Annotated in this window: 58 protein-coding genes, 1 tRNA gene and 1 riboswitch (1 of these 60 cut by a window edge); of the genes, 17 read left to right on the forward strand and 42 right to left on the reverse strand. The window is 69.0% G+C overall.

Going from position 1 to position 55,822, the window contains the following annotated elements:
* Positions 1-497: 497 nt before the first annotated feature.
* Positions 498-1,715, forward strand: coding sequence for a CoA transferase (locus ACWGJP_RS00005; protein ID WP_452327692.1), 1,218 nt, complete (start codon positions 498-500; stop codon positions 1,713-1,715).
* A gap of 13 nt (positions 1,716-1,728) precedes the next feature.
* On the opposite strand, the gene ACWGJP_RS00010 is transcribed toward ACWGJP_RS00005, so the two are convergent.
* Genes ACWGJP_RS00010 through ACWGJP_RS00025 form a run of 4 tightly spaced genes read right to left on the reverse strand, consistent with a single transcriptional unit; the run spans position 1,729 to position 5,268 of the window.
* Positions 1,729-2,508, reverse strand: coding sequence for a DUF4184 family protein (locus tag ACWGJP_RS00010; RefSeq protein ID WP_452327693.1), 780 nt, complete (start codon positions 2,506-2,508; stop codon positions 1,729-1,731).
* 3 nt (positions 2,509-2,511) lie between these two features.
* Positions 2,512-3,813: a tyrosine--tRNA ligase gene (gene tyrS, locus ACWGJP_RS00015; RefSeq protein WP_452327694.1), complete on the reverse strand. Its 1,302-nt coding sequence runs from the start codon at positions 3,811-3,813 to the stop codon at positions 2,512-2,514.
* Positions 3,814-3,850: 37 nt separating this feature from the next.
* On the reverse strand, positions 3,851-4,627 hold the full coding sequence (locus tag ACWGJP_RS00020) for a hypothetical protein (protein WP_452327695.1): 777 nt from the start codon (positions 4,625-4,627) through the stop codon (positions 3,851-3,853).
* A complete protein-coding gene (locus tag ACWGJP_RS00025) occupies positions 4,624-5,268 on the reverse strand; it encodes a SatD family protein (RefSeq protein WP_452327696.1) in 645 nt (214 codons plus the stop codon). The genes ACWGJP_RS00020 and ACWGJP_RS00025 overlap by 4 nt, the downstream gene beginning before the upstream one ends.
* A gap of 59 nt (positions 5,269-5,327) precedes the next feature.
* Between ACWGJP_RS00025 and ACWGJP_RS00030 the strand changes: the two genes are divergently transcribed.
* Positions 5,328-5,909: a DUF1349 domain-containing protein gene (locus ACWGJP_RS00030; protein ID WP_452327697.1), complete on the forward strand. Its 582-nt coding sequence runs from the start codon at positions 5,328-5,330 to the stop codon at positions 5,907-5,909.
* A 19-nt stretch (positions 5,910-5,928) separates the two neighbouring features.
* Here the strand turns inward: ACWGJP_RS00030 and argH are convergent, their stop codons facing one another.
* Positions 5,929-7,359 carry an argininosuccinate lyase gene (gene argH, locus ACWGJP_RS00035; RefSeq protein ID WP_452327698.1) on the reverse strand — a complete coding sequence of 477 codons (1,431 nt, stop codon included), beginning with the start codon at positions 7,357-7,359 and terminating at the stop codon, positions 5,929-5,931.
* Between the two features lie 50 nt (positions 7,360-7,409).
* Here argH and ACWGJP_RS00040 point away from each other — a divergent pair, with 50 nt between their 5' ends.
* Complete coding sequence (locus ACWGJP_RS00040; protein ID WP_452327699.1) at positions 7,410-7,955, forward strand: ECF transporter S component; 546 nt, start codon at positions 7,410-7,412, stop codon at positions 7,953-7,955.
* Here ACWGJP_RS00040 and ACWGJP_RS00045 read toward each other — a convergent pair.
* The 23 genes from ACWGJP_RS00045 to infC all read right to left on the reverse strand — a co-directional run bounded on the left by ACWGJP_RS00045 (position 7,912) and on the right by infC (position 32,509).
* Positions 7,912-9,072: a heparan-alpha-glucosaminide N-acetyltransferase domain-containing protein gene (locus ACWGJP_RS00045; protein ID WP_452327700.1), complete on the reverse strand. Its 1,161-nt coding sequence runs from the start codon at positions 9,070-9,072 to the stop codon at positions 7,912-7,914. The two genes, ACWGJP_RS00040 and ACWGJP_RS00045, sit on opposite strands and share 44 nt — an antisense overlap.
* Before the next feature lie 48 nt (positions 9,073-9,120).
* The gene (argF, locus tag ACWGJP_RS00050) at positions 9,121-10,044 is read right to left on the reverse strand and encodes an ornithine carbamoyltransferase (RefSeq protein WP_452327701.1); all 924 of its coding nucleotides are present in this window, start codon (positions 10,042-10,044) and stop codon (positions 9,121-9,123) included.
* Entirely contained in the window at positions 10,041-11,258 is a 1,218-nt protein-coding gene (locus ACWGJP_RS00055) for an acetylornithine transaminase (RefSeq protein ID WP_452327702.1), read from the reverse strand. The genes argF and ACWGJP_RS00055 overlap by 4 nt, the downstream gene beginning before the upstream one ends.
* Entirely contained in the window at positions 11,255-12,169 is a 915-nt protein-coding gene (gene argB, locus ACWGJP_RS00060; protein WP_452327703.1) for an acetylglutamate kinase, read from the reverse strand. The genes ACWGJP_RS00055 and argB overlap by 4 nt, the downstream gene beginning before the upstream one ends.
* The gene (gene argJ, locus ACWGJP_RS00065; protein ID WP_452327704.1) at positions 12,166-13,323 is read right to left on the reverse strand and encodes a bifunctional glutamate N-acetyltransferase/amino-acid acetyltransferase ArgJ; all 1,158 of its coding nucleotides are present in this window, start codon (positions 13,321-13,323) and stop codon (positions 12,166-12,168) included. The genes argB and argJ overlap by 4 nt, the downstream gene beginning before the upstream one ends.
* The gene (argC, locus tag ACWGJP_RS00070; protein WP_452327705.1) at positions 13,320-14,363 is read right to left on the reverse strand and encodes an N-acetyl-gamma-glutamyl-phosphate reductase; all 1,044 of its coding nucleotides are present in this window, start codon (positions 14,361-14,363) and stop codon (positions 13,320-13,322) included. Before argC ends, argJ begins: the two co-directional genes overlap by 4 nt.
* Before the next feature lie 227 nt (positions 14,364-14,590).
* Positions 14,591-16,759, reverse strand: a complete 2,169-nt coding sequence (locus tag ACWGJP_RS00075) for a bifunctional hydroxymethylpyrimidine kinase/phosphomethylpyrimidine kinase (protein WP_452327706.1) — start codon at positions 16,757-16,759, stop codon at positions 14,591-14,593.
* Positions 16,756-17,604: a hydroxyethylthiazole kinase gene (thiM, locus tag ACWGJP_RS00080; protein ID WP_452327707.1), complete on the reverse strand. Its 849-nt coding sequence runs from the start codon at positions 17,602-17,604 to the stop codon at positions 16,756-16,758. Before thiM ends, ACWGJP_RS00075 begins: the two co-directional genes overlap by 4 nt.
* Positions 17,595-17,688, reverse strand: a riboswitch (TPP riboswitch). It overlaps the preceding gene by 10 nt.
* A 40-nt stretch (positions 17,689-17,728) precedes the next feature.
* Entirely contained in the window at positions 17,729-18,694 is a 966-nt protein-coding gene (locus ACWGJP_RS00085) for an NAD-dependent epimerase/dehydratase family protein (RefSeq protein WP_452327708.1), read from the reverse strand.
* A gap of 87 nt (positions 18,695-18,781) precedes the next feature.
* Positions 18,782-19,936, reverse strand: coding sequence for a glycoside hydrolase family 3 N-terminal domain-containing protein (locus ACWGJP_RS00090; RefSeq protein WP_452327709.1), 1,155 nt, complete (start codon positions 19,934-19,936; stop codon positions 18,782-18,784).
* 76 nt (positions 19,937-20,012) lie between these two features.
* Positions 20,013-22,514 (reverse strand): phenylalanine--tRNA ligase subunit beta, encoded by a 2,502-nt coding sequence (gene pheT, locus ACWGJP_RS00095; RefSeq protein ID WP_452327710.1) that lies wholly within the window; start codon positions 22,512-22,514, stop codon positions 20,013-20,015.
* The gene (gene pheS, locus ACWGJP_RS00100) at positions 22,514-23,554 is read right to left on the reverse strand and encodes a phenylalanine--tRNA ligase subunit alpha (RefSeq protein ID WP_452327711.1); all 1,041 of its coding nucleotides are present in this window, start codon (positions 23,552-23,554) and stop codon (positions 22,514-22,516) included. Before pheS ends, pheT begins: the two co-directional genes overlap by 1 nt.
* 41 nt (positions 23,555-23,595) lie before the next feature.
* Positions 23,596-24,519: an amino acid ABC transporter permease gene (locus ACWGJP_RS00105; RefSeq protein ID WP_452327712.1), complete on the reverse strand. Its 924-nt coding sequence runs from the start codon at positions 24,517-24,519 to the stop codon at positions 23,596-23,598.
* Entirely contained in the window at positions 24,516-25,172 is a 657-nt protein-coding gene (locus ACWGJP_RS00110; RefSeq protein ID WP_452327713.1) for an amino acid ABC transporter permease, read from the reverse strand. The genes ACWGJP_RS00105 and ACWGJP_RS00110 overlap by 4 nt, the downstream gene beginning before the upstream one ends.
* Before the next feature lie 68 nt (positions 25,173-25,240).
* On the reverse strand, positions 25,241-26,158 hold the full coding sequence (locus tag ACWGJP_RS00115) for a glutamate ABC transporter substrate-binding protein (protein ID WP_452327714.1): 918 nt from the start codon (positions 26,156-26,158) through the stop codon (positions 25,241-25,243).
* Positions 26,159-26,195: 37 nt separating this feature from the next.
* Positions 26,196-26,945 (reverse strand): amino acid ABC transporter ATP-binding protein, encoded by a 750-nt coding sequence (locus tag ACWGJP_RS00120; protein WP_452327715.1) that lies wholly within the window; start codon positions 26,943-26,945, stop codon positions 26,196-26,198.
* 252 nt (positions 26,946-27,197) lie between these two features.
* A complete protein-coding gene (locus tag ACWGJP_RS00125) occupies positions 27,198-28,157 on the reverse strand; it encodes a TAXI family TRAP transporter solute-binding subunit (RefSeq protein ID WP_452327716.1) in 960 nt (319 codons plus the stop codon).
* Positions 28,154-29,530: an ATP-binding protein gene (locus tag ACWGJP_RS00130; protein WP_452327717.1), complete on the reverse strand. Its 1,377-nt coding sequence runs from the start codon at positions 29,528-29,530 to the stop codon at positions 28,154-28,156. Before ACWGJP_RS00130 ends, ACWGJP_RS00125 begins: the two co-directional genes overlap by 4 nt.
* A gap of 3 nt (positions 29,531-29,533) precedes the next feature.
* Complete coding sequence (locus tag ACWGJP_RS00135) at positions 29,534-30,208, reverse strand: response regulator transcription factor (protein WP_452327718.1); 675 nt, start codon at positions 30,206-30,208, stop codon at positions 29,534-29,536.
* Positions 30,209-30,236: 28 nt separating this feature from the next.
* Positions 30,237-31,049 carry a TrmH family RNA methyltransferase gene (locus tag ACWGJP_RS00140; protein WP_452327719.1) on the reverse strand — a complete coding sequence of 271 codons (813 nt, stop codon included), beginning with the start codon at positions 31,047-31,049 and terminating at the stop codon, positions 30,237-30,239.
* Positions 31,050-31,132: 83 nt separating this feature from the next.
* Positions 31,133-31,519 carry a 50S ribosomal protein L20 gene (gene rplT, locus ACWGJP_RS00145; protein ID WP_452327720.1) on the reverse strand — a complete coding sequence of 129 codons (387 nt, stop codon included), beginning with the start codon at positions 31,517-31,519 and terminating at the stop codon, positions 31,133-31,135.
* Positions 31,520-31,552: 33 nt separating this feature from the next.
* Positions 31,553-31,747, reverse strand: a complete 195-nt coding sequence (rpmI, locus tag ACWGJP_RS00150; protein WP_243232621.1) for a 50S ribosomal protein L35 — start codon at positions 31,745-31,747, stop codon at positions 31,553-31,555.
* A gap of 75 nt (positions 31,748-31,822) precedes the next feature.
* Positions 31,823-32,509 carry a translation initiation factor IF-3 gene (gene infC / locus ACWGJP_RS00155; RefSeq protein ID WP_452327721.1) on the reverse strand — a complete coding sequence of 229 codons (687 nt, stop codon included), beginning with the start codon at positions 32,507-32,509 and terminating at the stop codon, positions 31,823-31,825.
* Between the two features lie 198 nt (positions 32,510-32,707).
* Here infC and ACWGJP_RS00160 point away from each other — a divergent pair, with 198 nt between their 5' ends.
* Positions 32,708-33,094 (forward strand): DUF1844 domain-containing protein, encoded by a 387-nt coding sequence (locus ACWGJP_RS00160; RefSeq protein WP_452327722.1) that lies wholly within the window; start codon positions 32,708-32,710, stop codon positions 33,092-33,094.
* A 95-nt stretch (positions 33,095-33,189) separates the two neighbouring features.
* Here the strand turns inward: ACWGJP_RS00160 and ACWGJP_RS00165 are convergent, their stop codons facing one another.
* The 7 genes from ACWGJP_RS00165 to ACWGJP_RS00195 form a co-directional block, all read right to left on the reverse strand.
* Complete coding sequence (locus ACWGJP_RS00165; RefSeq protein WP_452327723.1) at positions 33,190-33,483, reverse strand: hypothetical protein; 294 nt, start codon at positions 33,481-33,483, stop codon at positions 33,190-33,192.
* A 140-nt stretch (positions 33,484-33,623) separates the two neighbouring features.
* Positions 33,624-34,430 (reverse strand): SseB family protein, encoded by an 807-nt coding sequence (locus tag ACWGJP_RS00170; RefSeq protein WP_452327724.1) that lies wholly within the window; start codon positions 34,428-34,430, stop codon positions 33,624-33,626.
* Positions 34,414-35,160 (reverse strand): bifunctional 1-(5-phosphoribosyl)-5-((5-phosphoribosylamino)methylideneamino)imidazole-4-carboxamide isomerase/phosphoribosylanthranilate isomerase PriA, encoded by a 747-nt coding sequence (gene priA / locus ACWGJP_RS00175; RefSeq protein WP_452327725.1) that lies wholly within the window; start codon positions 35,158-35,160, stop codon positions 34,414-34,416. Before priA ends, ACWGJP_RS00170 begins: the two co-directional genes overlap by 17 nt.
* 100 nt (positions 35,161-35,260) lie before the next feature.
* On the reverse strand, positions 35,261-35,899 hold the full coding sequence (gene hisH, locus ACWGJP_RS00180; protein WP_452327726.1) for an imidazole glycerol phosphate synthase subunit HisH: 639 nt from the start codon (positions 35,897-35,899) through the stop codon (positions 35,261-35,263).
* Entirely contained in the window at positions 35,896-36,495 is a 600-nt protein-coding gene (gene hisB / locus ACWGJP_RS00185; protein ID WP_452327727.1) for an imidazoleglycerol-phosphate dehydratase HisB, read from the reverse strand. The genes hisH and hisB overlap by 4 nt, the downstream gene beginning before the upstream one ends.
* Positions 36,492-37,583, reverse strand: a complete 1,092-nt coding sequence (locus tag ACWGJP_RS00190; protein ID WP_452327728.1) for a histidinol-phosphate transaminase — start codon at positions 37,581-37,583, stop codon at positions 36,492-36,494. The genes hisB and ACWGJP_RS00190 overlap by 4 nt, the downstream gene beginning before the upstream one ends.
* A gap of 95 nt (positions 37,584-37,678) precedes the next feature.
* Entirely contained in the window at positions 37,679-38,038 is a 360-nt protein-coding gene (locus ACWGJP_RS00195; RefSeq protein WP_452327729.1) for a LysM peptidoglycan-binding domain-containing protein, read from the reverse strand.
* Positions 38,039-38,318: 280 nt separating this feature from the next.
* Between ACWGJP_RS00195 and lexA the strand changes: the two genes are divergently transcribed.
* The gene (gene lexA / locus ACWGJP_RS00200; protein WP_452327730.1) at positions 38,319-39,002 is read left to right on the forward strand and encodes a transcriptional repressor LexA; all 684 of its coding nucleotides are present in this window, start codon (positions 38,319-38,321) and stop codon (positions 39,000-39,002) included.
* A gap of 56 nt (positions 39,003-39,058) precedes the next feature.
* Positions 39,059-40,909, forward strand: a complete 1,851-nt coding sequence (locus tag ACWGJP_RS00205; RefSeq protein WP_452327731.1) for a S9 family peptidase — start codon at positions 39,059-39,061, stop codon at positions 40,907-40,909.
* Between the two features lie 6 nt (positions 40,910-40,915).
* On the opposite strand, the gene smpB is transcribed toward ACWGJP_RS00205, so the two are convergent.
* From smpB to ftsE, 3 genes are all read right to left on the reverse strand, one after another.
* The gene (gene smpB / locus ACWGJP_RS00210) at positions 40,916-41,392 is read right to left on the reverse strand and encodes an SsrA-binding protein SmpB (protein WP_452327732.1); all 477 of its coding nucleotides are present in this window, start codon (positions 41,390-41,392) and stop codon (positions 40,916-40,918) included.
* A gap of 63 nt (positions 41,393-41,455) precedes the next feature.
* Positions 41,456-42,370, reverse strand: coding sequence for a permease-like cell division protein FtsX (gene ftsX, locus ACWGJP_RS00215; RefSeq protein ID WP_452327733.1), 915 nt, complete (start codon positions 42,368-42,370; stop codon positions 41,456-41,458).
* Entirely contained in the window at positions 42,367-43,353 is a 987-nt protein-coding gene (ftsE, locus tag ACWGJP_RS00220; protein WP_452327734.1) for a cell division ATP-binding protein FtsE, read from the reverse strand. The genes ftsX and ftsE overlap by 4 nt, the downstream gene beginning before the upstream one ends.
* Before the next feature lie 166 nt (positions 43,354-43,519).
* Here ftsE and ACWGJP_RS00225 point away from each other — a divergent pair, with 166 nt between their 5' ends.
* Positions 43,520-44,335 carry a DUF2510 domain-containing protein gene (locus ACWGJP_RS00225; protein ID WP_452327735.1) on the forward strand — a complete coding sequence of 272 codons (816 nt, stop codon included), beginning with the start codon at positions 43,520-43,522 and terminating at the stop codon, positions 44,333-44,335.
* Between the two features lie 2 nt (positions 44,336-44,337).
* Here ACWGJP_RS00225 and prfB read toward each other — a convergent pair whose 3' ends face one another.
* On the reverse strand, positions 44,338-45,447 hold the full coding sequence (gene prfB / locus ACWGJP_RS00230; RefSeq protein WP_452327736.1) for a peptide chain release factor 2: 1,110 nt from the start codon (positions 45,445-45,447) through the stop codon (positions 44,338-44,340).
* A 48-nt stretch (positions 45,448-45,495) separates the two neighbouring features.
* Between prfB and ACWGJP_RS00235 the strand changes: the two genes are divergently transcribed.
* Entirely contained in the window at positions 45,496-46,758 is a 1,263-nt protein-coding gene (locus tag ACWGJP_RS00235; protein ID WP_452327737.1) for an MFS transporter, read from the forward strand.
* Positions 46,759-46,812: 54 nt separating this feature from the next.
* Entirely contained in the window at positions 46,813-47,616 is an 804-nt protein-coding gene (gene ku, locus ACWGJP_RS00240; RefSeq protein WP_452327738.1) for a non-homologous end joining protein Ku, read from the forward strand.
* Between the two features lie 6 nt (positions 47,617-47,622).
* On the opposite strand, the gene ACWGJP_RS00245 is transcribed toward ku, so the two are convergent.
* Positions 47,623-48,363 (reverse strand): DedA family protein, encoded by a 741-nt coding sequence (locus ACWGJP_RS00245; RefSeq protein WP_452329472.1) that lies wholly within the window; start codon positions 48,361-48,363, stop codon positions 47,623-47,625.
* Positions 48,364-48,431: 68 nt separating this feature from the next.
* A tRNA-Leu gene (locus ACWGJP_RS00250) sits at positions 48,432-48,513 on the reverse strand.
* Between the two features lie 135 nt (positions 48,514-48,648).
* On the opposite strand from ACWGJP_RS00250, the gene ACWGJP_RS00255 reads away from it, so the two are divergent.
* The 8 genes from ACWGJP_RS00255 to ACWGJP_RS00290 all read left to right on the forward strand — a co-directional run bounded on the left by ACWGJP_RS00255 (position 48,649) and on the right by ACWGJP_RS00290 (position 55,498).
* Positions 48,649-49,791 (forward strand): CpaF family protein, encoded by a 1,143-nt coding sequence (locus tag ACWGJP_RS00255; RefSeq protein WP_452327739.1) that lies wholly within the window; start codon positions 48,649-48,651, stop codon positions 49,789-49,791.
* On the forward strand, positions 49,788-50,645 hold the full coding sequence (locus tag ACWGJP_RS00260) for a type II secretion system F family protein (RefSeq protein ID WP_452327740.1): 858 nt from the start codon (positions 49,788-49,790) through the stop codon (positions 50,643-50,645). Before ACWGJP_RS00255 ends, ACWGJP_RS00260 begins: the two co-directional genes overlap by 4 nt.
* Complete coding sequence (locus tag ACWGJP_RS00265; protein WP_452327741.1) at positions 50,642-51,580, forward strand: type II secretion system F family protein; 939 nt, start codon at positions 50,642-50,644, stop codon at positions 51,578-51,580. Before ACWGJP_RS00260 ends, ACWGJP_RS00265 begins: the two co-directional genes overlap by 4 nt.
* Positions 51,581-51,602: 22 nt before the next feature.
* Positions 51,603-51,800 carry a hypothetical protein gene (locus ACWGJP_RS00270; RefSeq protein WP_452327742.1) on the forward strand — a complete coding sequence of 66 codons (198 nt, stop codon included), beginning with the start codon at positions 51,603-51,605 and terminating at the stop codon, positions 51,798-51,800.
* Positions 51,800-52,195, forward strand: a complete 396-nt coding sequence (locus tag ACWGJP_RS00275) for a TadE/TadG family type IV pilus assembly protein (protein WP_452327743.1) — start codon at positions 51,800-51,802, stop codon at positions 52,193-52,195. Before ACWGJP_RS00270 ends, ACWGJP_RS00275 begins: the two co-directional genes overlap by 1 nt.
* Positions 52,167-52,622: a TadE family protein gene (locus ACWGJP_RS00280; protein WP_452327744.1), complete on the forward strand. Its 456-nt coding sequence runs from the start codon at positions 52,167-52,169 to the stop codon at positions 52,620-52,622. The genes ACWGJP_RS00275 and ACWGJP_RS00280 overlap by 29 nt, the downstream gene beginning before the upstream one ends.
* Positions 52,619-53,041 carry a pilus assembly protein TadG-related protein gene (locus ACWGJP_RS00285; RefSeq protein ID WP_452327745.1) on the forward strand — a complete coding sequence of 141 codons (423 nt, stop codon included), beginning with the start codon at positions 52,619-52,621 and terminating at the stop codon, positions 53,039-53,041. The genes ACWGJP_RS00280 and ACWGJP_RS00285 overlap by 4 nt, the downstream gene beginning before the upstream one ends.
* 66 nt (positions 53,042-53,107) lie before the next feature.
* Positions 53,108-55,498 (forward strand): ATP-dependent DNA ligase, encoded by a 2,391-nt coding sequence (locus tag ACWGJP_RS00290; protein ID WP_452327746.1) that lies wholly within the window; start codon positions 53,108-53,110, stop codon positions 55,496-55,498.
* 65 nt (positions 55,499-55,563) lie between these two features.
* Here the strand turns inward: ACWGJP_RS00290 and ACWGJP_RS00295 are convergent, their stop codons facing one another.
* A protein-coding gene (locus tag ACWGJP_RS00295; protein WP_452327747.1) for a cation diffusion facilitator family transporter crosses the window boundary here: on the reverse strand, positions 55,564-55,822 show its end. It continues 659 nt past the right edge of the window; the window shows 259 of its 918 coding nt (coding positions 660-918); its start codon lies off the right edge, out of view; it ends in the stop codon at positions 55,564-55,566.

Consider the following 55,822-nt stretch of genomic DNA (forward strand, 5'->3'; position numbering starts at 1 on the left):
GGGAAAACGGCCATGCAGCGAGTTTGAAACTGACCAAAAGAATGAATATCAAACTGACATCCATATAAATTGATCCAAAGGAATCTCACCCCACCGAAGTGGAGTCGAGGTTATTTGGCATTTGACAAGTGCACGCTGTTGAGTTCTCAAGGATCGGATGCTCCCCCAACCCAGCCTCACGACCAGGCCCGAAGGGCAACTTCTCAATCTTACCTCACGGCTTCCGTTTGTCAAATCGGCGTTCCGAGCGAACTCGGATCGCGATCTGTGGACCGCAAGGCTTCCCGCGACAGACTCGCACCGGAGTGTTCGTACTGTTCTGGGAGGTGGTCCGCCGCTTGAGGGGAGCTGACCTTCTGGTCTCGCTCAACCCTGTGGGGCGAACAGGTAATAACTTACGCAGGATCCGGGCATCCCGGCAAATCAGCGCCGCATCCCGGGCGTGTCGCCCGCCACGTCGCGTGGGGTGGTCGTAGGGTGCACCCTACGATCGCGATATGCCGTACCTCGCCTCACGCCTCTCGGTCGCAGCTCTCGCATGGGACAGTGTCGCCGCCGTCTGCGCGGCGATCGGCGATTCACGCGCGGACATCGCGGCCCTGGATCACGCGCGGATCGCGGCGGCCTACCGGAGCGACCGTCTGCTGCTCCTCGACGACGAACCACCGCAGGTGTGGAGCGCTCTCTCCGGATTCTGGCGCACCGCGGACGGGTGGGTGCGCACGCACGCCAACTACCCGCACCACGCGGCAGCCCTGCGTGCCGCGCTCTCCGTCCGAGGGGAGGGCGAGGCCGACGCCATCGCCCACGTGCTCCTCTCGATGACCAGCGCACACGCCATCGAGGTCATCGCCCGTTCCGGAGGCCTCGCCGTCGAGGTGCGCCGAGAGGATCCCCTCCTCGATGCTCGTCTGAGGCGGACTCCGCTGGTCGAGAGCTGCTTCCTCGGGAGCGCGGTGCCACGGCCCGCCCTCGAGGAAGCAGCACCGCTGGCGGGCATCCGCGTCCTCGACCTGACGAGGGTGATCGCCGGTCCCGTCTGCACGCGCACGCTCGCTCTGCTCGGTGCGGACGTGCTCCGCATCGATCCCCCCTCGCTCCCCGAGCACGAGTGGCAGCACATGGACACCGGTCACGGCAAACGCAGCGCCCTGCTCGACGCCGACTCCGCGGCTTTCGCCGATCTGCTCGCGGGAGCCGATGTCATCGTGCTCGGCTACCGCCCCGCCGCCCTCGCACGCCACGGACTCTCCCCCGAGGCGATCGCTCTGCGGCATCCCGGCATCGTCATCGCACAGCTCAGCGCATGGGGAACGGGGCACCCCGATCGCGGCGGCTTCGACAGCCTGGTGCAGGCGGAGTCAGGGATCGCGATGATCGAGTCCAGTGATGGGACGCGCCCGGGAGCCCTGCCCGCTCAGGCACTCGACCACTCCGCCGGTTACCGACTCGCCGCCGGCGTCATCACGGCGCTGAATGCGCAGCGGCGCGATGGAGGGACGCGCCTCGTCCGCGCCTCTCTGCGGAGAGTCGCGGCCGAACTGCTGGGCATGCCCCGTCATGAGGGTGGCGGGGAGGAACAGCCCATCGTCGCATCGGACCACACCCAGGAGTTCTGTGTGGACGGCCGCTGCGTGACCACAGCCCGATCCGCGGTCCCGGGATTCGAGTTCGCCGCACCCCGCAGCTGGGGCCGCGACACCCCCGAATGGTGATCGGGCCGGATGTTCAGCGCCGCCGTATGCCGACCAGGATGCACAGGACGACCGTCAGCGCACCCCACACCGCGCAGGCGGGCGGGAGGACCCGATATGCCAGGTGCTGAACAGTGAACGAATCCGTGAACGGACCGAAGGCGATCGCGCCGAGCACCCACGCGACGACGAGGATCACCGGCAGGGAGATCCACCACGAGACACGGAGCCAACCGGGAAGATCACGTTCCACGACGGCCACGGGCCTCCGGCGCGCCAGCCAGGTCGCCGCCCAGATCGCGATCACCATAAGACCGAGCGCACTCGAGCCGTGCTGAAGCCACTTGAAGCCCTGCAACGGGCCCCACTGCTCCTCGAGCACGGGGAGCACGTCGCTCCCCCACCGCCCCTCATGGGTGAAGAGATCCCAGACGATGTGCGAGAGCACGCCGAGGACGAGTGACAGAGCCAGCAGAACGGGGTACCCGCGGCGCTGCTCGATCCCGCATGCGTGACGGAGAGCGTCGACCGGACGCTGTCGCCAGTCCCCCGGGATCCTCCTGGCCAGCCATTGCGGAGACAGCTCGATGGCTGCGGGACGCAGGAGCACCCGCCAGAGCAGGAACAGCACGAACCCGACCGCCGCCGTCCACACCACATTGCTGAACTCGTGCGTGAAGCCGTAGCCGAGCCCGATCCCCCGCACGAAGAGCGGAAGATCGGGCGTCATCGCACCGATCGCGATCGCGGCAGGCACCAGGGGTGTGCGCACGAACGGGAGCGCGACGACCGCATGGCTCGGCGTGAACGGCACGACTCAGCCGATGAAGAGACCGGCGAGAGTCTTCTTGCCGCGCCGCAGCACAGACACCCCGCCGGGAAGGCCGCCTTCGACGACAGCGCCCTCGTCCTCCACACGTACGCCATCGAGCGAGACACCGCCCTGCGCGATCGCGCGGCGGGCCTCGGACAGGCTCGACACCAGCCCGGTCGCGACGAGCGCGTCCATCACCGGGGACCCTGCCGCGACAGTCGCGTGCGGAAGCTCTCCGAGCGCAGAGCGAAGCGTCGCCGCATCGAGCGAGGTCAGATCGCCCTGTCCGAACAGCGCCTCGGACGCTGCGATCACGGCGGCCGTGGCCTCGACGCCGTGCACGGTGGCGACGACCTCGAGCGCCAGACGCTTCTGCGCCGCGCGGCGGAACGGTTCGGTCTCGACCAGCTCTTCGTACTCCTCGATCTCCACCCTGGTGAGGAAGGTGAAGACCTTGAGGCGCTCGATCACGTCGGCATCGGCCGTCGACAGCCAGAACTGGTACATCCGGTACGGGCTGCACATCTCGGCGTCGAGCCAGATGGCGTTGCCCTCGCTCTTGCCGAACTTCGTGCCGTCGCTGTTCGTGATGAGCGGGGTGCCGATGGCGTGGGCCGACACGCCCTCGGCGCGTCGGATGAGGTCGGTGCCGCTGGTGAGATTGCCCCACTGATCCGAGCCGCCGGTCTGCAGCACGCAGCCGTATTGACGGTAGAGCTCCAAGAAGTCCATGCCCTGGAGGATCTGGTAGCTGAACTCGGTGTAGCTGATGCCCTCGTCGGAGTTCAGGCGCGCGGCCACGGCGTCCTTCTTGAGCATCGTGCCGACGCGGTAGTGCTTGCCGATCTCGCGCAGGAAGTCGATCGCCGACATCGGCGCGGTCCAGTCGAGGTTGTTGACGATGCGGGCGGCGTTGTCGCCATCGAAGCTGAGGTAGCGCTCCACCTGTGCGCGAAGGCGACCGACCCACTCCTCGACGGTCTCGCGAGTGTTCAGCGTGCGCTCCGCGGTCGGACGCGGATCGCCGATAAGACCGGTGGAGCCGCCGACGAGGCCGAGGGGCTTGTGTCCTGCGAGCTGGATGCGGCGCAGCGTCAGCAGCTGGACCAGGTTTCCGAGGTGAAGGCTCGGAGCGGTGGGATCGAATCCGCAGTAGTACGTGATCGGGTCCCCGGCGAGAAGGGCGCGCAGCGCCTCCTGGTCGGTGGACACGTGGACGAGGCCACGCCACACGAGCTCGTCCCACACGTTCTCGAACGTGGGGTCGATCGCCACCGGCGCGGTCGTCAGAGCGGTTTCAGACACGCGTTCCAGGCTATCAGCGCAGAGCCGGCATCCTGCCTCAGGAGTGCACACCCCACCACACGAGGAACGCGGATCCCAGCGCGATGACCCAGCTCACGAGGCTGCCGACGAGGAAGTACTCCGCGCGCGCCCCTGTCTCGCCGTCCTTGGATATCTCCGGGAAGCGGACGATCCCCTTCGCGGCGAGCATCGCGGCGAGCACCGGATAGGCCGCCGTGAGAGTGAGCATGAAGACGATCACCCGTTCGAGCGGACCGATCAGTCGTCCGCCTTTGAATCCGCCCCGCACGGGAGCAGAGATGGTATAGGATGCGGTCGTCGCACCGTCCCCGCTGTCCTTCTCCACCGGCTCGGCGGCCGCGATGCCGGCGTCGTCGGGTCGCCAGGTGTGCTCTCCGGAGAGAGCGGCGCGCACGACCAGGTTGGCGGACTCGAGGAGGAACGCGACGACACCGATGACAAGCACAGCCAGATCGAAGGAGATCGGGCCGAAGGGCGAGGTCAGCTGCCAGGCGAGACCGATGAGGCCTGCATCCGCACGCTCCCCCATGGTCGCGACGGAGACGGCCGCGATGAGTGCCAGCGCGACCGCCGGCCAGAATCCCCACCTGGAGTCGCGTTCTCTCGGCATGACACGGATCCACGCCGCGCCGAGGACGATCGCGAGCAGCATCGGGACGAGCGCGTCCGAGACGCTGCCCAGGACCATCAGGACGATGAGCGCGACGAGGTAGCCGATCCAGCGCCGCGGCACGAACTGCCGCACGAGATCGACCGCGCCGACGGCGAGGAGGAGGAACCCGGCGAGGATCATGCGCGTCCTTCCCTCAGCGGCGCGAGGCCGTCGATGAGCGCCGCCGCTCCCGCACTGCGCAGCGCCTTCGACACGGCCGGCTGCGAGATGCCCTCCTGCTCGGCGAGCTCGGCCTGCGACGCTCCGATCGCCCGACCGTACACGAGACGACGCCCGCGCGCGCTCATCGCGCCGACGAGCTCGTCGCGCACGAGCAGATAGGCGTTGGAGGCGGCGATCGTTTCCGGCATGACCTCATCCTGCCCCGCGGCACCGACAATCCAGCTCCGACTCCGCGGTGCGGCGCGCTGTTCCCGCGCATGGACGAACTCGATCGCATCACGGGCGGCGTACCAACCCGGCCCGTCGGAGAGACCGCGGTGCACGGATTCGATCGCCCTGATGCTCCCGATGCCGACCCCGAATCGGAACGAGAGCCCGTCTGGCAGAGCGAGCTGGAGCAGGAGCACGGAGGTCATGGCGTCTTCGAGTCGCGCATAGACCCCTTGCTGCTCGTCGCCTACTGTGGGCGACAGCGGCTGCGCGGCGAGGGGCAGATCTGCCTCGACGCGCGCGATGGTCTCGTCGAGCATCCGCTGAGCGGATGCTCGATCCTCGAGCTTGCGGGAGCCGACGATGTCGGCGATCACGGCGATCACCATGAGATAACCGTATCACTTCTAATGGATAAATATGAGCGTTTTAGTTATGGATGAGGAAAATGACTGAAAAGGTTATTCCTTGGGCATCCGGAGAATGGACGCACGCCCCGGGACAGGTCTCCGAAGCGGGACATCTGGAAGCGACCGCACTCGAGGGCAGCGATGCGTGGCGACGCACCGCATACGGATTCGTGCACGACAGCGAGCACGCCCTGCTGACCCCGCTGGCCGTGGGCGAGGCGATGGAGGTTTCCTTCACCGCTTCCTGGGACGGCCAGTTCGACCAGGCGGGATTGTTCGTCAAGGCCGACGACGAGCACTGGGTCAAAGCCGGGGTGGAGTACGCCGACGGACATCTCGGCCTCGGGGCCGTCGTGACCGCAGGTGGCTCCGACTGGTCCGTCGGCTTCGTCGACGACTGGGCAGAGGCGGAGATCACCGTCCGCGTCAGCCGATGGGACGACGCGCTCATCATCCGGGCCAGAGCGGCAGACGAGGGCTGGCGTCTGGTCAGAGTGGCGCCCTTCGACGGCTCCGCGGATGCGGCAGCGGGCCCGTTCCTCGCGGCGCCGACTCGTCAGGGTCTCGTGGTGCGATTCACGCGATGGGCCCGCACGCCCGCGGACGACGCCCTGCACTGACTCCGGAGGCCGTGCCCGCTCAGAGGCCGAGTGCGTGGGCAGCGCTCTGAGCGCGGGCGACGAGCTCGGCCCGCTGCTCAGCGACCCGCACACCCGCGGTACCGCCGGCGCCCGTGCGCGACGCGACGGAGCCCTCGATCGAGAGCACCTCGCGCACCTCGGGAACCAGGTGCGGCGAGACCGATGCCAGCAGCTCGTCCGAGGCGTCCTCGAGGCCGATCCCCTGTTCCTCGCAGGCGCGCACGAGCGCTCCCGAGATCTCGTGCGCATCGCGGAACGGCACCCGGCGCTTGACGAGCCACTCTGCGACATCGGTCGCGAGCGAGAACCCCTGCGGTGCGAGCTGCGCCATGCGCTCGGTGTCGAAGCGCAGCGTGGCGATCATCCCCGCGAACGCGGGCAGGACGACCTCGAGCGTCTGCACGGAGTCGAAGACCGGCTCCTTGTCCTCCTGGAGGTCGCGGTTGTAGGCGAGCGGGAGGCCCTTGAGCGTGGCCAGGAGACCCGAGAGGTTGCCGATCAGGCGACCCGACTTGCCCCGCGTGAGCTCGGCGATGTCCGGGTTCTTCTTCTGCGGCATGATGCTCGACCCCGTCGAGTAGCTGTCGTGCAAGGTCACGAAGCCGAACTCGCGCGTGTTCCAGAGGATGATCTCCTCGCTCAGACGAGAGAGGTCGACACCGGTCATCGCAGCGATGAACGCGAACTCCGCGACGACGTCGCGAGCCGATGTGCCATCCAGCGAGTTCTCCGCCGGGCGATCCAGTCCGAGCTCCGCGGCGACGAGCGCAGGGTCGAGCCCCAACGTGGATCCGGCGAGCGCTCCCCCGCCGTACGGAGAGGTGCCCGCCCTGCGGCGCCAGTCGACGAGACGCTCGAGCTCCCGCACGAGCGGCCAGGCATGGGCCTGCAGGTGGTGCGCGAGCAGCACGGGTTGCGCATGCTGCAGATGCGTACGACCGGGAAGGATCGCGTCGGGGTGCGCTTCGGCCTGTGCGACCAGCGCGTCGATGACGCGCAGCAGATCGCGGGCGATGACCTTCGCATGGTCGATGAGATACATCCGCACGAGCGTGGCGATCTGGTCGTTGCGGCTGCGGCCGGCGCGCAGGCGCCCTCCGAGCTCTGCGCCGAGCTCCGCGATCAGCGCCTGCTCCAGCGCACCGTGCACGTCCTCATCCGTCGGCAGCGCCACGATCGTGCCGGCTGCGACCTTGCGCGCCACGGCGTCCAGACCCTCATGCATCCGCCTGGCCTCGTCGGGCTCGAGATATCCCGCCGCCTCGAGCGCCGTCGCGTGCGCGTGCGAGCCGGCGATGTCGTAGGGCGCGAGAATCCAGTCGAAGTGCGTGGAACGGCTCAACTCGGCCAGCTCCGGCGAGGGTCCGCTCGCGAATCGGGCGCCCCAGAGTGCGCCTTCGTTCGTCCCGTCGTTCTTCGCCTCGCTCATCCCTCCAGCCTAGCGATCCCCGCACCCGCGCTCCGCCCTAGGATGATCCGGTGACACGCACCCCGGCCCCGCCCCGTCTCGCGACCCGCACCCTGCTGACCCTCGCCGCCATCGGCGTCGCGATCGGCCTCGTCGTGATCCCGACAGCATGGCTCGCTCAGGTGCTCTGGGTCGCGGCCCCTCCTTTCTACGGGATCGCGGTCGTCCCCTACGTCCTCGCGGGTGCGATCGCCCAGGCTCTCGTCCCCCGCGGCGGAAGCGCACTGATCACCGGTGTGATCGCCGGGCTCGTCGCGCTGCCGTTCACCGGAGGCTTCGGGCCGCTGTCCCTGTTCATCTTCGTCGCGGTCCTGCAGGAGCTCCCCTACGCCGTGACGCTCTGGCGTCGCTGGGGAACGACGATGGCTTTCGTCGCCGCAGGAGTCCTCAGCGCGGGCTACGCCGCGTACTGGTGGTTCATCCTCGATGCCGAGGTCTTCCCCCCGGCGATCCGGCTGCTGGCCATCGGCCTGCTCGTGGGGACGATCTTCATCGCGACCACGCTCGGCCTGGTCATCGCCAGGGCGCTTCGGCGCGCGGGAGTCGCCCGCCGCTGAGATCGCCGGGCACCGCGAGTCTCACGATCCTGTCGACGACCTCCTCGAGCGGACCACGTCCGATGAGCAGCGCCCACAGCGTGCAACCGGCGACGACGCCGAGCATCACCGGCCAGAACGGGTCCAGCGCCCGGAATGCGCCGAGATCGGAGGTCGTGCCGAGCACCTCCAGCGCCACGAGCGCCCAGACGAGGATCTGCGCGGTGTACGCCGTCAGCGGCATCGCTCCCGTCGCGCGCATCGGCAGGGTGATCAGACGCACGGCATCCAGCCGGCAGACGAGCAGGCAGGCTCCGATGACTGCAACCGCGAATCCCCCGGAACCGAAGACCTCGAGCAGACCCTGCGAATGCGGCACGGCCTGCCAGACGGTCTGGAGATAGAGCGAGTCGGAGGACACCGGCACCTCCGACAGCCCGTAGCCCACCACGGCGAGCCCCGCCCCGATGACGAGCATCCGCAGCTGCGTCACAGATCGCGTGAGATCCGCACGCGCCAGCCCCATGCCTGCGAGGACGTAGGCGATCCAGACCGTGAAGGGATAAGCCCAGCCCAGCAGGTCCTCCGCCAGGCCCGCGCCGGGGCCGTACCAGAGGGGCAGCTCCTCGATGAGCGGCTGCAGGAGCGCCATGACGATCCCCGCGCCCCCCGCGGTCAGGAGCAGAAAGCGCGCACCCCTGCCCGTGAAGGGCACGGACAGGAGGAACAGGATGCCGTACGCCGGGAGGATGACATAGACCGGCACCCCGGTCAGCACGAGAAGGATGCCAAGCACCCACAGCAGGCCGGCGCGGACCGCGATCCGGCCACGGGCGATCATCATCCACTCACGAGGCAGCGGCGAAGCCGCGCCGGTGACCAGCCCGATCGAGACGCCGGCGAGGACGGCGAAGAGGATCGAGGAGCGCCCGTTCACGATCGACGACCATGTGGACGGATCTGCCCAGAGCCACTGCTCCTCGGTCTCGAGCAGGTGCGCGGCGAGCATGCCGATCACGGCCAGCCCCCGCGCGAGATCGATCCCGGGGATCCGCCCTGCCCCGTTCAGCCGGCGCCAGTGCGCAGCGAGACGGCCGCTGCGCCGATGAGCTCCCTGCGCGGGCCCTGCAGCGCTCATCGGCGGCTCCTGTGGGTCCGGGGCTCACCGGCACGGCGCATCGGTCGATCAGCCCTGACGCAGCAGCCAGACCAGGAGCGCCTTCTGCGCGTGCAGACGGTTCTCGGCCTCATCCCACACGACGCTCTGCGCCCCGTCGATGACCTCGGAGTCCACCTCGTACCCGCGGTCGGCGGGCAGGCAGTGGATGAAGATGGCGTCCGGATCGGCGATGCTCATCGTCTCGGCGGTGACCTTGTAGCCGCCGAGGTCGCGGATGCGCGCGAGCTTCTCCTCCTCCTTGCCCATCGACACCCAGGTGTCGGTGACGACGACATCCGCGCCGGCTGCCGCCTCCGCGGGGTCGGTGAACAGCGTGATCGATCCGCCCGTCTCGGCGGCGCGGCGATCAGCTGCCTCCACGACGTCTGCACGGGGCGAGTAGTCGGCCGGGGAGGCGATGCGCACATGCATCCCCGCCGTGACCCCGGCGAGCGCATAGGAGTGCGCCATGTTGCTCTGCCCGTCGCCGAAGAACGTCAGGGTCAGCCCCTTGAGCTCCCCCTTGTGCTCACGGATCGTGAGCAGGTCGGCGAGCAGCTGGCACGGGTGGAAGTCGTCCGAGAGGGCGTTCACGACCGGCACCCGAGTGCCGGCGGCCATCTCCTCGAGCCCCGACTGCGCATAGGTGCGCCACACGATCGCCGCGACCTGGCGCTCGAGCACTCTCGCCGTGTCGCTCGGCGTCTCCTTGCCGCCGAGCTGGCTGCTCGCGGTCGTGATGATGAGCGGGGAGCCGCCCAGATCCGCGATGCCCACGGCGAAGGAGACCCTCGTGCGCGTGGAGGACTTGTCGAAGATCACCGCCACGGTCTTCGGGCCGGCCAGGGACTTGTCGGCCCAGCGGTCCTTCTTCAACTCGACAGCGAGATCCAGGATCTCGGCCTGCTCGGCGGGGCTCAGGTCGTCGTCGCGCAGCAGATGACGGGTCATGCGGATACCTCTTCGGTGTCGGATGCCGGAAGCGTCGCCCGCACGTCGGCGAGCGCATCGGCGAACAGGGTCTGGAACTCCTCGATCTCGGCGTCGCCGATGGTGAGGGCGGGGGCGATGCGGATCGTGTCCTGGCTCGCCGCGTTCACGATGAGACCGCGCTCCTGCGCGGCGGCGACAACGGCGCCGGCGACGGGCTCGGCCAGGCCGACGCCGATGAGCAGGCCCTTGCCTCGGACCTCGGTGACCAGCGGCGAGGCGATGCCGTCGATGACGGTACGCAGCTGCGCACCCCGCTCTGCGGCGTTCTGCACGAGACCGGCCCGTTCGATCTCGCCGAGCACGGCGTTGGCGACGGCGGTGCCGAGCGGGTTGCCGCCGAAGGTGGAGCCGTGCGAACCGGGGGTGAAGAGCGAGCTGGCCGCCCCGAAGGTCACCAGGGCGCCGATCGGGAACCCGCCGCCGATGCCCTTGGCGAGCGTGATCGCGTCAGGCGTGATGCCCTCGTGGCTGTAGCCGAACCAGGCGCCGGTGCGACCGGCTCCCGTCTGGATCTCGTCGACGATGAGCAGCGCGCCATGCTTCAGCGTGAGCGCCCTGGCCGCGCTGAGGTATCCCTCCGGCAGTTCCACGACACCCGCCTCGCCCTGGATCGGCTCGACGATCACGGCGGCGACGCGGTCGTCGATCGCCGCCTCGAGCGCCTCGATCGTCGCAGGGATGTGCTCGACACCGGACGGCATCGGCTCGAAGGGGGCACGCATGCTCTCTTTGGCGGTCAGCGCCAAAGACCCCATCGTGCGTCCGTGGAAGCCGTTCTCCAGCGCGATGATCCTCGGCCGCTCCGCACCGCCGTGCAGGCGGGCGAGCTTGAACGCCGCCTCGTTCGCCTCGGCACCGGAATTCGAGAAGTACACCCGGCCGTCGATGCCGGCGCCGGCGAGGCGCTTCAGTCGTGCGGCGAGCTCGAGCTGGGGAGGTGTGGCGAAGTAGTTCGACACATGCGCGAGGGTCGCCGCCTGAGCGGCGACGGCCTCGACGAAGACCGGATGCGCATGTCCCAGAGAAGTGACGGCGATGCCCGCGAGGAAGTCGAGATAGCGCTTGCCGTCTCCGTCCCACAGGTGCGAACCCTGACCGCGCGTCAGCAGGGCCAGTCTCGGTCCTGCGTTCAGCACCAGATCCCTGGCGGCGTCCTCCTGCCAGACGGTCATTGCTTCGTCCCTTCTCCCCGGACCACTTCGGTTCCGATTCCCTTACTGGTGAACAGTTCGACGAGCACAGAATGCGGCACCCGTCCGTCGATGATGGCGGCGGCGTCCACACCGTTCTCGACGGCGTCGAGGCAGGCGCGCATCTTCGGGATCATTCCCGATTCCAGCGACGGGAGCATCTCGACGAGGTCTCCCGAGGTGAGGTGGGAGACGAGCGAGTCGCGGTTCGGCCAGTCCGCGTAGAGCCCTGCGACATCGGTGAGGATGACGAGCTTTCGGGCACCGAGCGCCACGGCCAGCGCGGCTGCGGCGGCATCCGCGTTCACGTTCAGCGACTGCCCTGGATGATCGAGGTCCGGCGCGATGGACGAGACGACCGGCACGCGGCCGGCGGCCAGATGGTCGAGCACGGGCGTCGGATCCACCTTGACGACGTCCCCGACCCGGCCGAGATCGACCTCTTCACCGTCGATGACGACACCGCGGCGACGTCCGCCGAACAGACCGGCGTCCTCCCCGCTCAGTCCGGTCGCGATCGGGCCGTGCGAGTTGATCTTGCCCACGAGCTGCGGGTTCACTTGACCGGTGAGCACCATCCGGACGACACTGATCGCCTCGGTGTTGGTGACGCGGTAGCCGCCCTTGAACTCGCTGGGGATCTCGAGCCTGTCGAGCATGTTCGAGATCTGCGGCCCGCCGCCGTGCACGACCACGGGCTGAACACCGACGTAGCGGAGGTAGGCGATGTCCTGTGCGAAGGCGTCCTGGAGCTCATCGGAGACCATCGCGTTGCCGCCGTACTTGACGACCACGATCTGGTCGCGGAACTTCTTCAGCCACGGCAGCGACTCGATGAGGGTCTCGGCCTTGACGGCCGCGACATCTGGCGTGGTGTCCTGGATGTCGGTCATGAGGCGTAGGCGCTGTTCTCGTGCACGTAATCGTGCGTGAGGTCGTTGGTCAGGACGGTCGCCTCGGCCTCGCCGACCCGGAGGTCGATGAGCAGGTCCGTCGCCCTCGGGGTCAGGTCGACCTCCTCGCGCGGGCGATCAGGGCCGCCGGCGGTGCACACGCGGACGCCGTTCATCCACACGTCGACGTCGTACGGGTCGAACTGGGCGGACGTCGTGCCGATCGCGGCGAGGACCCTGCCCCAGTTCGGGTCGTTGCCGAAGATCGCCGCCTTGAAGAGGTTGTTGCGTGCGACAGAACGCCCCACCTCGACCGCCTCCTGCTCGGTGGCCGCGTTCGTCACACGGATGGTGATGTCGTGGCTTGCGCCCTCCGCGTCGCCCTGGAGCTTCACGGCCAGCGTCTGGCAGAGCTCGCGCAGCGCAGCGCCGAACGCGTCGAGGTCGGGGCGCACACCGCTCGCCCCGTTGGCGAGGAGGGTCACCTGGTCGTTGGTCGACATGCAGCCGTCGGAGTCGAGCCGGTCGAAGGTCTGACCGGTCGCCTGGCGCAGCAGCGCATCGGCCTCGATCGCCTCCAGATCGGCATCCGTCGTGAGCACGACGAGCATGGTGGCGAGCCCTGGGGCGAGCATCCCCGCCCCCTTCGCCATGCCGCCGATCGTCCAGCCGTCCTGCGAGACGACGGCGGTCTTGGCGACCGTGTCCGTGGTCATGATGGCATGGGCTGCGCTCTCGCCGCCGTCGGTCGAGAGCTGGGCGATGGCCTGCCCTGTGCCGGCGAGGACCTTCTCCCTGAAGACCTCGTCGCCCGTGCCGATGAGACCTGTCGAGCACACGAGCACGTCCCCCGCGCTCACGCCCAGCAGCTCGGCGGCCCGCTCAGCCGTCTGGTGCGTCGTCTGGAAGCCGAAGCTGCCGGTGAAGCAGTTCGCGCCGCCGGAGTTGAGCACGACAGCCTCGACGGTGCGGTCCGCGATCACCTGCTGCGACCAGATGATGGGGTTGGCCTTCGCCCGGTTGCTCGTGAACACGGCGGCCCCGACCTTGCGGGGCCCGCGGTTCACGACCACGGCGACATCGGGCTTGCCGGTGGACTTCAGGCCGGCGGCGACTCCGGCCGCTTCGAATCCTGCGGGGGCGGTGACGCTCACGGGGCGACTCCGTTCACGGTGAGGGCGCGTGCCTCTGGCAGGCCGAGCGCGATGTTCATGGATTGGATGGCAGCGCCTGCGGTGCCCTTGACGAGGTTGTCGACGGCGGCGACGACCGTCACGCGGTTCGCCGCGCGGTCGATCGCCAGGCCCATCAGGGCGGTGTTCGCTCCGAGGACGTCCGCCGTACGGGGGAACTGCCCCGCGGGCAGCAGCTGCACGAAGGTCTCGTCCGCATATGCGCTCTCCCACGCGTCGCGGATCGCGGCATCCGAGACGCCGTCGGCGATCGGAGCAGTGGAGGTGGCGAGGATGCCGCGCGACATCGGGACGATCACCGGGGTGAAGGAGATCCGCGGGTCCCTCGCACCGGCCCCGCGGAGCGCCTGCTGGATCTCGGGGATGTGGCGGTGCGTGCCGCCGACGGCATAGGGGTTAGACGTGCCGAGGATCTCGCTGGCGAGCAGGTTCGTCTTGAGGCTCTTGCCCGCCCCGGACGGGCCGACCGCGAGCACGCTCACGATGTCTCCCGGGTCGATCACGCCGGCCGCGACACCGGGGGCGAGACTGAGGCTCACCGTGGAGGCGTTGCACCCGGGCGCCGCGATGCGGCGAGCGCCGCGCAGCTCATCCCTTTGCTTGTGCCCACCGGTGACGAGCTCCGGCACGCCGTAGGCCCACGGCTCGTGGAATGCGCCGCCGTAGAAGGCGTCCCACGCATCCTGCGACGTCAGGCGGTGGTCGGCGCCGGCGTCGATCACGAGCGGAACGTCGCCGAGCGCGTCGGTGTACTGCCCGGACTGCCCGTGCGGAAGGGCGAGGAAGACGATGTCGTGCCCGGAGAGGATCTCAGGAGTCGTCTCCTGCAGCTCGAGGTGGGCAAGCGAGCGGAGGTGCGGCTGATGCTGCACGAGCGGCTGTCCCGCGTTGGAGTGCGCGGTGACGGTGCGGATCTCGATGTCTGGATGGCCGGCGAGCAGGCGCAGGATCTCGCCGCCCGCGTAACCGGATGCGCCGGAGACGGCGACGGTATACGTCATGATTCCACCTTAACGGTCAGGCCCCCCGACGAACTCAGGGACCCCGGTGCGGATTGGTACGGAGCCGGGGCGGCGACACCGGCGCTCGAGGACCGCACGAGGTGCAGGCAGAAGCGCGGGGTCGCCTAGAGTCGGCGGCCGCCGCGGCGTCGGCGCACGACGAGGACGCACGCAGCGGGCGTCACGGTGTCGAAGCTGGCCGAAGGCATGTCAGGACGATAGCGCGCTCACACACGCACCCGCAAATCCGCGCCGATGCTCGCAGAGGGCGCGCCGTCCCGCAATGGCGCGGCGAAGAACTCGCGCTCGAAGGCGCTCGATCGCTGGAAGGCAAGAAACATGCGCTCTCTCCTCTTCGGGGACGCCTCGGCCGCCGCCCTGCCCACCTCTTCGATCGCCCGCGCCGTGGCAGACGCGAAGGCCGGATCCCCGTAGGTCTGCAGCCACGAGGCGTATGGATGCCGGAGATCGGTCGCCCATGCGCCGAACGCTCCGGCGTGCAGACGCCTGCCGAGGTCGTCGTAGAGCCAGAAGCACGGCAGCAGCGCGGCGATCAGTTCGGCATGATCGCCGCCGAAAGCCACCGAGCGCAGGTGGTCCAGGTACGCGGTGGTGACGGCCGATGGCGTCGCCGCGAACGTCTCCCCCGGTGCGAGCCAGGCCTCATGGAGCTGGAGCTCCCCCGCGATCGCGCCGTGCGCGGACTCGGCCCAGAACGCCTGCGCCGAGGACGTGGGCGCAGTCCGCGCCGCTTCGGCGAGCACGCGGGCGTACTCACGGAGATACAGCGCGTCCTGCCGCAAATACGTCATGAACGCCTGTCGGTCCAATGTGCCGTCCGCCAGCCCGCGGATGAACGGCAGCTCGTCCAGCTCCCGGCGAATGCCCTCGATCCGCTGCCACCAGTCCGCGACGACCGCTTCCGGCAAGGGGCACGTCTCCAATCCGCCGCGCGTCCACAGTCCGGCGAAATGGTTCACCGGACCGCGCCCTCCGCCGACCTGCAGCCCCGCCCCCTGCCGCAGGGCCTCGCGCAACCATGCGCGAGCGTCCGCGACGGCCTCCGTGCGGCCGTGTCCACGCGCCAGCAGCGTGGCGATCGCGGAGGACAGGGAGCATCCCGTGCCGTGCGTGCTCCCCGTGACGATCCGGACACCGGGGAACTCCTGAACAAGCCCCGTTCCGGCATCGACGAGCGCGTCGGTGGCATCCGTCCCTTCGCGATGCCCGCCCTTGACCAGGACGGCTGCACCGATCTCGGTGGAGAGCTCCTGCGCGGCGACGAGCGCGTCCGACCAGCCGTCGATCGCGCGGCCCGCGAGCACCGCCAGCTCGGCAAGGTTCGGAGTCACCAGGTGCGCCTGCCCGAGAAGCGCGCGCAACGCGCTCTCGGCATCGGGGGCGAGCAGTCGATCGCCGCTGGTGGCGACCATCACGGGATCCACGACGACGACGGGAGGGCGCGTCCTGGCGAGCCAGGCGCTCACCGCGCCGATCACGTCCGCGTCTGCGAGCATGCCCACCTTCACCGCGTCGATGAGGATGTCGTCCGCGAGCGCCTCGAGCTGGGCGGTGAGGAAGGCGGCGGGAGGGACGTGCACATCGCGGACACCGCGCGTGTTCTGCACGGTGAGCGCGGTGATGGCCGCCATCCCGTAACCCCCCACGGCAGCGATCGACTTCAGGTCCGCCTGGATGCCGGCTCCCCCTGAGGGGTCGCTGCCTGCGATGCTGAGCACCCGCGGGGCTCGGCCCTCGCTCCATCGGCGGGCGAACTCCTCGGCCGCCTGGCGAGGGTCTTCGGCGGCGCACAGCGCCGACACGACCGCGACCCCGGCGGCACCGGCATCGCGCAGCGCGGAGACATCGCCGATACCGACCCCGCCGATCGCCACGCTGGGAAGCGGGCTCACCGCGGCGAGCGCACGGAACCCGTCGATGCCCAGGGCGGGCGGATGATCCGGTTTCGTGTCCGTCGGGCGGATGACTCCGACGCCGAGGTAGTCGATCGTCCCCGCCGGCAACTCCCGCACGGCGGCGAGGTGCTCCGGCGTGTTCGCGGTCAGACCGATGAGCGCATCAGGGCCGAGAGCCTCCCGTGCACGCAGGGCCGGGGCATCGCCCTGGCCGAGGTGCACGCCGTCCACCCGTGCTCCGGCCGCGCGTGCGGCGAGGGCGACGTCGAGCCGGTCGTTGACCACGAGCAGCGCTCTGCCGTCGATGACCGCCGAGAGCTCGACCAGCTGGGTCACCATCTCGGCATCCGTGAGCCTCTTGTCGCGCAGCTGCACGATCGTCGCGCCTCCTTCCACCGCCGCGGCGACCGTGGCGACGACGCCTCGGTCGCCGCACAGCGTCGCATCGGTGACGAGGTACAGCGAGAGGTCAGCGATCACCGGGCGACCTCCTCGACACGGGCGAGGGCGGCTATCTCCGAGGGCTGCAGGGCGGCGAGCGCGTCGAGCAGGGCGACGGCGAAACTGCCGGGGCCGTTCGACCCGGCGGCTGCCCGCTCCGCGGCGAGGGTGTAGACGAGGCTCGCGGCGGCCACAGCGGTGAGCGGGTCGGCGCTGTCCGATGCGCTGCTGCCGAGGAACGCGGCCATCACCGCGCCGAGGGCGCAACCTCCTCCTGTCACGCGGGTGAGCAGCTCGTGGCCGTTCGCGATGCGGACCGTGCGCCGCCCGTCGGTGATCAGATCCACGGGCCCGGAGACCGCCACGACGCTGCCGTGGCGCTCCGCCAGCGCACGCGCGGCGTCGGCCGCGGCATCCGTGCTGTCGATGGCGTCGACGCCGCGTCCGCCGGCACTGAGACCTGCGAGTGCGAGTACCTCGGAGGCGTTACCGCGGATCGCCGTCGGCCCCAGCGCGGCCAGCTCGTGCGCGAGCGCCGTCCGTACCGGGAGCGCGCCGATCGCGACGGGATCGAGCACCCACGGCGTTCCCTCGGTGGACGCGGCTTCCGCGGCCTCGCGCGCGGCATTCCGCTGCTCTGGCACAGGGGTGCCGAGGTTCACGAGGAGCGCGGATGCCATCGGCGCGAAGACCCCGGCCTCACCGGCGATGTCGACCATGGCGGGAGCAGCACCGAGCGCGAGAAGCACGTTGGCGGTGAAGCCGGTCACGACGGCGTTGGTGATGCACTGCGTGAGCGGTGGCGCATCCCGCACGCTCTGCAGCAGGACGGCGGCCTCGCTCCGGAGGTCTCGGGTGGACGGTGGGCGCAGACGATCGCTCATTGCGACATCCCTTCGCTAGTACGAACTAGATCAGGTTCGACGGGTGTGATCTCAGCCGCGGATGCGGCACCCCGTGTCACTCGCAGGCAGTCTACTGCGCAGCGCGCGACGGACGCACGCGTCCTCAGGCGCCGAGTTCGGCGAGCAGACGCTCCTCCTCCGTGCGCGAGAGGCCAGCGCGCCGGTCCCTGTCCAGCCCCCGGCCGCGCTCGTCGGCGAGCACCGCGGCGATCGTCCGCTCCAGCGGTCTCGCGGAGCCGCCGGCCGCTCGGAATGCGAGGGTGCTGCGGCGAGCGAACCCCGGCAGGTCCGCGGGGAGCCAGAGCGGCAGCGAGGGCCGCCCCATCCAGTAGTCGACGCCATGCTCCTCGAGCCATGCGTCCTCTGCGGCCACGACGCGCCCGGTGTGAGAAGCGGCCGCGCCGAAGGCATCCAGGACCGCTCCGAGGGGTGTGGGCTCACCGACCGCGTCGAGGATGCCGGTACCGCGGTCGGCGACGATGAAGGCGGCGAGGTCGTCGACGTCGATCACCTGCACCCAGCGATTCTCCGTCGTGGGCACGAGCACCGCGTCCGCCCCTGCTCGCGCGAACGCGGCGGCCCAGTACCCGAAACGGTCGCTCGGGTCGCCCTCGCCCACGACGAGCCCCGGCCGAACGATGCGCACGCCGCCCGCGGCACCGCTCAGCACCGCCCGTTCGGCGGCGACCTTCTGGGCCGCGTAGTCGGCGTCGTCGTCGAGTGCCGGATCCTCCACCGGAGCGGACTCGTCCGCGCCCACGGTCGCGCCGTCCGAGTACACCGACACCGATGACACGTAGGTCCAGCGCGCGCCATCGGCACCGAGCGCCTCGACCGCCCCACGGACGTGGCCGGCGCGGGAGGAGACGTCGACCACTTCATCCCACGGGCCCTGCACACGCGCATACACATCCGGATCGTCGCGATCGCCCACCACCAGCTCGGTACCGGGCGGAGTCGGCCTGGTTCCACGCGCGAGGCAGACGACGCGTGCACCGCGATCCAGCCATCCGCGCGCGACGCGTCCGGAGAGCCAGCCGGTGCCGCCGAGGATCAGAACATCTGTCATCCCCCTATGCCAGCAGGTCTGGATGCCAGGCGGAAGGCCGTCCGCTCAGAGCGGAGCGCCAACGACAGCGCCCGCCCGCGCGTCGGCTCATCCGCTCCGCTGCGCGGACAGCGCGCTCACGCGCGCGGCGGCCTCCGCCAGCCGCTCGGCATAGGCAGGATCGACCGTGGCTCGATCGGCGATCGCGGACACGATCTGCCCAGCGGTCGCCGGTGTCGAACCGGCGATCATGAGGACGAGGTCGGCGCCTGCCCCGATGGCGTTCACGGCGTTCGCCACGGGGTCGGCGTACGCGGCCTCTCCCGATGACGTCAGCATCCCGAGATCGTCGGTGACGGCGACGCCCTCGAACCCGAGATCCTCTCGGAGGATCTCGTACCACTCAGGCGACAGCGAGGCCGGCGCATCCGACACCGCCGTGAACCGGAGATGCCCCATCATCACCAGCTCGGCGCCGGCATCGATACCGGCCTGGAAGGGGACCGCGTCGGTGGCGCGCCAGTCCGTCAGGCTGATCGCGCTGGTGGGGATGGCATGGTGCGAGTCGCCCTCCGCCGCCCCGTGCCCGGGGAAATGCTTGAGCGTCGATGCCGCGAGCCCCTGCTCCCCCGCGACGATCGCCGCGACGCGCTCGGCGACCTCGACGGGATCGGTGCCGAATGAGCGGCGGTAGATGAAGGACGCATCCGTGCGGGGCACGTCGGCGACGACGCCGAAGTTGATGTCGACGCCGGCATCCGCGAGGAGCTGCGCGCGGGCGGCGAAGGCCGCCTGCGCCGGCTCGGGCGGTTCGTCCTTCAGCGTCCGCGACGAAGGCAGCTCATCCCATGGCATCCGACGAACGTCTCCGCCCTCCTGGTCGATCGCGATGAGGGCATCCGAGTGCCCCGCATGGATCGCGTCCGTGATCGCGCGCAGCTGCTCCGGCGTCGCAGGGATGTTCGGGCCCATCAGGATCAGACTGGCCGGCCCCGTGCCGAGATAGCCCGCCAGCGCCGTGCCGTCGGTGCCGGGGTGATACCCCATCACGACGAGGGCCGCCTGCTCCGCGACCGGCAGCTGAGCGATGCGCTGCTCGGCGAGCTCCAGCGCTGTCGGCGGAGTGGGGCTCGGCGTCGGGGACGGCGAAGATGCTGCCGTCGGCCGACCTTCATCGACGGAGGGCTCGCCGGGTGAAGCGCATCCGGCGCTGCCGAGAAGCAGCACCAGAAGCCCCGCCGCGAGTGCGCGCCTCGTGATCATCGATTCCAGGCTACACAGCGTTGATGCGCGAGAGCCCGGCGCACAGGGCCGGGCTCTCGTCGGATGCGTCAGGCGCTCACTCTCGCAGCGTCGCCCCGAACCGCTCGCCCGCCACAGCAACACCCGCGAGCTTGGCCTCCGTCGCCTCCGCGGCGGTCAGGGTCCGATCGGAGGCGCGGAACCGCAGCGCGAACGACAGGCTCTTGGTGTCGGCGGGCAGCCCTTCGCCACGGTAGTCGTCGACGAGACGCACCGCTTCGAGCAGATCCCCCGCACCTTCGACGAGCGCCTCGCGCAGATCTGCGGCCGCGAGGGCGACCGGTACGACGAGCGACACGTCCTGGGTCGCCGCGGGGAACGTCGACAGGGACTCCACGACGACCCGCTCGCCTGCGAGCTCCAGGACCCCGTCGAGGTCGAGCTCGACGACCACGGCGCGGCCGGGCAGGTCGGCGTCGGCCGCCACATCAGGATGCAGCTCACCCACGTAGCCGACCTCCGCACCGCGGACGCTCAGCACGCCCGTGCGGCCGGGGTGCAGCGCGGCCCGCGCGCCCTGCACGACGTCGATCTCGACACCGGCCGCCGAGGCGATGACACGCACGGCATCCAACGCTTCGGACAGCCCGTAGGCCTCAGCAGGACGACCGGGCTGACGCGCGGTGACGTGGCCGGTGAACAGTGCGGCGACGTGACGGCGCTGCGGCGGGATCGCGGCGTTCAGCGCGGCCAGGGTCTCATCCGACGGGAGCTGCCCGAGCGGCGGGACGCTCTCCGTGCCGTAGGCGACGCCGGGCTCGGGGAGGAAGACCGTGCCGGTCTCGAAGATCGCCAGATCCGTGAGCCCGCGCGCGATGTTGCGGTGCGCGGTCTGCAGCAGACCGGGGACGAGAGAACGACGCAGGAACGGCGCCTGCCCGTCGAGGGCGTTCGCCAGTCGGATGCTCGGCAGGTGCTCGCCGCTCGCAGACCCGTGCAGATCGTTCTGCACCTCGGTCGTGAACGGGAAGGCCGGCGCCTCGACGAGACCCGCGGCGGCAAGCGCGTTCGCCACGCGCTTGCGCCCGCGCTGCAGCGGCGTGAGGCCTCGGCCTGACGGCGGCGTCGGAAGCACCGAGGGGATGCGGTCGAGCCCGTGGATGCGGGCGACCTCCTCGGCGAGCGTCCACTTGTCGGTCAGATCGGGGCGCCAGCTGGGCGGGATGACCTGCCAGCCCTCGCTCGTCTCGGTCACCTCGGCGCCGATCATCTCCAGGGCACCGGTGATCTCGGCGTCCTCGTAGTCGACGCCGATCAGCCCGGGCACGAACTCCGCGGGCAGGTCGATGCCCGCGATCTCGAACTCCGTGTAGAGCGCACCGCCGAGTTCGTCGAGCGTACCGCCGGCGAGCTCGACCATCAGATCGGCGACGCGGCGTGCTGCGACGAAGGGGATCAACGGGTCGACCCCTCGCTCGAAGCGCTTGGACGCTTCGCTGGGCAGCTTGTGACGCCTGGCGCTGCGCGCGATGGAGATCGGGTCGAAGATCGCCGCCTCGATGAGCACGTCGCGAGTCTCGTCGCTCATCTCCGTCGTGCCGCCGCCCATGACTCCGGCGAGCCCGATGGGGCCCGAGTCGTCGGTGATGAGGAGGTCTTCGACGTCGAGCGTGCGCTCCTGGCCGTCGAGAGTCGTCATCTTCTCGCCTGGCTGCGCACGGCGGACGGTGATGCCGCCGGAGAGCTTGTCGAGGTCATAGCCGTGGATCGGATTGCCGAGCTCGAGCATCACGTAGTTCGTGATGTCGATGAGGACGCCGAGCGAGCGGATGCCGGCCAGCGACAGACGGGCGACCATCCACGGCGGCGTCGGACGCGTGGCATCGACCCCCCGCACGACGCGCACGACGAACTCCTGCACGGCAGGTGCATCGCGCAGCGGTTCGGCGGTCACAGTCAGCGGGAAGCCCGTGCCCGGTGCGACGTCCTCCCACTCGTGCGCGGCAGGGTCGCGGAAATCCGCACCGGTGGCGTGGCCGAGCTCCCTGGCCACGCCACGGATGGAGAAGGCGTATCCGCGATCGGGAGTGACGTTGATCTCGACGGCCACATCATCCAGCCCGAGCAACGCGATCGCGTCGGTGCCGACCTCCGGATCGAGACCGAGCGAGGACAGGATGAGGATGCCGTTGTGCTCATCGCCGAGGCCCAGTTCGCGAGCGGACGCGATCATGCCGTCCGAGACATGACCGTAGGTCTTGCGCGCGGCGATCGGGAACGGGCCGGGGAGCACGGCGCCGGGCAGCGTCACGACCACCTTGTCGCCCACGGCGAAGTTGCTCGCGCCGCAGACGATGCCGCGCACGCCGCCGTTCGCCTCTCCGACGTCGACCTGGCACCAGCGGATCGTCTTGCCGTTGGACTGCGGTTCGGCCTCGAAGGAGAGCACCCGACCCACGACGACGGGGCCGGAGATCTCGAAGCGATGGACGTCCTCCTCCTCGAAGCCGACCGCGACGAGCGCCGCGAAGACGTCCTCGGGTGCGGCATCCGCCGCGACATCCACGTACTCACGCAGCCACGAAAGCGGGACGCGCATCACACCACCATCCCGAACTGCTCGCTGAAGCGGACATCGCCCTCTGCCATGTCACGCATGTCCTTCACATCGCTGCGGAACATCAGGGCCCGCTCGATGCCCATGCCGAACGCGAAACCGCTGTAGACCTCTGGGTCGATGCCCGCGGCGCGGAGCACGTTCGGATTCACCATCCCGCACCCGCCCCACTCGATCCAGCGCGCACCGCCCTTGAAGGTCGGGTGCCAGAGGTCGATCTCGGCGGAGGGCTCGGTGAACGGGAAGTAGTTGGTCCGCAGACGCGTCTTCGCCTCGGCGCCGAAGAGCTGCCTGGCGAACTCGTCGAGCGTGCCTTTGAGGTGCGCCATCGTGATGCCCTTGTCGACGACGAGACCCTCGAACTGGGTGAACACCGGCAGGTGCGTGGCATCGAACTCGTCCGTGCGGTACACCCGCCCAGGGCAGAGCACGTAGATCGGCACCTCGCGCTCCAGCATCGAGCGCACCTGGACGGGGCTGGTGTGGGTGCGCATCACCAGGTGCCGGTCCACAGGGTCGACGAAGAAGGTGTCCTGCATCTGACGCGCGGGGTGGTCGACATCGAAGTTGAGGGCGTCGAAGTTGAACCACTCGTGCTCGAGCTCCGGCCCCTCCGCGATCTCCCAGCCCATGCCGACGAAGATGTCGCAGACGTCGTCCTGGAGCAGCGTCAGCGGATGCCGTGCGCCGACCCGCGTCCGCGTGGCCACGGCGGTGATGTCGATGCGCTCCGCCTCCAGGCGCGCCGCCGTCTCTGCCTCGGCGAGCTCGGCCTCCTTGGCGGCCATCGCCTGGGTGACGCGTCCGCGCCCCTGGCCGACCAGCTTTCCGAAGGCCGCCTTGTGCTCGGGGGCGACCTGGCGCATCGAGGCGTTCAGGACGGCGAGAGGCGATCCCTCCCCCACGTGCGCGGCGCGCGCGGCCTTCAACTCGGCGGTGCTGGCGGCGGAGCCGATCGCGTCGAGTGCTGCGGCGACGGCGGCTTCCACCGCCTCTGGCGTGATCTCGGGTGCATCTGACACGAGAACCGAGTCTACCGGCGGACGGTGGATGGGCCGTTCGCTCAGAGCCCCGGCGCTTGGCCTGGAGCGAACTTTCCCGCGCCCTTCTGCATCGCGATGGCCTCGGTGAGCGTCGTCTCGTCATCGGCGGCAGGGCCTCCCCCGCCACCGGCGATCGCCTGCAGCTTGGGAGAACGGCGTGTGCGGACCTCGAGGTACTTGGCGACGCCGGAGAGGATGAGGCACATGGCGATGTAGATCGCGCCGATGACCATCGCCGACTGCAGGATCGGCCGTCCCTGCTGGGAGCTGAGCAGCTTCGCGTAGTAGAGGAGCTCGGGGTACGTGATGACGAATCCGAGGGCGGTGTCCTTGAGCGTCACGACCAGCTGAGCGACGATCACGGGCAGCATCGCGCGGATCGCCTGCGGGAGCAGGATGAGGCGCATGACGCCGCTCTTGCGCAGACCGATCGCATAGCCGGCCTCCTTCTGGCCGCGCGGCAGCGACTCGATACCGGCCCGGAGCACCTCGGCGAGCACGGATCCGTTGTAGACCATCAGCGCGAGGACCACGGCCCAGTAAGGCTCCATCTTGATGCCAAGCACCGGAAGCCCGTAGTACAGCAGCATCATGAACACCAGCACGGGGACGGCACGGAAGAACTCGGTCACCACGGTGACCGGGATCCGCACCCATGCATGCTCGGAGAGCCGACCGATCGCGAGCACGAAGCCGAGCACGAGGCTGAGCACCGCCGCGAGCGCGAACGCCGCGAGCGTGTTGCCCAGCGCCCCGAGGATCTGCTCCCAGACTCGTGTGAAGGTGAAGACGTACCACTTGGCCGGGTCGAACTGCCCCGAATCCCAGAAGCGGTAGACGACGAAGCCGACGGCAGCCAGGACGACGATCACCGTGACGACCGCGAGGAGGCGGTTGCGCAGGATCGCCCTGGGACCGGGGACGTCGTACAGTACGGAAGTCATCGCGCGATCCTCCAGCGGTTCTCGAGATGGCGCTGCAGCCAGCTGAGCAGCATGACGAGCAGGACGAAGACGACGGCGACCCAGAGCAGGACCTCCATCGGGTTGCCTGGCCGGTTCCCGGCGTCGTTGATGGTCGCCCGGAGCGCGGCCAGCTCGGCGACCGAGAAGCCGGCGGCCACGGTCGTGTTCTTCAGCAGAGCGATGAACACGCTCATCATCGGGGGGACGACGGAACGGAACGCCTGAGGCAGCACCACGAGCGTCATCACCTGGCCGAAGGGGAGGCCGATCGCTCGCGCGGCTTCCGCCTGCCCCACAGGGACGGTGTTGATGCCGGCGCGGAGCACCTCGGCCACGTAGGTGGCCGTGTAGATGCCGATCGCGAGGATGCCGAGGATGAGGTTCGACAGCGGAGGAAGCCCGAGCGGCCGCCAGCCGAAGACGAAGAAGAAGAAGACCAGGGTCAGCGGGGTGTTGCGGATGATGTTCACGTACACCGTGCCGACGCCGCGCGCGATCGGCACGGGCGAGACCCGCATGCCGCCGACGATCGTGCCGAGCACGAGGGCGATCACGCCACCTCCGAAGAAGACGATCAGGGTGTTCCCGATCGCCTCCCCCCACAGGTCGAGGTTGCCGAAGATGACGTCCACGCGTCCTCCTACTCCGTCTCAGTCCGCAACGATTCGCGGGGCGGCCGGTCGGCCGCCCCGCGAAGGGATCAGTACGCGTCGACCTCGGGCTGGGTGACCTCGATGCCGGAGTCACCCAGGTTCTTGTCGAAGATCGCCTGCCAGATCTCGCCGCCGTCCGTGAACAGCTCGTTGATGTGCGCGCGCAGCACGTCGTCGCCCTTGGTGAGGCCGACGCCATAGCGCTCCTCGGTGAACAGACCGCCGACGACCTTCAGCTCATCCGGGTACATCGCCGCGTAGCCGATCAGGATGGCCTGGTCTGTGGTGACGGCGTCGACGCTGCCGTTGAGCAGGTCCTCGACGCACGCGGAGTACAGGTCGTACTCCTTGGTCTTGATCTCGGGGAAGTTCTCCTTGATGTTCTGGATCGGCGTGGATCCGGTCGCGGAGCACACGGTCTTGCCGTTGAAGTCCGAGACGTCGGCGACGTCGGTGATCTCGCTGTCCGCGCCGACGAGGAAGCCCTGGCCGGTGATGAAGTAGGGGCCGGCGAAGTCGATGAGCTCCTTGCGCTTGTCGTTGATCGAGTAGGTGCCGACGTAGTAGTCGATGTCCCCGTTCACGATCGCCTGCTCGCGGTTCGCGGACGCGATCGGCTTGAACTCGATCTGGTCCTCGTCGAAGCCGAGCGAGGCGGCGATCCAGCGGGCGATGTCCACATCGAAGCCGGTGCGCTCACCCGTGGTGACGTCCAGGTAGCCGAGGTTCGGCTGGTCCTCTTTGACGCCGACGACGACACCGTCGCGCGCGACCATGTCGTCGAAGGTCGGGCTTCCCTCGAGCGCGACGTCGGAGGCGACCTCGAACCACGTCGAGTCACCGCCGTCTCCGGTGCCCTCCCCCTCTCCGCCCGGGTCCGAGGGGCTTCCGCTGTTGCAGCCCGTCAGCGCGAGCAGCGCCGCCGCCGCGAGTCCGATTCCTGCCAGTGTCCGTGTGCGTCGCATGTGCGTCTCCTTCGTGTGCTGTGTGCAGGTGGTCAGGTCAGTGGGTGAGGAGCTTCGAGAGGAAGTCCTTCGCGCGGTCGCTCTTCGGGTTCGTGAAGAACTCCTCGGGGGCCGCCTCCTCGACGATCCGGCCGTCGGCCATGAAGACGACGCGGTTCGCCGCCTTGCGGGCGAAGCCCATCTCGTGGGTCACGACGATCATCGTCATGCCCTCCTTGGCGAGCTCGACCATCACGTCGAGGACCTCGTTGATCATCTCCGGGTCCAGGGCGCTCGTCGGCTCGTCGAAGAGCATCACCTTGGGGTGCATCGCGAGCGCTCGCGCGATGGCCACGCGCTGCTGCTGACCGCCGGAGAGCTGCGCCGGGAGCTTGGACGCCTGCTTGGCGACGCCGACGCGCTCCAGCAGTTCGAGCGCCTCCTTCTCGGCATCCGCCTTCTTGACGCCCCGCACCTTGATCGGGCCGAGCGTGACGTTCTCGAGGATCGTGAGGTGCGCGAAGAGGTTGAACGACTGGAAGACCATGCCGACCTCGGCACGGAGATTGGCGAGCGCCTTGCCCTCGGCGGGCAGCTCCTTGCCGTCGATGGTGATGCTGCCGCTCGTGATGGTCTCGAGCCGGTTGATCGTGCGGCAGAGCGTGGACTTGCCCGAACCGCTCGGCCCGATCACGACGACGACCTCGCCCTTGTTCACGGTGAGGTCGATATCGGTCAGCGCCTGGAAGTCTCCGTAGTGCTTCTGGACGTTGTTCACCACGACGAGGGCATCACCAGAGGTCATCATTTCTCCAAACTAGCCAGGTGGTCATCTTCGCTCCAGGGCTCCTGAACGAGATTTACCCGTTCGTGACGTGCCGGGTCATCCCCGGAAACGTCGAGGGCGGTGCCGGCGATGATCCCCCGATCCGCCTGCACCGCCCCTCGGTCCCCCCAGTGGACAACTTGCGCCTTCTCCGGTGAAGTTCCGTGCGATGGATTCACCCTGTCAGACGGCGGGGGCGGTGTCAGTCGTTCTTGAGCATTTCTTGAGGGAAGATCATTGGCGCTCTTCGCGGAAGTAGGCGATCGCGCCGGGATGCAGATCCACCGGCTCGGTGAAGATCGCCTGCCGTCGGTCGAGAAGGGCCACCGCCGGCACCTCTTCCGCCAGCTGCCTGCGGGAGTCGAAGAGCACGGAGAGCGCGTCGGCGACCATCTCGTCCGGCGTGGAGGCCGAGGTGATCAGGTAGTTCGGCACGGCCATCGTCGACGTGGTCTCGCGCAGCCCGTAGACACCGGCCGGAACGTCGGCGGAACGGTAGGAGTGCGAGTACCGCTCGTTGATGTCGATCACCCAGTCGTCCTCGATCGGGAGCAACCGCAGCGGCACGTCTGCGGCGAGATCCTCGATCCCGGGTGTGGGCAGACCGCCGACCCAGAAGAATCCTTCGATCTCACCTCGCTGCATGGCGCTGATCGAGCCGCGCAGGTCGAGTTGCGCGTCGCGCACGGATCGCGGATCCACGCCCGCAGCGGTGAGCACTCTGGCCGCGATGACCGTGACTCCCGAGTTCGCCGCACCCAGCGAGGCCTCGCGCCCCGCGAGGTCCGAGACGGTGCGGATGTCGGAATCGCCGCGGACGACCACGTGGACGTACTCGTCGTACAGCCGCGCGACCGCGGTGACATCGAGGGGTTCCTCGAACGCGCCTGCCCCTGCCACGGCGTCTGCGGCGGCGTCGCCCTGGGCGAAGCCGAACAGCGCGTCCCCCGATGCGACGCGGATCAGGTTGTCGAGCGACCCGGCCGTCTCCGCGACCCTCACCTCGGCATCGAGCGAATCGGAGAGGGCAGCGGCGAGCTGACCGCCGTATGCGAAGTAGACACCGGTCGCCCCTCCCCCGGCGATCACGTAGTCGGCATCCGCCCACTCGCTCGATCTCGGCGCGCACGCGCCGAGCACGCAGACCATGACCAGCGTGACGAGCGCTGCCGCCGAACGCGTGAACCGGGTCATTGCGGCATCCCGTCCTCGATGACCAACGTGACCGTCAGCCCTCCGCTCTTCGGTGCCTCCACCTCGAGTCTCCCGTCGATCGAGGCGAGCAGCTCCGTGGCGATGGCGAGACCGAGACCGGAGCCCGGGACGTCGGCGCTCTCCGCGCTGCGCCAGAACCGATCGGCGACGCGGGCGACCTGCTCCTCGCTCAGGCCCGGCCCGCTGTCGCGCACGGCGATCCGGCACGCACCCTCGTCGCGTACGACGTCCAGCTCGACCGTCGTCCCCTCCGGTGAGAACTTCACCGCGTTGTCGATCACGGCATCCAGCGCGCTCTCCACGACGCTCCGATCGGTCACGCTCAACACCATCGCCGGACCGGTCCGCCGCACGAGGACACCGCGCTGGGCCGCCACATCGCGCCACGCCGCCGCACGGCCCTCCACGAGGGCGGCGACATCCACCGCGGAGAACACCGAATCGCCGCGCCCGTTCCTCGCGAGCCCGAGGAGCGTCTCGAGGATCCTCGTCATCCGCCGCCCCTCCTCTCTGGTCTCGTCGACCTCGTCCCGCCATTCGGGGCCGAGTCCGGTCGCGAGGTTCTCCACGCGCAGCAGCAACGCGTTCAGCGGGTTGCGCAGCTCATGGGATGCGTTCATGGCGAACTCCTGCTGCCGCGCGACCACGCGCTCGATCTCCCCGGCCATGCCGTTGAAGACACGGGTCATGCGGCGCAGCTCGGGAGGGCCGGTGTCCTCGGCGACCCTCGCTTCCATATCGCCCCGCTCGATGGCCACCATGGCCTGGTCGAGCCGCCGAACGGGGGCGAGCACCCAGCGAGCAAGGCGCAGGGCGAGGAGCACGCCGAGCAGGATCGAGCCGGTCGCCACCAGGGCCAGCACGATCATCTGGCCGACGATGGCGCTGCGCGGCGCATCCGCATCGGCCGAGATCATGACGGCACCGATGACGTCCCCCTCGTCGAAGACCGGCTCCACGAGGAAGGACTCCCCCGCGACCCAGGGGAACACGGTGTCCGGCACTTCTGCGCGCCGACCGGAGAGGGCGAGCCCGACCTGCTCTGCCGCCTCGTCGCCGAGCAGGACGTCCTCGTCACCGCCGGCGGCCAGCACCCCGCCGGAGAGATCGAAGACGACCGCCTCGGCTCCGTACACCTCTCTGAACCGCTCGGCCTCGCCCTCGATCACCGTGGCGCTGCCGGATCTCAGCGCCTGGCGCGCGCTCGTCGCGAAGTACGCCAGGTCGCCGAGCTGCTCGGCGTAGAACGTCTGCTGCACGCTGTGCGCGACGCTCCAGGTCGCGAAGGACCCGAGGGACAGCATCAACGCGATCAGAGGCACCAGGAGCACGGCGAGAAGGCGGGCGCGCACGGATCACGCACCCGCAAGTCGATAACCGACGCCGCGCACCGTCTCGATGAGGCGCCGGTCACCGGTCTTGCGTCTGATCGCGCCGACATGCACCTCCAGGGAGTGCCCGAATCCTCGCCAGTCGGTGTTCCACACTTCGCGGATCAACCGATCCTTCGGGACGGCGACACCGGGATATCGTGCCAGGACCGCGACGATGTCGAACTCCTTCGGTGTGAGATCGACGGGACGATCCTCGATGAGGACCTCCCTGGCGACGAGGTCGATGCGCACCGCCCCCTCGTGGACGAGCACGCGCGACCCCGGGTCCGGGAGGACCGCTGCGCGGGTGCGGCGGGTGACCGCCTCGATCCGGGCGAGGAGCTCATGGACGTCGTAAGGCTTGATGACGAAGTCGTCCGCGCCCGCGCGCAGCCCTCTGATGCGTTCGGTGACCTGAGTGCGCGCCGTCACGATGAGGATGGGAACGTCGGATCTCCCGCGGATGCGCCGGCAGAGGTCGATCCCATCGGCATCGGGAAGCCCGAGATCGAGCAGGACGACCTCCGTGTCGGCACCGACCAGACGCATGGCGGACGCCGCATCGGCCGCGCGCGCGGTGGCATAGCCGGACCGGGCGAGGAACGACTCCAGCGCTCCTGCGACACGATCGTCGTCCTCGACGATCAGAATCCTCATCCATCCCCCCGCATCCGCCGCGCCGCCGTCACTCCTGCGCGGCGGCGCGCTGCGTGAACGCGCTCTCGTAGAGGCACACGCTCGCCGCGGTGGCGAGGTTGAGCGACTCCGCACGTCCGAAGATCGGCAGCTTCAGCGCACGATCGGCCAGCGCCAGCGCGTCGTCCTCGAGCCCGCGCGCCTCGTTCCCGAACAGCCAGGCGGTCGGTCCGTCCAGCAGCCCCTCCGCACGCGCGGTGAGCAGATCGTCGCCCTTCACATCGGCGGCGAGCACGGTCAGACCCGCTCGCTTGGCGCGCTCGATGACGTCCGGCAGATCTCCCCCGATGGCGACCGGCAGGTGGAAGAGCGATCCCGTCGTCGCGCGGACGACCTTCGGGTTGTACGGATCCACCGTCCGTCCCGTCAGCACGACGGCATCCGCGCCCGCTGCGTCGGCCGCCCGGATGATCGTTCCGAGGTTTCCCGGATCGCGCACCTCCTCGCAGATCGCGACGAGACGCGGGGACGAGGCGAAGATGTCCTTCACGGATGTCGGCGTCTGCCGCGCAACAGCCACGAGACCCTGCGGCGTCACCGTGTCGGCCATCGCGCTGAGAACGAACTCCGTGACGAACTCGACCTCGACCCCCGTCTGTTCCGCGGCGATGCGCAGATCGGGATGCTTCTCCCAGCCGGTCGGGGTCGCGTACAGCTCGACGATCGCATCGGCGCGGTACTCCAGGGCTTCGCGGACCGCCTGCGGCCCCTCGAGGAGGAACAGTCCGGTATCGCTGCGCGCACTTCTCTTGGTCAGCTTCGCGACGGCACGGACGCGGGGGGACCGGGGATTCTCCAGCACGTTCACAGTCTAGGGACACCGCACGCCACGGGCATGCGAAACGGGCGCCCTCCTGTGGAGGACGCCCGTTTCGATGAGGATGCTTACGCAGCCGACTTCGGCGCGTTGACGTCCGAAGGCAAACCCTTCTTCGCGGTCTCGACGAGCGAGGCGAAGGTGGCCGGCTCGTTGACCGCGAGCTCGGCGAGCATGCGACGGTCGACCTGAACACCCGCGAGGCCGAGGCCCTGGATGAAGCGGTTGTACGTGATGCCGTTCTGGCGGGCAGCGGCGTTGATGCGCTGGATCCACAGACGACGGAAGTCGCCCTTGCGCTTGCGACGGTCGCGGTACGCGTAGACGAGGGAGTGGGTGACCTGCTCCTTGGCCTTGCGGTACAGACGCGAACGCTGGCCGCGGTAACCGGAGGCGCGCTCGAGGATGACGCGACGCTTCTTGTGGGCGTTGACCGCCCTCTTGACTCTTGCCATTTTCCTGTGTTCCTGTTCGTGCGTTCGGGCGCGTCAGCGGCCGAGAAGCTTCTTGGCGACCTTGGTGTCGTTCTTCGACAGCACCTGGTCCTGGTTGAGGCGGCGGGTGCGACGGCTCGACTTGTGCTCGAGGTTGTGGCGCATGCCGGCCTGCTGCTTCTTCAGCTTTCCGCTGCCGGTGATCTTGAAGCGCTTCTTAGCACCCGAGTGGGTCTTCTGCTTCGGCATCTTCTCTTCCTTCGTGTGGCGCCTTCTCAGGCGACGGTGTTCACCCGCGCGATGCGGGAGTCTGTGGGGGCGGAGTCACTCCGCCGCGGTCTCGACCGCGGCATCCGTGCTCTTGGCGTCGCGCGCCGCCTGCTTCTTGGCGTCGCGCACGGCGTTCTGCTCGGCCTTCGCCTCGGACTTGTTCTTCAGCGGGGCGATGACCATCACCATGTTGCGTCCGTCGATCGTGGGGTTTGACTCCACGGTGCCGAACTCGGCGACATCCTCGGCGAACTTGCGCAGCAGACGCACACCCTGCTCCGGGCGGGACTGCTCGCGTCCGCGGAACAGGATCATGGCCTTGACCTTGTCACCCGACTTGAGGAAGCCCTCGGCGCGCTTGAGCTTCGTCGTGTAGTCGTGAGCCTCGATCTTCAGACGGAAGCGGACCTCTTTGAGGATCGTGTTCGCCTGGTTGCGGCGTGCTTCCTTCGCCTTCTGGGCGGCCTCGTACTTGAACTTCCCGTAGTCCATGATCTTGACCACGGGCGGCTTCGAGTTGGGGGCCACCTCGACGAGGTCGAGGTCGGCTTCCTGCGCAAGGCGCAGCGCCGCCTCGATGCGGACGACGCCGATCTGCTCACCCGCGGGGCCGACGAGGCGGACCTCGGGGACGCGGATGCGCTCATTGGTGCGGGGATCGCTGATGCGGAACTCCTTAGACGATGGTTTCGGCCACCGGATGCTGTCGGCATCCCGAGCGAAATCGGATTCGTCTCCCACCCACCGGCGATTCAGACACCGGCTGGCACCCTGTCTACCGGCCGCGTCTTTCGAGCGGAGCCGGCGGGGTGCAAGACCCGGTAGCCTTGAACGGCAAGCGCGGGTGGGAAGTGAATCCTCTTTCGTACCGGAACAAAACGTTCCGGAGCCCGGCATAGTCTAACAGAAGGCACGGCCCTTCCGGAAAGCAAGGCAGAAGTGACCACTCAGGCACCAGGCGACGACCACCGGCACGAGGAATGGAAACGGCAGGAGGATGCCGCAGCGGCCGCGACGCGCGACATCGCGGACGTTCCCGCCGTCGAGGTGATCACCACCACCGCCGTCCACCTGATGAGCGCAGCCGCCGTCAAGCTCGGGCTCGCAGACGACCCTGAGCGTCAGCTCGACCTCGACGAGGCCCGAAAGCTCATCAACTCCCTCGCCGGCCTCATCACCGCCGGCGCTCCCGAGATCAGCGACATGCACGCGCGCTCGCTGCGCGACGGCCTGCGCTCGCTCCAGCTGGCCTTCCGCGAGGCGTCGACCATTCCCGACCCCATCGGCAAGGGACCAGGCGAGAAGTGGACGGGCCCGGTCAACTGACCTCCGGCCCGCCAGAAACCACTTCCGTCGCGAGAAACCATCCTCACGCAGGTTTCTCGCGACGCAGATGATTTTTCGCGAGGGACGCACCGCGTTCAAGAAGTGAGCACGATGGACTCGGCTGTAGACGGGCCGCCGCAGACCTCGGTGGAGTGCGTCCAACTCACCGCATGGGCGGATTCCTGCACGAGGACGCCTTCGGGATCGTAGACCCGGATCGAGGCCTCCTCGGGGGTGGTCATGCTCGTCAGGCTGAACGACCAGGACTCCTGGTCATTCGTGACCATGATCGGCGACGAATCGGAGCCTGCCGCATCCGGCGCAGGCGAGCACGTCTCTTCGACGCACAGCTGCACGAACGCCGCATCACCGAGGGCGGAAGCGTCCACCGTGATGGCGTTGATCCACCCGATCGCCGGACAGGCTGCGGGAGCGCAACCCGTGCTCAGAGCGAGCAGCACGCCCCCCAGACCACATCCAGCCCATCTCTTCCGCATGCCCCCACGTTAGCGCCGCGGCTCTGCGGAGTTCAGGCGGAGCGGCGGAGCTTCACCGTCAGCGAGTCGGCGAGCACGGCGATGCGGTCGTCGGCCGCCCACCGCTGCGCGAGTCTGGCCAGCACTGCATCGAGAACCGTGCGGTCCAGGCCGTCCACGAGCTCCAGGACGACGACGAGCTCCGGGCCGCGCAGTCGTGCATCCGGATCCCCGGCGGCGACGGCCACATCGATCACAGCGAGTTCATGCGCGACGCTCTCCTGGAGGGCGGAGAAGACCTCGGGCGAGAGGAAGCTCGGCTCCCACGCCTCGCCCTGCGCGATCGCCCACACAGCGGGCCGCCGTATCACGAACTCCGTGTCGCTTGTGGGGTCGAGCACGATGAGATCGGTGTCTTCCGCCGATGCGGCGAGGGCCGCCCGCACGGCTTCGACAGGGATCGGACGCGCGGAGCGATCCCAGCGCTGCATCGTCTGCACGGACGAGAAGACCGGTTGGACCCGACGCCCATCGGGCGCCGCGACCGTGACGATGGAGAGCTCCTGCGTCTTGTCGACGGTCAGCCCCGACGGCGCGATGCCCTCCTCGCCCTTCTCCGCGACGAGCGGGATGAGCACGCGGGCGTTCCGGAAGGCGTCGACGACGTCGACCTGCGAGCCTTCGCCGCGCCGGAACCTCAGGAGAGCGTCGAGCAGCGCAGGGTCTGCCGAGCCGTCGTCCGCGGCGTGAGGGTTCTGCTCGAAGCTGCGCCCCTCCCACGGGACGCCGGCCGAGTCGCCGCTCGCGTGCTCGTGCCCTGCGGCGCCGTGGTCGCAGGCGCCGTCAGTCCCCTGCGACATCCAGCGCCTCTGCCAGCGTGAAGGCACCGGCGTACAGTGCCTTGCCCACGATGGCACCTTCGACGCCCAGCGGCACGAGCTCACGCAGCGCGACGATGTCATCGAGGTTCGAGATTCCGCCGGAGGCGACGACGGGCTTCGGGGTCCTGGCCGTGACCTCTCGCAGCAGCTCGAGGTTCGGGCCGCGAAGAGTGCCGTCCTTCGTGACGTCGGTGACCACGTAGCGGCTGCAGCCAGCCTCTTCGAGGCGCTCGAGGACCTCCCAGAGATCCCCGCCCTCCTTCGTCCAGCCGCGAGCCGCGAGCGTCGTGCCGCGCACGTCAAGGCCCACGGCGACGGCCTCCCCGAACCGGCCGATGACGTCAGCGGCCCACTCCGGATTCTCCAGCGCCGCCGTGCCGAGGTTGATGCGGGCGGCACCGGTCTCCAGCGCGGCCTCCAGGCTCGCGTCATCGCGGATGCCACCGGAGAGCTCGACGTTCACGCCGCGGAACTGCTTGATGACCTTGCGCAGGATCGCCGCGTTCGAGCCGCGACCGAAGGCGGCGTCGAGGTCCACGAGGTGGATCCATTCGGCACCCTGATCGACCCACTCCCCTGCCGCATCCATCGGATCGCCGTAGCTCGTCTCGCTCCCTGCCTCGCCCTGCGTCAGGCGAACGGCCTTGCCGCCGGCGACGTCGACCGCCGGCAGAAGGGTGAGACGGGGGGTGGACGCGAAGTCGTTCATGTCATCCTCGGATGCTGTGGGAGAGCCCGGGCGCGGGCACGAGAAACGAGATTAGTCCGCTCTGCGGCGGCGGCCAAACCGCAGGACGCCGCACCGGCGGCTAAGCGAGGCTCTGCACCCAGTTGCGCAGCAGCTGGATGCCCGCCGCGCCAGACTTCTCCGGGTGGAACTGGGTGGCGGACAGCGGGCCGTTCTCCACAGCGGCGAGGAAGCGGGAGCCGTAGGTGGTCCAGGTGAGCGCCGGCTCGGGGAACGGCGGCATGACATCCAGCTCCCAGCTCTGCGCGGCGTAGGAGTGCACGAAGTAGAAGCGCTCGTCCTCGATCCCTCGGAACAGCACGCTGCCCTCGTCGGGCGCGACCGTGTTCCAGCCCATGTGCGGGAGCACAGGCGCATCGAGCTCCGTGACGGCGCCCGGCCATTGACCGAGCCCCTCGGAGTCCGTGCCGCGCTCCACGCCCCGCTCGAACAGCACCTGCATGCCGACGCAGATCCCGAGCACCGGCCTGCCGCCGGAGAGGCGTCGTTCGATGATCTCGTCACCACCGCGGGCGTGCAGTGCTTCGTGCACGGCAGCGAACGCGCCGACGCCGGGGACGACGAGCCCGTCCGCCTCCAATGCCTCGGAGCGATCACCCGTCAGCACGGCGTCCGCACCGGCTACGACGAGGGCCTTCACAGCCGAGTGGACATTGCCCGACCCGTAATCGAGGACGGCGACCCGCGGCGAGGCGGTCACAGCGCGCCCTTCGTGGACGGGATCCCGTCGACGAGGGGGTCGAGCGCCTTCGCCTGGCGGAACGCGCGGGCGAACGCCTTGTACTCGGCCTCCGCGATGTGGTGCGGGTCGCGTCCGCCGAGAACTCGCACGTGCACCGTGAGGCCCGCGTTGAAGGTGATCGCCTCGAAGCTGTGCCGCACGAGAGACCCGGTGAAGTGACCGCCGATGAGGTGGTGCTCGAAACCGGCCGGCTCGCCGGTGTGCACGAGATACGGACGTCCGCTGATGTCGACGACGGCCTGGGCGAGCGCCTCATCGAGCGGGACGAGAGCATCGCCGTAGCGCGAGATTCCCGACTTGTCGCCCAGCGCGTCGCGGATGACCTGACCGAGCACGATCGAGATGTCCTCGACGGTGTGGTGCGCATCGATATCCGTGTCACCGGCGGCGCGGACGGTGAGATCGGTGAGCGAGTGCTTCGCGAACGCGGTGAGCATGTGGTCGAAGAATGGCACCGAGGTCTCGATGCTGCTCGCACCCGTGCCGTCGAGGTTCAGCTCGACCTCGACGGTCGACTCGGACGTGCTTCTGGTTCGACGGGCGGTGCGGCTCATGACGCCGATCCTACCGAGGCCAGAGCGTCCAGGAACGCCGTGGTCTCGGCTTCCGTTCCGGCGGACACCCTCAGGTGACCGGGGATGCCGATGTCCCTGACGAGCACGCCACGGTCGAAGAGCGCCTGCCAAGTGGCCTTCGGATCGGCCACGCCGCCGAAGAGCACGAAATTCGACCAGGACTCGTGCGGCGTGTAGCCGAGCGCGTGCAGGGTCGCGGTGATGCGGTCGCGCTGCTCGATGATCTCGTCGACCATGGCGAGCATCGTGTCCGCGTTGCGCAGCGCGGCCGAGGCCGCTGCCTGAGTGAGCGCGCTCAGGTGGTACGGCAGACGGACCAGGCGGAGGGCGTCGATGAACGCGGGATCCGCCGCCAGATAGCCGACGCGGGCTCCTGCGAAGGCGAATGCCTTGCTCATGGTGCGGGACACCGCCAGCCGCGGCCGACCCTCGAGGAGCGTGAGCGCAGATGGAGCGTCCCTGGGAGCGAACTCCTGATACGCCTCATCCACGACGACCACGCCGCGGGATGCCTCGTAGACGGCTTCGACCACGTCGAGCGACAACGGGGTCCCCGTGGGATTGTTCGGCGAGCAGAGCATGACGATGTCGGGATCGGCCTCGATGACCTGCGCCGCGGCGTCCGCCGCCGTGAGTGTGTAGTCGGGCTCTCTGGTACCGGCGGACCAGGTCGCTCCCGTCCCCTTCGCGATGAGCGAGTACATCGAGTACGTGGGGCCGAAGCCGAACACCGTGCGTCCTGGACCCCCGAAGGCCTGCATGATGTGCTGGAGCACCTCGTTGGAACCGTTTCCGGCCCAGATCTGCTCTCGGGTCAGGCCGTGTCCCAGATAGCGCGCGAAAGCTTCGCGGAGGGCCGTGAACTCCCGGTCGGGATAGCGGTTCACATCCTGGAGCGCGAGGGCGATGTCGTCGAGGATGTCGCCCGCGACACCGTCTGGAACCGGATGCGTGTTCTCATTGACGTTCAGAGCGACGGGCAATGGGGCCTGCGGAGCACCATACGGCGTCAGGCCGCGCAGATCCGTACGGAGGGGGAGGTCTTCGAGGGAAGTCACCCTTCCCATGGTAGAGCCGCAGAATGATCCGAAAGGGCCGCCGCCCTTCCAGAGACCGGGCCTTCCGTGCTGCGCGCCAACCGTCGCGGACTGCGCCGTCGCTGTCAGTCGGCGTAGACAGTCGGAATGGCGAGCTCCTCGCCCACCATGAGCACTCCGCCGTCGAGCGCATTCAGCGACTCGAGGGCGTGGACGACCTCTCGCGGATCGGTGCCGGGAGCCACCTCCTGCGCGATGGACCAGAGCGTGTCGCCTGGCAGGACCGTGACCGTCTCGAAGGAGGTCGTCACCGTCTCGCCGCCGGCGTAGGCGGAGCCGCCGCTGAGGGCAGCGATCGCCAGACCGACGACGAGTGGAATGGCGGCGAGGGCGAGCAGAACAGCACGACCGCGCGTCGTCAGACGCAGGCGCGTGGCCGGAGCGACGGGGCGGATGGACGTTGCCGCGACGGTGATGCTGCTCATGATGCTGCTCCTCATGTTCCCGCTCCCGACGGGAGCTCTGGCGTAGCGTTCGCATTCCCCGCTCGGCCGGGAGCGAGGAATACGAAGCTACGTACCGAATGTATCTTCGATTTCGAATCACTGTCAAGCATTCTTCGAAATCATGTACCGAAATCCGCCGACACGCTCGAACAGATCTTCTCTGTTCACCCGAATCTCGGCTACGGTTTCGATAACGACACCCCACCACGGGCCACCGACATCGGCGCAGGAGCGGCCGATCCGCCCAGAAGGAGCAGCCATGAGCGACGCAGCAGCCGCGGGCGAAGCCCCGCGGACCCGCCGGAGGAAGAGCCTCAGCGCGAAGCAGATGGCGATCCTCGAGGTCATCCAGACCTCGATCGCCCGTCACGGCTATCCGCCGAGCATGCGCGAGATCGGCGATGCCGTCGGCCTCAAGTCGCTCTCGAGCGTCACGCATCAGCTCGGACAGCTCGAACTGAGCGGCTACCTGCGCCGCGACCCGGGGAAGACCAGGGCGATGGAGGTCCTCATCGACCTCCCTGGCACGAGCACCGAGAACCCCGCAGATGCGGCGGCCCCGGTCGGCGACGCCGCCCTCGTCCCCCTCGTGGGGCAGATCGCAGCCGGCGTGCCCATCACGGCCGAGCAGCAGGTCGAGGAGATCTTCCCGCTCCCGCGCCAGCTCGTCGGCAAGGGAGAGCTGTTCATGCTCAAGGTGTCCGGCGAATCCATGATCGACGCCGCCATCTGCGACGGCGACTGGGTGGTCATCCGCTCGCAGAACTCCGCAGAGAACGGCGAGATCGTCGCCGCGATGCTCGACGGCGAAGCCACGGTCAAGACCTTCCGGCGCAGGGACGGGCACACCTGGCTGCTCCCCCGCAACTCCGCCTTCGAGCCGATCCTCGGCGACGACGCCACCGTCCTGGGCAAGGTCGTCGCCGTCCTCCGGGCGGTCTGAAGCCCGCCTTCGTCCTCACGTGACGGTCGCCCATCGGCGACAGTTACGCTCGGTGTATGTCGCAGCCGTTCGGATCGTGGGAGTCCCCCTTCACCGCCTCGGATATCGCCGTCTCGGCTCCACGGATCGATGGCGGGCGATTCGTCGGAGACGACATCTGGTGGGGGGAGTCCGTCCCCTCGGACGGCGGCAGGGTGACCGTTCGCAGCTCTTCCGGCGATGAGATCCTCCCTGCACCGTGGAGCGCGCGGTCACGCGTGCACGAGTACGGCGGTGGGGCGTGGACCGCGGATGCCTCAGGCATCCTCTACTTCGTCGACGGCATGGATCAGCGCGTCTACCGCCTGGTCCCCGGCGGAGATCCTGAACCGCTCACGTCCCCCGGACCGCAGCACGGAGGCCTGCGCCTGCAATACGGCCGGTTGTTCGCCGTGCGCGAGAACCTCGTCACGCAGCCGCATAGGCGCGCCATCGTCGAGATCGACACCACCGGCTCCGGCACGTCTGTCGTTCATGCCGAAGGTTCCGGTTTCTTCGCCCACCCCGCGCTGTCGCCCGACGGCACGCGACTCGCGTGGGTGCAGTGGGATGAGCACCGGATGCCGTGGGAGAGCGCTCAGATCGCGATCCGCCGTACGAACGGCGGAGATGCGCAGGTGCTGGCCACCCGCGCCGCCCTGCAGCCGGAATGGCTCTCGAAGGATGAGCTCGTCTACGCCGACGACCCCGGGGGACGGTGGAACCTGCACCGTCAGCGCCTCGCCGACATCACGCCGACCGGATCGCCAGAGCCGATCTCGCCCGCTGACGCCGATACCGGGTATGGGCTCTGGGTGCTCGGGAACCGTTGGTTCCGCCCCCTGGCGGATGGCACCATCATCGCCGTCCGCACGAACGGATCGGACGAGATCGTCTCGATCTCCGCCGACGGGACGGCGACCCCGCTTCAGGTGCCGGCGGACGGGCACGCCAGCGTGGAGGATGCCGTCGGCACACGCATCCTCGTCACCGGCGGGGGCTCTCGCACGACGGCCGGGCTCTGGCTCATCGATTCCGCGGACGGCACGGCCCGTGCGATCGCCGGCGGCCACCCGGTCGCCGCGGAGTGGATGCCGCCCGCGATGAGACTCGTCGTGGACGGCGAGCGTGGTCCCGTGCACGCCTTCGCCTATCCGCCGTCCCATCCAGAGCAATCGGGTCCCTCGGATGCCCTGCCGCCGTACATCGTCTTCGTGCACGGCGGCCCGACGGCGCATGTCGCCGGGTCCGCATCCGCGTCGATCGCCTACTACACGAGCCGCGGGATCGGCGTCCTCGACGTGAACTACGGCGGCTCCACCGGATACGGACGCGCCTACCGCGAACGGCTGAACGGCGCCTGGGGCATCGTCGACGTCGAGGACGTGCTCACGGCGGCGCGAGGCCTCGCCGACGCCGGACTCGCCGACCCTGCTCGCATCGCGATACGCGGCGGATCGGCCGGCGGCTGGACCGTGCTCTCCGCCCTCGTCAGAGGCGGCGTCTTCGCCGCGGGCATCAGCCGCTACGGGGTGAGCGATCTGCGGGCACTGGTCGAGGACACCCACGACTTCGAGAGGTACTACCTGGACGGTCTCGTCGGCCCGCTGCCCGCGGCGGAGGACGTGTACATCGAGAGGTCGCCCCTGACGCACGCCGGACGCATCGACGTGCCGGTGCTGCTGCTGCAGGGCGCCGACGACAAGGTCGTCCCGCCGTCGCAGTCCCAGGCGATCGCCGACGCCCTCGCCGCGCGCGGTGTGGACCACGAGTACGTCGTGTACGAGGGAGAGGGACACGGCTTCCGTACCGCCGCGACGATCATCGACGCGCTCGAGCGCGAACTGGCCTTTCTCGGGCGGGTGTTCGGCTTCGAGCCTGCGCTCTGAGCCCGGTCACTCCCCCACGCGGTTGCGCAGGCGCATCGCGCGCTCGGCTTCGCGGGTGTCCTGCCGCTCGCGCAGCGTCTGGCGCTTGTCGTACTCGCGCTTGCCTTTGGCAAGGGCGATCTCGACCTTCGCGCGTCCATCGGAGAAGTAGAGCTTGAGCGGGACCAGCGTGTAGCCCCCGGCGGACACGGCGTGCTCGAGCTTGCGGATCTCCTCACGGTGGAGCAGCAGCTTGCGGACGCGCTTGGCCGCGTGATTGGTCCAGTGCCCCTGCGAGTACTCGGGGATGTGCACCGCATCCAGGAACGCCTCGCCGCCCTTGACGTAGGCATAGCCGTCCGAGAGATTCGCACGTCCCTGCCGAAGCGACTTCACCTCGGTGCCCGTGAGCACCAGCCCCGCCTCGTACGACTTCTCGATGGTGTAGTCGTGACGTGCGCGACGATTGGTCGCGACGACCTTCTCCCCGCGTTCCCTGGGCATGGTTCTCTCCTGAAGCATCGATGGTCTCGGCGGCCGGATGCGGCCGAGCAGCCTGTCAGCTTATCAGGTGCGCAGCCATCTCCGTATCGCGAAGCCGGCCGAGAGGGCGGCGAGCACCACACCGATCACGATGATGACCGGGACCACGAGGAGAGCGTCCTGCATCGACACCCAGGTCGTGATCGACGGCACCCTGCCTCGGAGGTAGCCATTCACACCGAAGTGGACGCCGGCGAGGACCGCCGCGCTCGCGAGCGCGGAACCGAGGAACGCGGCGAAGACGCCCTCGAGCACGAACGGTGTCTGGATCACCCTGTTCGAAGCCCCGACCAGGCGCATGATTCCGATCTCCTTGCGACGGGCGAAGGCGCTGAGTCGGATCGTGGTGGCGATGAGCAGCACAGCGGCGATGAGCATGAGCGCTGCGATGCCCACGGCGATGTAGGTCGCCACGGTGAGTGCGGAGAACAGAGGATCGAGATACTTCAGCTGATCGACGACCTCCTCGACGCCGTCCATGCCGTTGAACGTCTCCGAGATGACCGTCGACTGCGCGGGATCCTTCAACGTCACCCAGAAGGTCTGCTGCATCTGTTCCTCGGTCAGCACACTGGCCTGGTCCTCGCCGAGCAGCTCGATGAGGTTGGCATAGGCCTCCGCCTTGTCCTCGAAGCGGACATCCGAGATCAAGGGCGAGAGCGCCTCGCCGTCGAGTTCGGCCTGGACGGCATCCACCTGATCCTGAGTCGCCTCCCCTGCGGTGCAGGTGCCGGTCTCCGAGACGGGCGAACACAGGTAGACAGCCACCTGGGCACGCTCGGTCCAGTAGGCCCGCATCGTGCCGATCTGCTCCTGCATGAGGATCGCGGCGCCGACGAAGGTGAGCGAGACGAAGGTCACGAGAACCACGGAGATGACCATCGATGCATTGCGGCGGAGGCCGGAGAGGGCCTCGCCGAGGATGAGTCCGAACCTCATGACGTGGGCCCCACTTCATCGTCACCGGCGTCTCTGAGGCCGAGCCTGTCGGCGACTCCTGCCTCGGCGACGTCGACGGCGGGCAGGGTGATCGGATGCGTGCTCGGACGAGCGACGTCCGCCGCCGCGGCCTCCTTCACTCCCGCGCTCTCATCGCGTTCGCGCTTCATGCGCTCGATCGTGGCGGCGTCGAGTGGCGGGAGGGATGCCGTCTCGCGCTGCACCTCCTGCACGGCCGTCAGCGCGGCCACGGCTTCGGCGCCGCGCTCGCGTTCGGGAGCGAGCCTGGGGATCGCGGAGGTGTCACCGTATCCGCCGTGCACTTCATCGCGTACCAGTTCGCCGTCCTTGAGCTCGATCACGCGGCGCTGCATCTGGTCGACGAATCCTGCTTCGTGGGTGGCCATGAGCACCGTCGTGCCGCCGGCGTTGATGCGGGCGAGCAGCTGCATGATGCCCACCGAGGTCGCGGGGTCGAGGTTGCCCGTCGGCTCGTCGGCCAGCAGCACCTGCGGCCGGTTGACCAAGGCTCGCGCGATGGCCACCCGCTGCTGCTCACCGCCGGAGAGCTCGTGCGGCATCCGCTTCTCCTTGCCGTCGAGCCCGACGAGCGCGAGCGCCTCGGGGACGGCCTGCTGGATGAAGCCTCGCGAGGAGCCGATCACCTGGAGCGAGAAGGCCACGTTCTGGTACACCGTCTTGGACGGCAGCAGACGGAAGTCCTGGAACACCGATCCGATGTGGCGGCGGAAGTACGGCACCTTCCGGTTCGCGAGGGAGCGCAGGTCCCGACCGAGCACGGCCACGCGGCCGGTGGAGGGCACGTCCTCGCGGAGGATGAGCCGAAGGCAGGTGGACTTGCCGGAGCCGGAGGCGCCGACGAGGAAGACGAACTCCCCGCGCTGCACCTCGAAGTCGACCCCCGAGAGGGCAGGACGCTTGGTGCCCCGATAGCGTTTGGTGACGTTCTCGAACCGAATCATGGCGCTACGAGCCTAAGCGCGGGCAGGGCCCAGCCGCCGCACGACACGGGGTTCGGCGCGCTCGGCGACGAGATCCGACCGGCGCCCTACGGCGCTGGCCGGGTGAGTGCTCGTCCTGCTATAGATGAGCTGACGAGCAATCATCGGGATGCCGGAGGGACGCATCATGAGCACGCCTGCCGGCTGGTACGACGACGGATCAGGACGACAGCGCTGGTGGGACGGCGCGGGATGGACGGAGCAGGTCGCCGAGCCCGCACCGTCGGCCCCTCCGTCGACCCCTGCTCCGCCCGATGCGCCGTCGTTCGCTCCCCCCTTCGTCCTGCCGTCGCAGCCGAGCGTCGGGGCGGGCGCGGGCGTGGCCTGGCAGACCGGTAGCACCGATCATCCCGGAGCGATGGCCTTCGCGGCGACACCGACGACGATGCCCGTGCGACGCTCCCGAACCGGCCTCATCATCGGGCTGGTGAGCGCAGGCGCCGCGATCGCGGGGATCGGCGCCATCGTGCTCGTCTCGGCAGTACTCGCGTCGTCCGCTTCCGATGACGCCGAGCAGCCAGGCCCGACCGTCACCCCCTGGCAGGCTCCTGCAGACGGCACCGACCCCGAAGAGGAGACGGTCTTCTGGGACGAGATCGAGGTCGGCGACTGCTGGCGCTACGACGAGGACGACTGGGAGAGCGGCTATGCCGACCTGGTCCCCTGCGACATCGCGCATTCCGACGAGATCTACTACGAGTTCACTCTCGAAGGCGATGAGTACCCGGGCGACAAGACGATCCTGAGAGACGCGAACGCCGTATGCATCGAGGAGTTCGCCGCGTTCGCCGGCATCTCGTACGAGGAGTCCGAACTGGAGTTCTGGTCGATCACACCCACCATGATGAGCTGGAACAAGGCCGCCGATCGGACGGTGCAGTGCTCGATCTTCGACCCCGAGGACGAGGCGACCACCGGAACCCTGAAGAACGCGACGCGCTGAAGTCAGTCGTCGTCGCGCCTCTTGCGCCAGCGGATGCCGGCCGAGATGAAGCCGTCCAGGTCGCCGTCGAACACCGCGGTCGGATTGCCCGACTCGTGCCCGGTACGCAGGTCCTTGACGAGCTGCTGTCCGTAGAGGAAGTAGGAGCGCATCTGATCGCCCCAGCTCGCCGTGATGTTGCCGGCGAGCTCCTTCTTCTTCGCTGCCTCCTCCTCCTTCTGGAGCAGAAGGAGTCGGGTCTGCAGCACGCGCATCGCGGCCGCGCGGTTCTGGATCTGCGACTTCTCGTTCTGCATGGAGACGACGATCCCGGTGGGGAGGTGGGTGATCCGCACCGCCGAGTCCGTCGTGTTGACCGACTGGCCGCCCGGGCCGGAGGACCGGAAGACGTCGACGCGGATGTCGCCCTCGGGGATGTCCACCTCGGTGGCCTCCTCCATCAGCGGGATGACCTCGACCGCCGCGAAGGAGGTCTGCCGCTTGTCGGCCGAGCCGAAGGGGCTGATGCGCGCGAGGCGGTGCGTGCCCGCTTCGACGCTGAGCGTGCCGAAGGCGTACGGCGCGTCGACCTCGAAGGTCGCGGACTTGATGCCCGCGCCCTCCGCATAGGAGGTATCCATGACCTTCACGGGGTACTTGTGCTGCTCCGCCCAGCGCAGGTACATGCGCATGAGCATCTCGGCGAAATCGGTGGCGTCGTCGCCCCCGGCGCCTGAGCGGATCGTGATGATCGCGCTGCGCTCGTCGTACTCGCCGTCCAGCAGCGTCTGCACCTCGAGCTGATTGATGACCTCGGTGAGCGCGGCGAGTTCACTGCGCGCCTCGATGGCCGAATCCTCGTCGCCCATCTCGTTCGCCAGGTCGACGAGCACTTCGAGATCGTCGAGACGCTGTGCGATGCCGGTGATGCGGGCGAGTTCGGATTGACGATGGCTGAGCGCGCTGGTGACCTTCTGGGCCCGCTCGGTATCGTCCCAGAGGTCCGGTGCGCCGGCCTCCTCGCTGAGGCGGGCGATGTCCTCGCGGAGCCTGGAGACGTCGACGACCTCGCTGATGTCGCCGAAGGTGTGCCTGAGCGCCTGGATTTCGGCGGAGAGATCTAGTTCGAGCATGACACCCCAGCCTATCCTGCTTCCGGCGCGCGAGTAGAGTTGCGCTTGATGAGCAGTGCGTCGACGGTCCTCAGGCAGTTCGGTCCGATGGTGTACCTGCCGACGATCCTGTTCTCGCTGGGCGAGGGAGCGGTACTCCCCCTCATCCCCGTGATCGCCGCGAACATGGGCGCCGACGTCGCGTTCGCCGCCCTCATCGCCTCCGCGCTCGTCGTCGGACAGCTGTGCGGAAACCTCCCCTCCGGCTGGGCCGTGGCGAGGATCGGCGAGCGCTACACCATGGTGATCGCCGGCATCGTGGCCATGATCGCCGTCTTCGGGATGACGCTCGCGACGACGCCGGCGGTGTTCGCCGCAGCCGTGTTCGTCCTCGGTTTCTGCGCGGCCGCCTTCGGCCTCGCCCGGCACGCGTTCATGACGACACGGGTGCCGCTGGCTTTCAGGGCGCGATCCCTGTCGCTGCTCGGCGGGAGCTTCCGGCTCGGGATCTTCATCGGCCCCTTCGTCACCGCCGCTCTCCTGCAGCTGTTCGGCGATGAGCGGGCATCGATCTGGTTCTTCCTCATCTGCCTGGCCGCGATGGTCGTGCTGGTCCTCTTCGGCCCCGATCCAGAGAGGACGACGCCGCCGCTTCGGGCATCCGATGTGCTCGCCGAGGACTCGGGGGAAGCGGTGACGGGATCGATCCCCACGGTGGAGCGAGCCGGGATCTTCCGCACGATGCGTCTGCACCGGGCGGTGCTCGGCAGATTGGGTCTCGCCGCGGCGTCGCTGTCCGCCGTGCGTTCGGCCAGGCAGGTCGTCCTGCCGCTGTGGGGCGTGTCGATCGGCCTCGATGCGCAGACGATCGCGCTCGTCGTCGGCGTGTCCGGCGCCATCGATTTCGCGCTCTTCTACGCGAGCGGGCAGGTGATGGACCGGTTCGGCCGGCTCTGGGCGGCGATGCCGGCGATGGTGCTGATGGGCGCGGGATTCCTCGTCCTCTCCGTCACGCACGATGGCGAGGCCGCCGTGCTCTGGTTCGGGATGCTGGCCGCCGTGCTCGGCGTCGGCAACGGCCTCTCCAGCGGCATCCTGCTGACCCTCGGCGCGGACGTCGCTCCTGCGGACGAGCCCGCCGCGTTCCTCGGTTCCTGGCGCACGCTCACGGATGCCGGCGGCGCCGTCGCCCCTCTCATCGTCTCCGGCGTGACCGCGATCGCCTCCCTCCCTGCGGCCGCCGGCGTCATGGGCGTCGTCGGGCTCGTCGGCGCGCTCGGCTTCCTCCGATGGATCCCGCGGTTCAGCCCGCGCCGGAGCACCGAGGACTGAGCCCAGGGATCGTTCCCCCTGGTGCACCGGGTGCTCCCGGTGTTCACTGGTGTCATGAGGTCGATCTGGAAGGGAGCCCTGACGTTCGGGCTCGTCAACGTCCCGGTGAAGGTGTACTCCGCCACCGAGGACCACGATGTCTCGCTGCATCAGGTGCACGATGAGGACGGCGGTCGCATCCGCTACAAGCGCACCTGCGAGATCTGCGGCGAGACGGTGGCCTACCAGAACATCGACAGGGCCTACGAGGAGGACGGCCAGCGGGTCGTTCTCACCAAGGAGGACCTCGCTTCGCTCCCCGCGGAGCGCAGCCGAGAGATCGACGTCGTCGAGTTCGTCCCCAGCGAGCAGGTCGATCTGCTGACCCTCGACAAGGCGTACTATCTCGAGCCCGATTCGAAATCGCCGAAGGCTTACGTGCTCCTTCGCCGGACGCTTGAGCAGAGCGAGCGCACGGCCATCGTGCGCTTCACCCTGCGGGAGAAGACCAGGCTGGCCGCGCTGCGGGTTCGCGGGGACGTCCTCGTGCTGCAGACCCTGCTGTGGTCGGACGAGGTCAGAGAGGCGCACTTCGACTCGCTCGATGAGGATGTGAAGATCTCCGACAAGGAACTGGAGCTGTCGGCGTCCCTCGTCGAGAGCTATTCGAGCGACTTCGACCCCGAGGCCTTCGTCGACGAGTACCAGCAGGAGCTGCGCACGCTCATCGACGCGAAGCTCGAGGCGGGTGATGCGTTCGACGTCTCCGAGACGTTCGCAGCGGCGGATGCCGAGGATGCCGGCGGCGAGGTCATCGATCTCATGGCCGCGCTGCGCGCCAGCGTGGAGCGCTCGAGGGCCAAGCGCGACGCGAGCTGAACCGCGTCAGCTCTTGCGGTCTTCGTCGTCCAGATCGAGTACGAGCGCCTCGGCCTCCGCGGCGTCGGTGTCCGGGTCGCCGCCGGCGGCGAGCTCCTTCTTGACCTTGCGGCGCTCCGAGAGGTAGTGCCAGAGCGTCACGATCGCCGTGCCGGCGACCGCGGCGAGCAGGATCAGGTCGATGTATTCGACGACGATGTCTCGCACGAACGGGATGAAGGCGATGAGATAGCCGATCATCGTGAGGCCGAAGCCCCAGAGCATGGCGCCCAGGAAGTTGTAGAGCGAGTACTTCTTCCAGGGCATATGCCCGACGCCCGCGGCGACCGGGGCGAAGGTGCGCACGATCGGGACGAAGCGCGCGAGAATCACCGTGATGCCGCCGAAGCGCTCGAAGAACGCGTTGGTGCGCTCCACGTTCTTGCGGCTGAACAGACCGGACTCCTTGCGTTCGAAGATCGCGGGTCCGCCCTTGTGGCCGATGAAGTATCCGACCTCTCCGCCCACGAACGCCGCCAGCGCGATGAGCAGGGACACGATCCAGATGTTCACGCCGAAGACGTTGCTCGTGTGCGTGAGCAGTCCCGCGATGATCAGCAGGGTGTCGCCGGGGAGAAGGAAGCCGACCAGGAGACCGGTCTCGGCGAAGACGATGAAGCACACCACGAGCAGCGCCCAGGGGCCTGCCCAGTCGATGATGTTCGCCGGGCTCAGCCAGTCCGGGAGGAAGGCGGTCGGTGCGTGCAGAGCGATGTCGAGCACAGTGTTCCCGTCGATTGTCGTGCGGCCGTCGGATGCGCATGAAGGCACCGTTGTGCGGAAGGTGGGACTTGAACCCACACGCCCTGAGGCACAGGAACCTAAATCCTGCGTGTCTGCCAGTTTCACCACTCCCGCGCAGCGTTCCGTCAGTCTATCGGCAGGCTGTGAAACCGCACCTGGGAGGCAGCCCTCGATCGTGATCGGGAAAACCCGATGACGTCCTGTGGATAACTTCTGCGGCCCTCCGGCCGATCCTGTCAGGATGCTCGCGTGAGCCACCCTGCATCTGCCGTCGCCGAGCGCGTAAGGCGTCGGCTGCGTGCGGAACGCACCGACCCCGTCACTGCCCCGGACGAAGCCCGCCGCATCGCCCAGGCAGAGGTGCGTCGGCACAACGATCTCGCGTTGTCGCAGGGCGGGGCCCTCATCGACGATGAGAGTGCCATGGTGCGCGACGTCCTCGCCGCTGTGCACGGCTTCGGGGTGCTGCAGCCGCTGCTGGACGACGACGGGATCGAGGAGATCTGGCTGAACGGTGCGGAGAGCATCCACGTCGCCCGCGGCGGTGTCTCCGAACGGCTGCCGCTGACCATGAGCGAGGCGCAGCTGCGCGATGTGGTCGAGCGGATGCTGCAGACCACGGGGCGACGGGTCGATATCAGTCAGCCGTTCGTGGATGCGTCCCTGCCGGACGGTTCTCGCCTTCACGTCGCGATCGCCGATGTCGTCCGCGGATCCTGGGCGGTGAACATCAGGAAGTTCACGCCGCGCCTGCGCACACTCGATGCCCTCACCGCTCAAGGAGCGCTTCCGGCGGCGATCGCGCGCCTGCTCGGCGACGCCATGCGCTCAGGGAAGAGCATCCTCGTCTCCGGCGCCACGCACGCCGGCAAGACCACGCTCCTCGCAGCACTGCTGGACTCCTGCGCCCAGGCCCAGCGCATCATCACGGCCGAGGAGACCTTCGAGCTGGCCGCGCACGGCCCGGACCTCGTGTCGTTGCAGGGCAGGCAGGCGGGGCTCGAGGGCACCGGCGAGATCTCGCTGCGCAGGCTCGTCAAAGAGGCGCTGCGGATGCGTCCCGACCGTCTCGTGATCGGCGAGGTCCGCGACGCGGAGGCGCTCGACCTGGTGCTCGCGCTCAACACCGGCGTCCCAGGCGCTGCGACGATCCACGCGAACTCGGCGGCGGAGGCGCTCGACAAGCTGTCGATGCTTCCGTTGCTGGCCGGCCGGAACATCGATCGCGCGTTCGTCGCACCGACCATCGCCCGCTCGGTGGATCTCGTGGTGCACTGCGCGAAGACCGCGTCGGGTGAGCGCCGGGTGACGGAGGTCCTCGCGCCCACCGGCGAGGTCGTGGATGGGCAGATCATGACGAGCAGCGTCTACCGAGCGGAGGATGCGTCATGACTCTTCTGTTCGGAGCCGTCCTGGCGGCCGGCGTGCTGCTGTGCGTGTCGCCGTGGATGTGGCCGATCAGGCCCCGGGAGCCGAAGGCGGTGAGGCGCAGCCCCCTGCGACGTCTGCTCGCGGAGGCCGGTCTCGGCGGCTCCGAGCCGCGCGTCCTCATCGCCGTGATGGTTGCAGGCGGCTTGCTCGCCGCATCAGCGGTCTGGCTGCTGACCGGCCTCGCCGCACTCGCGTCCCTCGCCGCGGTCGCCGCCGGCGCCGCTCCGATCGCCTTCCTCCGTGGACGCCGTCTTCGTCTGCGCAAGGCGCGGAGGCAGCTCTGGCCCGATGTCTGCGATCTGCTCATCGCGGCCATCCGGGTCGGGCTGGCCCTTCCTGATGCCGTCGCGAGTCTGGCCGATTCCGCACCCGTGGGGATCCGGCCGGCATTCGCGGTGTTCTCGCGCGATCTGCGCGCGACCGGCCGGTTCGAATCGAGCATCGACCGGCTGAAGGCGACGCTCGCAGACCCCATCGCCGACCGCATCGTCGAGACGCTGCGGATGGCCCGTCAGGTCGGGGGGACGGACCTGACAGGAGTGCTGCGGGCGTTGTCGTCGTCTGTCCGCGCCGACGCCGCCCTCCGGGGCGAGGTCGAGGCGCGGCAGTCATGGATCCATGGGGCGGCGGTGCTGGGGACCGTCGCCCCATGGATCATCCTCGGCCTGCTCGTCCTGCGTCCCGAAGGCGCGCAGGCGTATGCGACACCGGAGGGGATGCTCGTGATCCTCGCCGGTGCAGCGGTGTCCTTCCTCGCGTTCCGCGTGATGGTCCGCGTGGGTCGCCTCCCTGAGCCCCGGCGGTGGTTCGGATGAACATCGTCACAGACGTCGCGATCGCCGCTCTCCTCGGCGGTCTGCTCTCGATCGGAGCGCTGTGCGTGCTCGCGACCCTCCCCAGCTGGCGCGCCGCCAGACTCGAGGTGCGCATCGCGCCGTATGTGCGCGACGTGGTGCCCGATGCCCTTCTGCCGCGCGGGGTCCTCCCGATGAGCGGTGCGCTTCCCGTCGGCATGCGCGGAGTCTGGGCGCGAGCCGGCGCACATTTCGCACGACTGGCCGGCTCGTCCGACGCGCTGCGGATACGACTCGCCCAGGCCGGACGCGAGCTCGATCCGATCTCATTCCGCGCTCGTCAACTCGGCTGGACGGTCGCGGGCTTCGCTGCGGGCTGCGTGCTCGTGATCGCTCTGGCCGTCGCCGGGCGGGCATCCGCTCCGACGGTGCTGCTCCCCGCCATCTGCGCCGCAGCCTCTGCGGTCGTGTACGACGGCGTGCTCACCTTCCGCGCCCGTGCACGTATCGCCCGACTCGCCGATGAGCTCCCGACCGCGCTGGAGTTCCTCGCACTCTGTCTCTCCGCAGGCGAGAGTCTGCTCGATTCGCTCCGCAGGGTCGCGACGATCGGATCCGGGGAGCTGACCTCGGAACTGCGGCACACCGTGCTCGCGGTGAGCACCGGCTCCCCGCTGTCGGACGCGCTCGGCGAGCTGTCCTCGCGCCTGCGGCTGCCAGGGCTCTCCCGTGCCGTCGATCAGGTCGTCGCCGCGCTGGAGCATGGTGCGCCGCTCGCCGCGGTCCTGCATGCGCAGGCCGCGGATGCGCGAGAGGACGCGAAGCGCGGGCTCATCGAACAGGCCGGCCGCAAGGAGATCCTGATGCTCCTCCCCTTGGTCTTCCTGATCCTCCCGCTCTCCGTGCTCTTCGCGGTCTTCCCCGGCATCTTCATCCTCCGGTTCGGCATCGGCTGAACTCCCGACGAAAGGACAACGCATGAATCGAGCACGGAAGTGGCAGACGATCCTCTCCGGCAGAGCGCGCTCCATCGCGTCCGACGAGACCGGCGACGTCCCCGGCTGGGTGCTCGTCACCTTGATGACCGCGGGTCTCGTCGTCCTGATCTGGGCGGTGGCGGGCCCCGCGCTCACCGCCCTGTTCGAGCAGGCGATCGCACGCGTCTCCGGGCTCTGATGCGCAGCGGTCCGGCGTGGGACGAGCGAGGATCGAGCCCCGTCGAGTTCGTGCTCGTCGGGTCTCTGCTCACCGTGCTGACGCTCGCCGTGCTGCAGCTCGGTCTCGCGATCTACGTCCGCAACGTCGTGCACGATGCAGCCGTCGAAGGCGCGCACTACGCGGCGCTCGCCGACACGTCGCTCGAGGAGGGCGCCCAGCGCACGGCGGAGGTGATCGCGACGGCCATCGGCGACGGATACGCCGGCGACATCACGGCATCCACAGCCGGGATCGGTGCGGAATCGCGCGCGGTGATCACCGTGCGCACCGTGCTGCCGGTCCTCGGCCTGATCGGTGTCCCCTCTGCGCTGGAGGTGGAAGCGGATGCTCCGATGGAGTCGCTCGGAGAGTGACGAGGAGGGCTCCGCCGCCCTCGAGTTCATCGTCGTCGGCGTGATCCTCCTCGTCCCGCTCGTGTATCTCGTCCTCGCGCTGGGGATGGTCCAGGAGCAGACGCTCGGCGCCGAAGCGGCCGCGCGCCACACCGCCCGCGTCATCGGCACGGCCGACGACGCAGAGACCGCGACCGCGCGCGCCGAGGCCGTGCTCGCCGGAATCGCGGACGAGTACGGCATGGACCCCGACGCACTCACCGTCTCGATCGCCTGCACGCCGCGCGCGGACGGGTGCCCCGCCCCAGGTGCGACGGTGATCGTGACCGTTGCGACGACCGCGCAGCTCCCCTTCGTCCCTCCTCTCTTCGGCCTCGACCGCGCGGCCTCGATCCCCATCGAGGCGGAAGCCGCACAGAAGGTGTCGCGCACATGGGGCTCCGGGTGAGCGCGCTGCGACAGCTCCGGGAGGACGACGGGAGCGTCCTCCCGCTGATTCTGGGCTACGTCCTGCTCGCGCTCGCCGTCGTCTTCGCCTGCGTGTGCGCGACCGACCTCTACATCGCCCAGAAACGCCTCGACGCGCTCGCCGATGCCGCCGCCCTGGCGGGCGCGGATGGCTTCGTGCTCGTCGTCGACGGTGCCGCCGTGCGCGCCGAACTGAGCGACGCCGGCGTACGCGAACAGGCCTCGGCACTCATCGCCGTCATGCCGGGAGATGCCGTCCTCGTCGCGGCGGAGGCTCCGGACGACGTCACGGCGCAGGTGACAGTGAGCACGATGTGGCATCCGCCGATCTTCTCGCCGTTCGTCCCAGACGGAGTCGTGCTCGAGGCCACCGCGAGCAGCCGCACCGCGCTGCACTGACCGCGACTGTGCGCAGGAGCGGCGTCGTGCGCTCCACAAATGTCAGAGGCGGCTAGGGTTGCGGGCATGACAGCGCAGGTGGTCGACGTCGATGGACGGCGACTGCGTGTGACCAACCTCGAAAAAGTCCTCTACCCCGAGACCGGCACGACCAAGGGCGAGGTCATCGCCTACTACTCGGCGGTCGCTCCGCTGATGCTGCCGCTGCTCATCGATCGGCCCGTTACCAGGAAGCGCTGGGTGGAGGGCGTCGGGACCGCCGAGGACCCCGGCGAGGCGTTTTTCGCGAAGCAGCTCGAACCGGGGGCACCGGAATGGGTACGCCGTCGGACGATCGACCATTCCGGCGGGGGCAAGGACTATCCGCTCGTCAACGACCTGCCCACGCTCGTCTGGGTCGCCCAGATGGCCGGCATCGAGCTGCACGTCCCTCAGTGGCGGTTCTCGGCCGAAGGCGCACGGCAGAACCCCGATCGACTCGTTCTGGATCTGGATCCCGGCCCCGGGGCCGACCTCGCCCTGTGCGCGCATGTCGCGCTGCTCGCCCGCGCCATCCTCGCCGACATCGGCCTCGACCCCGTGCCGGTGACCAGCGGGAGCAAGGGCATCCACCTCTACGCCGCCCTCGACGGCCGCTACACGAGCGATCAGGCATCATCCCTCGCGAAAGAGCTCGCGCGCGCACTGGAGACCGACCATCCGGACATCGCGACGAGCACGATGGCCAAGGCGGTGCGCGGCGGACGGGTCTTCATCGACTGGAGCCAGAACAACGCCTCGAAGACGACGATCGCCCCGTATTCGCTGCGCGGTCGCTCCCGACCCACGGTGGCTGCCCCCCGCACCTGGACGGAGATCGAGGCCCCGTCCCTCAGTCAGCTCGATCTCGAGGCCGTCCTCGCCCGCGTCGCAGACGGCCTAGACCCGGCATCCGCGCTCGCCGCCCACGCTCCCGCGGACGCGCTCGCACCGTACCTCGCCAAGCGCACCGCCTCCCGCACCCCTGAGCCGATGCCGCAGGGCGGCATTCCGGCCGGCCGTCGCGGGCTCCCCCGCTTCGTGATCCAGGAGCACCACGCGCGTCGGCTGCACTTCGACCTGCGCATCGAGCACGACGGCGTCCTGGTGAGCTGGGCCGTGCCCAAGGGCATCCCCGATCGCTCCGCCGGCAATCATCTGGCGGTGATGACGGAACCGCATCCGATCGAGTACCTCGAGTTCCACGGGGAGATCCCCCGTGGCGAGTACGGCGCCGGGCATATGACGATCTGGGACACCGGAACGGTGGAGATCGAGAAGTGGCGCGACGACGAGGTCATCGCCACGTTCACCGGTTCCGGCCCGCTCGGCCGAGCCCGGCTCGCCCTCATCCGCACGGAGGGCAGCGGTGAGAAGTCGGCCTGGCTGCTCCACCGCATGAAGCCGCGAGGGCCGGGGGGCAGCGGCCCCACCCCACCGAGGCCGACCCCGATGCTCCGGATCGACGACGTCCCCGATGCCTCCCCCGCCCCCATGCTGGCCGTCACGGCGACGTCCGGCATGGCCAGAGCCGTCCCCGACGCCTGGGCCGAGATCAAGTGGGACGGCATCCGCGCGATCGGCACCTGGACGGAAGGACGGATGACGCTGCGCGCGCGCAGCGGAACCGACATCACGAACCGCTATCCCGAGCTGACCGCCGACGGCGCCCCCCGCTTCGCGGTCGCCGATGCTGTCGTGGACGGCGAGATCATCGCCCTGGACGCATCGGGACGTCCGAGCTTCCACCGGCTGCAGAACCGCATGCACCTGACCAAGGCCAGAGAGATCGAGCGGGAAGTCGTCAGAACACCGGTCGCCTACCACCTCTTCGATCTGCTCCGTCTGGACGGCAAGGACCTCACCCGCCTCGCCCTACGCGATCGACGCGCACTGCTGGAGACGCTCGCGGAGAGCGCGGAAGGGCCCGTGCTCGTTCCGCCCGTGTTCGACGACGTCGATGCAGCGCTCGAGACCAGTCGTTCGCTCGATCTCGAAGGGGTCGTCGTGAAGGATGCCCGCTCGCCGTACCGACCGGGAGTCCGCTCCGAGGCCTGGCTGAAGATCAAGCACACCAAGGCCCAGGAGGCCGTGATCGTCGGCATCCGTCCCGGCAAGGGCAACCGCGCAGGCGGAATCGGCTCGTTGCTGCTCGGGATTCCCGAAGGCGACCGGCTCCGCTACATCGGACGCGTGGGAACAGGGTTCACAGATCGCATCCTCACCGACCTCCTCGCCCGGCTCGGGCCGCTGCGGTCCGCGACGCGTCACGTCGACGGCGTCCCGGACGCCGACGCCCGCGACGCCGAATGGGTGCGTCCGGAGCTCGTCGGCGAGGTGGAGTTCGCGAACTGGACGCCCGACGGTATTCTGCGTCACGCCCGCTGGCGCGGCCTTCGTCCGGACAAGCGGCCGGACGAGATCGTCACCGAGGGGTGACCTGCGGCGTGCAGAGGCGGTGCACCGGCCCGATCTCGATCGCCCCGATCACCCGCGCGTCGCCCTCAGGCGTGCGAATGCTCGCAGTCGGCGCGGTCGGCGGGCTCGATCTGGAACGTCGAATGCGCCACGTCGAAATGATCGGCGAGGCAGCCCTGCAGACGTGCGAGCAGTGAACCCGCGCCGCCGTGTGCGAGAAGATCAGGCTCCGCCGTGATGTGCGCCGTGAACACCGGCGCACCGCGCGTGAGCTGCCAGACGTGCACGTCGTGGACGCCGACGACGCCTTCCAAGCCCTGCAGGTGGGCGCGGATCTCCGCCACC

The sequence above is a fragment of the Microbacterium sp. NPDC055903 genome (genome assembly GCF_053615555.1).

Coding starts and splice junctions, on each gene's coding strand:
- ACWGJP_RS00005 (WP_452327692.1), top strand. CDS start 498: ATGCCGTACCTCGCCTCACGCCTCTCGGTCGCAGCTCTCGCATGGGAC.
- pheT (WP_452327710.1), bottom strand. CDS start 22,514: ATGCGCGTCCCGCTTTCGTGGCTGCGTGAGTACGTGGATGTCGCGGCG.
- ACWGJP_RS00265 (WP_452327741.1), top strand. CDS start 50,642: ATGAACATCGTCACAGACGTCGCGATCGCCGCTCTCCTCGGCGGTCTG.
- ACWGJP_RS00235 (WP_452327737.1), top strand. CDS start 45,496: ATGAGCAGTGCGTCGACGGTCCTCAGGCAGTTCGGTCCGATGGTGTAC.
- hisB (WP_452327727.1), bottom strand. CDS start 36,495: ATGAGCCGCACCGCCCGTCGAACCAGAAGCACGTCCGAGTCGACCGTC.
- ACWGJP_RS00190 (WP_452327728.1), bottom strand. CDS start 37,583: ATGGGAAGGGTGACTTCCCTCGAAGACCTCCCCCTCCGTACGGATCTG.
- ACWGJP_RS00170 (WP_452327724.1), bottom strand. CDS start 34,430: ATGTCGCAGGGGACTGACGGCGCCTGCGACCACGGCGCCGCAGGGCAC.
- argC (WP_452327705.1), bottom strand. CDS start 14,363: ATGACGTATACCGTCGCCGTCTCCGGCGCATCCGGTTACGCGGGCGGC.
- ACWGJP_RS00120 (WP_452327715.1), bottom strand. CDS start 26,945: ATGATGACCTCTGGTGATGCCCTCGTCGTGGTGAACAACGTCCAGAAG.
- ftsX (WP_452327733.1), bottom strand. CDS start 42,370: ATGAGGTTCGGACTCATCCTCGGCGAGGCCCTCTCCGGCCTCCGCCGC.
- ACWGJP_RS00275 (WP_452327743.1), top strand. CDS start 51,800: ATGCGCAGCGGTCCGGCGTGGGACGAGCGAGGATCGAGCCCCGTCGAG.
- ACWGJP_RS00225 (WP_452327735.1), top strand. CDS start 43,520: ATGAGCACGCCTGCCGGCTGGTACGACGACGGATCAGGACGACAGCGC.
- ACWGJP_RS00085 (WP_452327708.1), bottom strand. CDS start 18,694: ATGACAGATGTTCTGATCCTCGGCGGCACCGGCTGGCTCTCCGGACGC.
- lexA (WP_452327730.1), top strand. CDS start 38,319: ATGAGCGACGCAGCAGCCGCGGGCGAAGCCCCGCGGACCCGCCGGAGG.
- ACWGJP_RS00290 (WP_452327746.1), top strand. CDS start 53,108: ATGACAGCGCAGGTGGTCGACGTCGATGGACGGCGACTGCGTGTGACC.
- ACWGJP_RS00030 (WP_452327697.1), top strand. CDS start 5,328: ATGACTGAAAAGGTTATTCCTTGGGCATCCGGAGAATGGACGCACGCC.
- ACWGJP_RS00135 (WP_452327718.1), bottom strand. CDS start 30,208: ATGAGGATTCTGATCGTCGAGGACGACGATCGTGTCGCAGGAGCGCTG.
- priA (WP_452327725.1), bottom strand. CDS start 35,160: ATGAACGACTTCGCGTCCACCCCCCGTCTCACCCTTCTGCCGGCGGTC.
- ACWGJP_RS00045 (WP_452327700.1), bottom strand. CDS start 9,072: ATGAGCGCTGCAGGGCCCGCGCAGGGAGCTCATCGGCGCAGCGGCCGT.
- ACWGJP_RS00115 (WP_452327714.1), bottom strand. CDS start 26,158: ATGCGACGCACACGGACACTGGCAGGAATCGGACTCGCGGCGGCGGCG.
- ftsE (WP_452327734.1), bottom strand. CDS start 43,353: ATGATTCGGTTCGAGAACGTCACCAAACGCTATCGGGGCACCAAGCGT.
- ACWGJP_RS00260 (WP_452327740.1), top strand. CDS start 49,788: ATGACTCTTCTGTTCGGAGCCGTCCTGGCGGCCGGCGTGCTGCTGTGC.
- ACWGJP_RS00270 (WP_452327742.1), top strand. CDS start 51,603: ATGAATCGAGCACGGAAGTGGCAGACGATCCTCTCCGGCAGAGCGCGC.
- thiM (WP_452327707.1), bottom strand. CDS start 17,604: ATGAGCGATCGTCTGCGCCCACCGTCCACCCGAGACCTCCGGAGCGAG.
- argH (WP_452327698.1), bottom strand. CDS start 7,359: ATGAGCGAGGCGAAGAACGACGGGACGAACGAAGGCGCACTCTGGGGC.
- ACWGJP_RS00055 (WP_452327702.1), bottom strand. CDS start 11,258: ATGACCGTCTGGCAGGAGGACGCCGCCAGGGATCTGGTGCTGAACGCA.
- ACWGJP_RS00205 (WP_452327731.1), top strand. CDS start 39,059: ATGTCGCAGCCGTTCGGATCGTGGGAGTCCCCCTTCACCGCCTCGGAT.
- ku (WP_452327738.1), top strand. CDS start 46,813: ATGAGGTCGATCTGGAAGGGAGCCCTGACGTTCGGGCTCGTCAACGTC.
- prfB (WP_452327736.1), bottom strand. CDS start 45,447: ATGCTCGAACTAGATCTCTCCGCCGAAATCCAGGCGCTCAGGCACACC.
- ACWGJP_RS00125 (WP_452327716.1), bottom strand. CDS start 28,157: ATGACCCGGTTCACGCGTTCGGCGGCAGCGCTCGTCACGCTGGTCATG.
- argB (WP_452327703.1), bottom strand. CDS start 12,169: ATGACCGACATCCAGGACACCACGCCAGATGTCGCGGCCGTCAAGGCC.
- rplT (WP_452327720.1), bottom strand. CDS start 31,519: ATGGCAAGAGTCAAGAGGGCGGTCAACGCCCACAAGAAGCGTCGCGTC.
- ACWGJP_RS00020 (WP_452327695.1), bottom strand. CDS start 4,627: ATGATCCTCGCCGGGTTCCTCCTCCTCGCCGTCGGCGCGGTCGATCTC.
- ACWGJP_RS00090 (WP_452327709.1), bottom strand. CDS start 19,936: ATGATCACGAGGCGCGCACTCGCGGCGGGGCTTCTGGTGCTGCTTCTC.
- smpB (WP_452327732.1), bottom strand. CDS start 41,392: ATGCCCAGGGAACGCGGGGAGAAGGTCGTCGCGACCAATCGTCGCGCA.
- ACWGJP_RS00195 (WP_452327729.1), bottom strand. CDS start 38,038: ATGAGCAGCATCACCGTCGCGGCAACGTCCATCCGCCCCGTCGCTCCG.
- ACWGJP_RS00105 (WP_452327712.1), bottom strand. CDS start 24,519: ATGACTTCCGTACTGTACGACGTCCCCGGTCCCAGGGCGATCCTGCGC.
- ACWGJP_RS00280 (WP_452327744.1), top strand. CDS start 52,167: ATGCTCCGATGGAGTCGCTCGGAGAGTGACGAGGAGGGCTCCGCCGCC.
- argF (WP_452327701.1), bottom strand. CDS start 10,044: ATGACCCGTCATCTGCTGCGCGACGACGACCTGAGCCCCGCCGAGCAG.
- rpmI (WP_243232621.1), bottom strand. CDS start 31,747: ATGCCGAAGCAGAAGACCCACTCGGGTGCTAAGAAGCGCTTCAAGATC.
- ACWGJP_RS00025 (WP_452327696.1), bottom strand. CDS start 5,268: ATGGTGATCGCCGTGATCGCCGACATCGTCGGCTCCCGCAAGCTCGAG.